Below are 57,671 nucleotides of genomic sequence, written 5' to 3'. Positions count from 1 at the left end.
ATTCAAATGGACGCGGATTTTTCGCACGATCCCGACGAAATAAAGAATTTTCTCGAAAAGATCAAAGATTACGACCTTGTTATAGGAAGCCGCTATATTAACGGCGTAAGAGTTATCAATTGGCCGATAAGCAGATTGTTGTTGAGTTATTTTGCAAATGTTTATACGCGGGTTATTACATGTATGCCGGTCAAAGACGCAACGGGAGGCTTCAAATGCTTCAGGCGCGAGGTGCTTCAGTCTATTGATCTCGACAAAATCAAATCGAACGGATACTCGTTCCAGATTGAAATGAATTTTCATGCGTGGAAAAAGAATTTCAAGATTACGGAGATTCCGATTACTTTTGCCGACAGAGTGCAGGGTACGTCAAAAATGTCGCGCAAGATTGTGCGCGAAGCCGTATTCATGGTTTGGAAACTTCGCTTTCAAAGTTTACTCGGACTGAAAAATTAAAATGATCGACCTTTCAATAATCATAGTAAATTATAACGTAAAGGAATTTCTTCTCAATCTGCTCGAATCGATACGCAAAGCGTCTGATAACCTTTCGATTGAAACGATTGTGGTCGACAACGCTTCGGAAGACGGCAGCGTTGAAGCCATTCAGACCAAATTTCCGGAGGTAATTTTAATTGCCAACGAAAAAAACTTAGGCTTCGGAGCGGCGAACAACATTGCTCTGGAAAAAGCGCGCGGCAAGTATCTACTTTTACTCAATCCGGACACTATCGTGAAAGAGGATACATTCAGGAAAATGATCGACTTTTTCGATAAGAATCCCAACGCCGGTATAGCCGGCTGCAAAGTTTTAAATCCGGACGGCACGCTGCAACTTGCTTGCCGGCGCAGTTTCCCGGGACCCTGGACGTCTTTTACAAAGGTGATGGGACTTAGCAGTCTCTTTCCAAAAAGCAAATTATTCGCAAGATATAACCTTACTTTTCTGGACGAAAATCAAACGTACGAAGTGGATGCGGTGAGCGGCGCTTTTATGATGTTGCGGCGCGAAGTTTACGAAAAAATCGGCGGATTCGATCCTCAGTTTTTTATGTATGGCGAAGACCTCGACCTCTGTTACAGAACTCAACAGGCGGGTTATAAAGTTTATTACGTTCACTCGACTGAAATTTTTCATTACAAAGGCGAGAGTACAAAAAGGAGCAGTATAGACGAAACGAAATATTTTTACGATGCAATGCATCTCTTCGTCAAAAAGCATTTGTCGTCGTCGTTCATTGTGCAGGGAATCCTGAGGTTAGCCATTTTCGTCCGCAAATTAATTGCTTTTGCCAATGTCTATAAGCTTATTCTTTTAAGCGTCCTGTTCGATTTTATTTTGATGAGCGGAGCGGTTTACCTTGCGGAAAAAATATATGCCAACGAACACTGGCTCGGATTTCCCGGCTATGCAAAACCGTGGGTCTATTTTATTCCTGCGTTATTGCAAATATTTATTTCCGCCGCTGCGGGAGCGTACAAGAAAAACGCGCTGTCGGTTCTTAGAAGTTTAATTGCCCTCGTTTACGGATTGATAATACTTTCCGCATTGACATATTTCTTCAAACAATTCGCTTTCAGCCGCGCCGTGGTGTTGATAACATACGGATTTTCTTTTATTACTTTTTCTTTATGGCGTATTATTTTAAAAGTTTCTACGGGTTTGGGACTTGTAAGCGAATCGCGCAAAGCGAGAACCCTTATTGTAGCTTCGCCCGCCAAAGCGGCCGAGCTGGCTTCCAAACTTAAATCGAATATAGTTTCGTTGTATCAGGTAACCGGTTTTATATCCACGGACAGAAAGAAAATAGGAGATGTTGTAGGCGGTTATAGAGTAATCGGGTCGCTCGATAATTTACGGAAAGTAATCGCCGAACATAAAATTGAAAAGGTAATCTTTTCATCGGACGAAATTAATTACGACCAGATATTTTACGCTGTCTCGGAATCGCAGGGTTTAAATGTCGATTTTATGGTCTCGGGAAAAGAACTCGACTATCTTGTGGGTAAATCTTCGGTAACGATGCTCGAAGATCTGCCGCTCTTAAAAATTAATTATAACATTTCTTCATTCGGGCATCGTATTACGAAACTGATATTCGATAAAATTTTGAGTTTAATCTTCATTTTGCTATTAATATATCCTTTCATATATTTAGCCGAAAAATTCAGGAAGGGAAAAGGCTCTAAAGGGGATTTCAGCAATTTTGTTCTGCAAATTCCGCAGGTACTTAAAGGCAGGAAGAGTTTTGTAGGTCCCAAAAAGAGTTCGTATTACGGCGACCTCTACGTAGGCAAACCCGGATTGACGGGGCTCTGGTATGTTGAAAATATTAATCCCGACGACGAAGTGGAACTAAAAAGTCTCGACCTGTTTTACGCTAAGAACCAGAATATCTGGCTCGACCTGGAAATACTGGGCAGAACATTTTCCAAAATGATATTAAGGACGGAGTAAAAAAGAATGGCAAAAAATACGCTCGATTTCGAAAAGCCAATCGTCGAATTGGAAAATAAAATCGATGAAATGAAAAAATACGAGGGACAACTCGATATTTCGGGTGAAGTGAAAAAATTAGAAGAAAAGGTAGAAGAACTGAAAAAGAATATTTATCAGAACTTAACACGCTGGCAGAAAGTCCAGCTGGCGCGCCACCCCGAAAGACCTTCCACTCTCGATTATATTTATATGATGACTACGGATTTCGTGGAACTGCACGGCGACCGACTTTTTAAGGACGATAAAGCGATTGTCGGCGGTTTTGCAAAACTCGACGGTCAAAAGGTAATGATAATCGGTCATCAAAAGGGGCGAGACACAAAATCGAATCTGTACCGCAATTTCGGAATGCCGAATCCGGAAGGATATCGTAAAGCGCTCAGACTGATGAAACTTGCGGAAAAATTCAACAAACCGGTAATTACTATGCTCGACACGCCGGGCGCATATCCCGGATTGGAAGCCGAACAACGGGGACAGGCAGAAGCAATTGCGAGAAATCTTCTCGAAATGAGCAGGCTTAAAGTACCGATAATCGTTGTCATTATAGGCGAAGGCGCCAGCGGCGGCGCTCTCGGCATCGGCGTGGGCGACAGAATTTTAATGCTGCAAAATACCTGGTACTCGGTTATCAGTCCCGAATCGTGCTCCAGTATTTTGTGGCGCAGTTGGGATTTTAAAGAACAGGCGGCGGAAGCTCTTAAATTGACCGCTGGTGATTTGCTGGAGCAGGGTATAATAGACAGAATTATTGAGGAACCCCTCGGCGGCGCTCATAAAGATCCCCAAAAAATGGCTGATATTCTTAAAGATATTCTCAAAGAAGAATTGAACGCCCTTATAAAAATTAAACCCGATAAGTTAATACAAAACAGGCTCGAAAAATTTGGCAAAATGGGCGTTTACGAAGAATGATTTTTGATTAATACGGTTGCTGCAGATGCTCTCTTATACAACTGAAATCAGAGTACGTTATGCCGATACGGACAAAATGCAGTTTGTCTATAACGGCAAATATCTCGAATATTTTGAAGTAGGCAGAACGGAACTGCTCCGTTCGACGGGACTGGCATATTCGGAAGTGGAAAAAAACGGTTATCAACTGCCGCTAATCGAAGCGAAAGTTCAATACTTTTCGCCCGCCACTTACGACGATATACTGCAAATAACCGCGTCGCTCAGCCAACTCCATTCGCCTCGCGTCCATATCGAATACGAAATCAAACGCAAAGAAGACGGAACGCTTATTGCCAGGGGATACACAACGCACGTCTTCATAAGAGCCGATACCAAAAAAGCCGTTCGTCCTCCTAAAATTTACGTAGAGGCTTTGAAAAAATATTTCGAATGAAAATAGCAGTTGCTTGGCATTTCAACTCGCCAAATCCAATCCCAAAACCCCAAAACTCCAAAACTTCCAAAACAAGAACCACGAACCCTTGGAAAGTTAATGTGAATTATTTTTCGTAATTTTTAACGAATATTTTCAATCTGTTATGTTCGATAAAATAAAAGAATTAACAAAAGACACGGTCATTTACGGCATCAGTACTATTGTGGGAAGATTTCTTAATTTCCTTCTGGTGCCGTTTTACACTAATGTATTCGAGCCCCGGGATGTCGGAATCTATTCGAACATATATGCATACATCGCGTTTTTAAATGTGGTGTTCATATACGGAATGGACGCCGCGTTTATGAAATATAATTCGGCGGCCGCCGACAAAGACAAAAAGCTTACCTATTCAACCGCATATCTTTTCCTGACGATTACATCGTTAATTTTATCGGCGCTTCTTTACCTGGGAAAAGACGGCATGATTCGGCTGATGGAAATTCCCAATACGTACGAACATCTTTACAACTACCTGATATTCATAATTCTCTTCGATACGTTGGCGATAGTGCCGTTTGCAAATTTACGCTTGCAGCGCAAGTCGCTCAAGTTTACTTTGATCAAGCTCGGCAACATTTCGTTAAACATATTATTGAATCTCGTTCTTGTACTCAAATTAAAAATGGATATTGAAGCAATATTCATAGCCAATCTGGCGGCATCGGCTTTTTCTTTTATAGTATTGCTTCCCGATATTTATAAAAATTTTGAATTCAGGATCGACGGCGGATATTTGAAACTTATGTTGAAATTTGCAATACCGTATTTGCCGGCGAGTATGGCCGCTACTCTGGTACAGGTGGTGGATCGTCCGATAGTGCTGGCATTGACCGACGAAAAAACGCTCGGTATTTATCAGGCGAGTTATAAACTCGGAATCTTTATGATGCTGATAGTGCAGATGTTCCAGTTTGCATGGCAGCCTTTTTTACTTATTAATTCAAAAGAAGAAAACGCCAAGGAAATATTTTCAAAAGTATTGACTTTGTTTTTAATAGCCGCGTCTCTAATGTGGATTGTGCTGTCGTTGTTCATTGAAGATATAGCCACAATTCGCTTTTGGGGCGGAGTAAGTCTTATCGGTTATAAATACTGGAGCGGTCTGGCGATAGTTCCCATAATCTTGTTAGCTTACATTTTCCACGGGATGTACGTCAATTTTCAGGCGGGGCTTTATATCGAAGAAAAAACGAAATATTTTCCGATAGTGACGGGAAGCGGCGCCCTTGTAAATATTGTCTCGAATTTCCTGTTAATTCCTTTTTGGGGAATTATGGGAGCGGCTCTGGCTACTCTTTTCAGTTATATTACAATGGCTCTTGCTCTCTTTTATTTCTCTCAAAAAGTTTACCGCATAAAATACGAATACGGTAAAATTGCAAGATTGATGTCATTGATCTTTTCCGCTACTGTGGCTTATTATTTGTTATATTATAACGGTATTCTTAACATTCCAGTCAAAATCCTTCTTCTGTTTGTATTCGTTACAATTCTGTTTATCGCAAAAATTGTCGATATCAATGAATTATCCGTTTTAACGAAACGCCTTGTAAAAAGGAAATAAATTCCCCCTAAATTTTTCTTCTAAATTTTGTACCTTTGTCATTAAACTCTCTTGGTTTTAAATACAAACCTCTCAATAAATTGTGGATCTGTCGTGGAAAAAATTCAAATTAAAATTCAAAGAATAGATAAAAAATTTAGCGACATAGAATTGCCCGCTTATGCCACGCCGGGAAGCAGCGGACTCGATTTAAGAGCCGCAGTGGAAGACTTATTGATAATCGAAAAGGGAAAGGTTGCTCTGGTGCCTACAAATTTACGCGCCGAAATTCCCGAAGGATACGAAATTCAGATAAGACCGAGGAGCGGTTTGGCGGCAAATCACGGTATCGGAGTATTGAATTCGCCCGGAACGATCGACTCGGATTACAGGGGTGAAATTAAAGTTATACTTTTCAATTTCGGGGATTCGGATTTTGTAATAAACCGCGGCGACCGAATCGCTCAAATGGTTATATCAAAAGTTTATTATGCCGATATTCTTGAAACTGAAGAGCTTAACGAAAGCGTACGAGGCGAAGGCGGTTTCGGTCATACGGGCAGCAAATAAGGAGAAGTTTATTAATGTCGGATTTTATACATCTTCATAATCATTCGCATTACAGTTTACAGGACGGCGCCTGCAGAGTTGAAGACCTGATTGACGCGGCTGTTAAGAATAATATGCACGCCGTCGCTTTAACAGATCATGGCGTAATGTACGGCGTTCTTCAGTTTTATAAAAAAGCGGTTAAAGCCGGAATCAAACCGATTATCGGCATGGAAGCTTATGTCGATTTCGAAAAAAGCCGCTTCGAAAAGAAAGCCGATATCACCGACGGCAGAAAACGCTCGAAGCATTATAACCACCTTCTGCTTCTTGCTAAAAACGAAGTCGGTTATAAAAATCTTATGAAAATTTCCACCATCGGTCATACGGAAGGATTTTATTATAAACCGCGCATCGACTGGGAAATTTTAAGCAAATACAAGGACGGCTTGATTTGTACATCCGCATGTCCCGCCGGTCCAATCTCCACTCCTCTTATAAACGACGAATGGGATAAAGCCAGGGATACCGCAATCAAACTGAAAGAATTGTTCGGAGAAGATTTTTACCTGGAAATCCAGGATCACGGAATGGATATCGAAAAACCGATTCTCGAAGGCATGCCCAAACTGGCAAGCGAGCTCGGGATTAAACTCGTAGCCACTAACGATACTCATTACATCGAAAAGGAACACGCAATTTCTCATAATATTCTAATAATGCTCGGCGATAAATCGGGCAATTCGAATTATGAAGAATTGAGGTACGGCACCGATCAGATTTATTTCAAATCCGCCGACGAAATGAAAAAAATCTTCGGAAAGTACAAAGGCGCAATCGAAAACACGCTCGAAATCGAAGAAAAGATAAATCTGAAACTCGAATTCAAAGGGCACTACTATCCGGTCTTTCCGATACCTAAAGATTCGAAAGCTAAAACGCTCGAGGAATACTTAACTCAACTGGCTTATGAAGGGTTGCACAGACGATTCAAAAAGGTTACGAGAGAAATCGAAGACAGAATGAAGTATGAGCTCGACGTAATCATCAAAATGGGCTACGCCGGTTATTTTTTGATTGTTCAGGATTTTATCAACGCTTCCAGGAAACGGGGAATTCCCGTCGGACCGGGCAGAGGAAGCGCCGCCGGCAGTCTTATTGCTTACGCGCTCGGTATTACGAACGTTAATCCGCTGGAATACGATTTGCTCTTCGAACGTTTTCTGAATCCCGAAAGAAAGTCGATGCCGGATATCGACGTCGACTTTGCGGACGACAAAAGAGCCGAAGTTATCAGTTATGTTAAGGAAAAATACGGCGAAAATTCGGTAGCTCAAATAATAACTTTCAACCGTTTATCTTCCAAACAGGTTATAAGGGATGTAGCGCGCGTTTTGAAAATACCGATTCCGCAGGTGGAGAATATCACAAAATATATCCCCTCGAAATTCGGCAAAGTTTATACTATCGACCAGGCTTTGAAGGAAGTGCCGGAATTAAAATGGCTCAATAATACCGACGACCCGATGATGCAGGAATTGATAAGGCATGCTAAAATACTCGAAGGTATGAATCGCAACGCGTCGAAACACGCTGCCGGCGTAGTAATTACACCGGGGGACGTAAGCGATTACGTGCCGCTTGCTATCTACGGAGACCAGGGCGAAACTGCCACAGTTACGCAATTTAATATGAAAGACCTTGAAGACGCAGGTCTTCTTAAAATGGATTTCCTCGGTCTCGATACGTTGTCGATTATCCGGGACACAATCGACCTCGTAAAGCAAAACCGCGGTATCGAAATCGACATCGAAAATATTCCGATAGACGACGAAAAAACATTCGAGCTTTTCGGTAAAGGTCAAACGACGGCGGTCTTCCAGTTTGAATCGGCTCCCATGAGAGAATACCTGCGCAAACTTAAGCCGAACAGCATAAAAGACCTTGCCGCAATGAACGCTCTTTATCGTCCCGGTCCGATGGATTATATCGACGATTTTATCGACAGAAAACACGGCAGGAAAGAAATTAAATACTTGCATCCGGTGCTTGAGCCGATTCTCAAAGAAACCTACGGCATTATTGTTTATCAGGAACAGGTAATACAGATTGCAAATAAAGTCGCCGGCATGAGTCTTGCCGAAGCCGATCTGCTCCGTCGCGCAATGGGCAAGAAAGACCTCCAGGCGATGAAAGAGCAGCGCGATAAATTTATCAAAGGCGCCGTCGAAAATAATATCGACAAAAACATTGCCGAAGAGATTTTCGAGGCTATCGACAAATTCGCCAATTACGGATTTAATAAAAGTCACGCGGTCGCATACAGTATTGTGGCGTATCAAACCGCCTATTTGAAAGCCCATTTTTTGGAAGAATTTCTTGCCGCCAACCTTTCGAATAAATTCGACAACACCGATAAAATTACCATATATCTCGACGACTGCCGCAAGCTTGGCGTTGAAGTAATGCCGCCCGACATTAATCATCCTACGGTTAATTTCCAGGTTAAAGACAAAAAGATAATCTTTGGCATGGCGGCAATTAAAAACGTAGGCGTTCAGGCGGTCGAAGAAATCAAAAGAGCGCACGAAAGTCTCGGAAGAGATTTTACAAGCATCTACGACTTTTGCTCTCACGTAGATACTCGCATTGTAAATAAAAGAGCGATCGAAGGGCTTGTGCTGGCCGGAGCTTTCGATTCACTTGGAGGAACGCGCGCTCAGCATTTCGCGGCTATCGAAGAAGCCATCGATATCGGCGCTAAGATTAAAACAGCGCGCGAATCGCATTCAAGCAGTCTGTTCGCTGAAGCCACAGAAGAATTTACTTATGAAGAACCTCGGTTACCGGACGTCGAGCCGTGGGACAGCAAGGAAAGACTCTCCAAGGAAAGGCAGGTGCTCGGTTTTTATTTGAGCGACCACCCTCTTAACAAATATGATATAGAGTACAGGTCGTTTGCAACTTTTCATCTCGACGCCGAACCTAATACAATACCGAGCGATGTCGTTAGAGCTTGCGGAGTTATTACAAACGTTAATATCAAAACCGACAAGAACGGCAACCAGATGGCTTTTTTCCGCCTCGACGATTATTACGGCAGTTGCGAATGCATTATGTTTTCGAAAGCTTTTAAGGAATACGGAAAATTAATCGAATCGGAATCGACCGTTATTATTATTGGGAAAGCCGAAAGCAGCGGCGACGCAGTTAAACTTCGGGTGGAAGAAGTTTACGACCTTGCGGAAGCAAGAAACAAATTGACTAAACGGCTCGGTATAATTCTAAGCTCAAAAACACACGACGATACTATCGTGGATAAACTGCATAATCTATTTGATAAATACGGCGGCGGCATCCCCGTCATGATCAGAATAAAAGACAACGGCAATCATACCGACTATATTATCGATTATCAAATCGAATTGAATGACGAGTTGATTGCGGAATTGGTAAAACTGCTGGGCGGCGAAAACATTATTTACATAACTTCATAATAAAAATTTATTAATTAAGAAAGATTTGAATTGTTTTTTCATTTTCTTAAGTTTGCACCACATCTAACAATTAGGGGAAGGTAAATGAAAAAGAAGTGGGCGTTAATTTTAGGCGCTTCGAGCGGATTTGGCGGCGCTTCCGCAGTCGAGTTGGCTAAAGCGGGCTACAGCATTTTCGGAATCCATCTCGACCGCCAGGCGACAATGCCTAATGTTAATAAAATTATTAAGAAGATAGAAAAAGAAGGACAGCAAGCAGTATTCTTTAATATAAACGCCGCGGATCACATTAAAATTAACGATACGCTCGACGAAATCAAAGAGCGCTTTGCCTCCGATAAAGAGAGCGATAAAGTTCATGTGTTGATTCACTCTTTAGCTTTCGGCACATTGAAACCTTATATCGGTTCGAGTCCGTCCGAATGTATAACTCCGGCTCAAATGAGTATGACTCTCGATGTTATGGCGCACTCTTTGGTTTATTGGACGCAAGGGTTGGTCTTCAGGAATTTGCTTGCCGAGCGCGGACGAATCTTTGCCTTGACTAGCGCCGGTTCGCATACGGTAATTCCGAATTACGGAGCTGTTTCGGCTGCAAAGGCTGCGCTAGAAGCGCACATAAGACAATTAACCGTGGAACTCGGACATATGAAGGTTGCATGCAATGCTATTATGGCCGGTATTACCGACACTCCTGCAGGGCGTAAAATTCCTAACTTCGATAAAATGCTCTATTCGGCTGAACATAAAAATCCGCAAAAACGCCTCACAACTCCCGAAGACGTAGCCCGGGCAATTGTCGCCCTCTGCGACGAAAAGTGCGACTGGATTTCGGGCAATGTAATCGGCGTCGACGGCGGCGAATACATAGTAAATTATATCGGCGATAAATCAAGCCATAAATAGATACAGGACGTTAAAATGAATGAATTCGCCTTTACTGAAGAGCAAAATATGCTCCGCAGCATGGTAAGGGATTTTGTTGATAACGAAATCAAACCGATTGCTGCAAAAATCGACGCCGAAGAAAAAATTCCCGAAGACCTCATTAAAAAATTGGGAGAATTGGGATTGCTCGGTATTTCGTTCCCCGAAGAATACGGAGGCGGCGGTTTCGGGGAAGTCGGATATTGTATTATGCAGGAAGAGATTGCGCGCGGCTGTATGTCGACAGCGACTTTTATCGGCGCGCATCAATCGATTGGCGCTAATGTAATTTATCTCGGCGGAAACGAAGAACAAAAACAGAAATATCTGGTTCCGCTTGCAAAAGGCGAGAAGATTGGCGCATTTTGTCTAACCGAAGCTCAAGCGGGTTCCGATTCGTTCAATCTGAAAACGCGCGCCCATCTCGACGGAGAAGAATGGGTGATCAACGGTGAAAAGCTCTGGATTACAAACGGCGGAATAGCGAATATTGTCTCGGTCTTTGCAAGAACCGAAAAAGGGATTACTGCATTTATAGTCGAAACAGACCGACCGGGATTCTCGGCAGGTCCACCCGAAAAGAAGATGGGCATTAAAGGCAGCACTACAAATCCGATTACATTCGATAACGTAAGAATCCCGAAAGAAAATATGGTAGGTCAGGAAGGCAGGGGATTTATACTTGCCATGAAAACTTTGGACGCCGGCAGATTGGGACTCGGAGCGGCATGTCTCGGAGCTTCAAAAGAACTTCTCGAACTTTCGACTCGTTATGCAAAACAACGGAAACAATTTGACACGACAATAGCCAATTTCCAGGCAATTCAATTTATGCTTTCGGAAATGGCGTCTCTGATTTACGCTATGGAATCGATGGTCTATCGTACCGCGGTCGATTACGATTTGAAAAAAGACATTTCGCACCAATCGGCGATTGTAAAATTGTTCTGTTCGGAAGCCCTCGATAAGATTGCCGATTACGCCGTGCAAATTCACGGAGGAATGGGATACTCGCGTGAAATGCCGATTGAAAGATTCTATCGCGATTCGAGAATCAACAGAATATTCGAAGGCACAAATGAAATTCAAAAGGGCATTATAGCCCGTCATGTTTTAAAGAAAAACGGTAAAATATAAAAAGGAGACGATATGAAACCATTTACATTTACTGACGGAAATTTCGAAGCGGAAGCTTTGAAATCTGATATACCGGTAGTCGTAGATTTTTGGGCCGCATGGTGCGGTCCCTGCAGAATGATCGCGCCCATAATTGAAGAACTTGCGGAAGAATACGACGGAAAAGTTAAAGTAGGCAAACTCGACGTCGACGAAAATCAACAAACGGCAATCAAATACGGCGTGAGAAGCATTCCGACAGTGCTTTTCTTTAAAAACGGCGAAGTGGTAGACACAGTGATCGGAGCTGTGCCCAAGAGCGTTTTTGTAGAAAAATTAGAAAAACTTTTGGGATAGTAAATTTAATTATTAAGAAGAATTTTTTATTCCGGTTAAATTAATAACATCATTAAAAATAATTATTTCTGTTATGAAGTTGTTTGTTGAAAATATAATTGATAGTTAAGTTTCGAGCGAATATATTTGTGCGGTTGCGTGTTTTTTTTAGAAAATACTATATAATTAGCTTGACAAAATTAAAGTTATTCTTTTATATTAATAACGCTTATTATAAAGCAAAGCGAAAAAGGAGCTTTATAGTGTCGTTTACTTATCTAGGGCTTGTTGGGATTTTCAAATAAATTCCTTTTTCTCACAAAATTAGGAGGTAGATATTGCAAGTTATGTTTACTGAAATACCTTTCAGATATCCTTTCTTTTATAAACCAACAAATTAAGGAGTAAAGTATGCATCGAAGAATTTTATACTTTTTGCTATTTCTTACTCTTATTCCTGCTCTGCTATCGGCGGGAACAAGAGGTAGGATTAAAGGAAAAGTAGTAGATATGCAAACCGGAGATCCGTTAATCGGTGCCAACGTGATCGTTATGGGTACAACCACTGGCGCTGCTACGGATGCTAACGGCGAATATCTGCTAATCAACCTGGAACCCGGCGTCTATGAGGTCAGAGCTTCATATCTGGGTTATCAAACAGTTACGGTTTCGAACGTTCGTGTAAGCGCCGATCTTACTACGGAACTTAATTTCGAACTTCCGAGCGAAGACATACAGGTGGGCACGATTGAGATTGTCGCCCAGAAACCATTAATACAAAAGGATAACACTAACGCTATTCGCGTAACGTCAAGCGAAGATATCCAGGCTTTGCCTGTCCGCGGCGTTAACAATATTATCGGTTTGACCGCAGGCGTTACTTTGCAGAATGGCGAAATTTATATCCGCGGCGGTCGTAACGACGAAGTCGGATATTATCTGGAAGGTGTTTCTATTAAGAATCCAATTACCGGTAGAAGAGGCGTTACTATTTCGCAGGACGCTCTTGAAGAAATTCAGGTGCAGGCAGGCGGTTACACCGCCGAGTTTGGCGGCGCCAATGCTGGTATTATTCGTCAACAATTCAAATCCGGCGGACCTCAACTTAAAGCAAGCTATGAATACATTACCGACAACGTGACATTCAAGAGCAAAAGCGACGCTTTCGACGGCGAAAAACGCCTGGGAGCTCACTGGTGGGGATACAACGAACAGAGCGCAACGTTAAGCGGTCCCCTTTTCTCCGATAGAGTAAAGTTCTTTACTAATGTTAACTACAGATACGACAGAGATCCGGAACCACAGCCGTGGCCGGGAATGAACCTCGGCGTTATAAGCGACCCGATCTCTAGAGATACAATTGATTTCTATTATCCGGCTGGTCCTCTCAAAGGACAACAGCGCGAATTTATTACTTATACAGGTACTCTGAATTTCGACCTTAAACCCGTCCTTATCAGACTTTCGGGTACTTATACTACTGAAAACGGAGCTACTTCGGCATACAGCGCTATTCAGGATCTGCTTCAAACCAGACGCGGCAAATACGAATCGAACAACGGCGCGTTAAACCTGAAAATTACGCATGTGCTCACGCCCTCGATGTATTATGAAGTATCGGCAGGATATTACTTCTCTAATTACGAACAGTATACGCCCGGACTCGGTTCGAATATCTGGGTATACGGCGACAGCGTTGCGAATGCCGAAGCCGGCTGGACAATCCCGAGAACGCCCAAAGATATTGACAACGGCGTCGTTGGAAGATATGTAAGTCCGACTTATGCAAATATTTACGGTTTCGATTTTGTACGAGACGGAACGGTTCCGATAGGTTACGGAAAGAACGACAGACAGGGAATTTCTCTTAATGCGTCTTTGTCGTTCCTCGTTGGAAAAAATCATTCATTTAAAGTCGGCGGCGAATATCAAACATATACATTGAGAAACTGGACTCTCGGTACTGTTTCGCAGGTTGGACTTGCAGCTTCGGTCGATCAGTTTATTAATTCTTCGAATTACGACGGTACCGAAGCTTCGTTGAACGCATACAAACGTCAGCTTCTTATTACTCGCGGCGTTAATAATTACGGTTACGATGTATTTGGAAATAAAGTTGACGACGGCTTCTTCGACGCTCCTCACAAACCTGTTTTTGCAGCCGCTTACATTCAGGACAGAATCGAATATGAAGACCTCGTTATCAACGCAGGCGTGAGATTCGATTACATCGATATCGACAATCTTAAATTGGTCGATCCTACAAGACCTGATTTAGGCATTAATGCCACTACGGGCGAATTATACGAAGAAGGCTGGGAAAAAGTGCCTACCTTCAGCGCAGTAAGCCCTCGTTTAGGCTTCTCGTTCCCCGTTACGGATAGAACCGTATTCCACGCCCAGTTCGGAAAATTTATTCAGCAGCCTGCTTTGAATACCGCTTACCGAGGTTTATACAGAATCGGATTCGAAATCAAAGGCGGTTTCTTTATTCCGCAGCCTGCCGGTTTCAATCTCAGACCGACAAGAACCACACAGTATGAATTAGGATTCACACAGCAGTTAACAGACTTCATGTCGATCGATATTACCGGTTATTATAAAGACATAAAAGATCAGGTGCAGTTTACTCTCCAAAATACAGATCGTAATTCCGCATTCCAGAGCTATAACGTGTTGACTAACGGTGATTATGCTACGACAAAAGGCGTTGAAATTACTTTGACTATGAGAAGATACGAAAGATTGGCAATGAACGCTTCGTTGTCGTTCCAGGATGCGCGCGGTACAGGTTCTAATCCGTACTCGAACAGCGGTATTGTCGGCGCTCCTCTTGACGGTGTTACAATCTTTGTACCGAAGTATATCAGTCCTCTCTCCTACAATCAGGCATTGAGAGGCAATGTAAACGTCGATTATCGTTTTGGTCCGAACGACGGTCCGGCTCTGTTGCACGATTTCGGAGTATCCGTGCTTGCAATGTTCAATAGCGGTCACCCGTTTACGCGCGGTATCGGTTCATTGAATGCCGAGACGGACGCACGCTTCCGTCAACCGATCGAAGCATTGAACAGCTCCTCAACACCGGGCGAATTCCAGGTAGACCTGAGAATCGACAAAACATTCAGACTTATGGATAAACTTTCGCTGAATGTTTACGTTTACGTAATTAATCTCTTCGATAATCTCAACATCCGCAACGTATTCTTGAGAACCGGTTCTCCCGAAGACGACGGCGTGATTTACAATCCGGAATTGTCGCAACAGTTGATTGCAACTTACGGAGAAAAATATATTGACTTGTATAAAGCCATTAATGTCGATTATCAGGAAGGATACGGCGGAGTTCCGGGAGCGGCTACTAATTTAATGTACGGACCGCCTCGTCAGATTAGATTAGGTGTCAGGTTGGAATACTAATCATAAAGTTTGAAAAAAAGAGGAGTAAAACATGAATAAAAAATTAATTAAACTAATTAACTTGACGCTGATGTTGTTGGCGTTTACCGCGCTAACCTTTGCCAAGGGAGGAGGCGATAAAAAAGCCAATTCTCTTTACAAAGCGTTAGGCGAACCCGTTTATACAAAATTCAATATCAATAATATCTCTACTTGGTTTAAAAACGACGGCGAATCCGATATCAATCAAAACGGTAATTCCGGATTCGTTTTTCCAAAAGGAAGCAACAGAACAGCGGTATTCCAGTCGGGTTTCCTTTGGGGCGGTAAAGTAGACGGTCAATTCCGCGTAGGCGGTTCGGTTTATCGCCAGGGCACTGTTCCCGGTAGAATATTGCCAGACGGAACTCCTGCCAACCCGGGTGATCCCGATGTAAGGATCTACCGCGTAAGAAGAGACTATAAAGACGGCGATTTGAGCGCTGAATTGGCAGACGGCGACGGTCCTTCGATCGAAGCTATTAGAGCTCAGTACGAAAAAGACTGGAACGAATGGCCTGCAAGCCAGGGCGCTCCGTTCGAAGACGTTGACGGCGACGGACAATATAATCCCTCAGTCGACATTCCAGGCGTCCCGGGCGCAGATCAAACAATCTGGTTCGTATGCAACGATTTGGACCCCGCTCAAACCGACTTTATGTACGGTTCGCTTCCGATGGGTATCGAAGAACAGGTAACTATCTGGGGCTATAATGCAACAGGCGCTCTGGGAAATATGCTCTTCCGTAAATATATCATTATCAATAAAAATCCCGATCAAAAACCTTTTACCGAAATGTACGTATCGATGTGGTCTGACCCTGACGTCGGCGATGCAGGCGACGACTATGTCGGTTGCGATACTACATTGAGCTTGGGATATGCTTACAACGCTAATGCCACCGACGCAGTTTATAATCCTCTTCCGCCTCCGGCAGTAGGCTTCGACTTTTTCCAGGGACCGATTGTAGACGGAGAAGCTGACGATGTGGCTATCTATAAAGGCAAATTTGTACAGGGTAAGAAAAACTTACCGATGACCGCTTTCTATTTCTTCATTAACGGCGACAACGTATACAGCGACCCCGACCAGGGTCTTTATGAAACAGGTACATTGCAATGGTATAATCTCTTCCGAGGAAGAGTATCCACTACCGGCGACCCCTTTACAGATCCTACTACAGGTCAACCTACTAAATTTACATTAGCCGGCGATCCTATAACTGGAACCGGTTGGATTGACGGTATGCTCCATCCGCCTGGAGACCGCCGTTTGGGTTCTGTTTCAGGTCCGTTTGAAATGGCTTACGGCGATACTCAGGAAGTTGTAGTTGCAGAAATTGCAGCAGGTGCAATTGAAGGCGTCGACAGATTGGGAGCTATTCAATTGCTGAAATTCTACGATTTGCAGGCGCAGTTGGCTTACGATAACTTCTTTAACGTTCCCACGCCTCCGCCGGCTCCGGCTGTAGTTGTAGCAGAAATGGATCAAGAAATTATTTTATCATGGGGAAGCGACCCTGCAAAAGTTAACGCCACCGAATCATATTCGAAAGGCGGATTCGAATTCCAGGGCTATTGTGTATATCAATTGCCTAATAAAAATGCGCAAGCAAGCGAAGCTCGCTTAATAGCAACTTATGATATTGTCGACGGTGTTCTTAAAATAACCGATAAGGAATTCGACGCTACGGCTGGCGTAGTTTTGGATCGCGTAGTCAAATTCGGAAGCGATTCCGGAATTAAGAGATATATCAGCATTAAGAATGACGTCTTCAAAGGCGGATTGCCTCTGAATAACGGCAGCAGATATTACTTTGCGGTTACTTCTTATGCATATAATCCCGATCCCGAAGCGGTTCCGAGAGTGCTCGAAAATCCGATGAACGTTATTGAAGTAATTCCGCAAACTCCCAAACCGGGCGTCCGTTACGAAGGAAAAGCCGGTCAGGTACTGGATGTAACCCATTCGGCAGGATTTAGCGACGGCATCGTAACGCCGATCGTAGTTGATCCTACAAAATTGACTGGCGCCGAATATACGGTTACATTCAACGTTGATGCAGACGGTAACAAAACGTGGAATGTGCTGAAAAACGGACAGACTGTTCTTGCTAATCAAACCCATTTCGGTGATGATAATGAGTTTATTATCGTTGACGGTATTCAGATTGGCGTACAGGACGCTCCCGCTATGATTAAAGGTCCCGGCGAAGGCGACGGTATGGTGGAAGTTGCATACGCAGGGGCTCCGCTCGATCCTTCGAAATACGACGCCGCAGGCGCTCCGTATAAAGGAAACAAAGTATGGCACAGCTTGAACTCCTCAGGCGGCGACAGATATTATGTTGGAGCCGGCGGCGGCAGCGGTACAATCGACCGTCTCTATCGTTATGTGAATTATGCAGCGCCGTATGACTATGAATTCAGATGGACCGAAAACGGCGGTTACGCTGTTTATGCATTTGAAGACGATAAGATTGCAAAAGTACCTTTTGAAATCTGGAACATCGGTATCGGTACTCCGGACGACCCGTCGGATGATTTTAGAATGATACCTTTTGTTCTTAGCAACGTAGCAACATCAGACCAATGGGGTTGGGCAACCGGCGAAGATCCGTATTTCGGTTATCCCGCTTCCGACTGGGTCTATTGGATGGATCCGAAAGACAGAACTCCCGGACAAGCAGGATATCTGCAATTTGAAAATGCATGTTTGCAATCGGGCGGCGCAGGCGCAACCTATAATTATGCATTTGACGTAGATCCTGACGCACATGATTACAATGCAGACTTCCACGGCGGATTTGTTTATCCGATCGGAAGATTCATTGTATGCGAATTTGACGGCGACGGACAAATGCCTCCGGCAGGAACAGTCATCAGAATTAACTATAATAAGCCTATTAGTGCAGAAGACAAATATACTTTCAAGGCTCCTTCAGTTGTGAACGATCCCGAACTGGCTAAGGAAGACGTTGAAGATATCAACGTATTCCCGAACCCGTACTACGGAGTCAATCCGCAGGAAATCAACAAGTATCAGCGTTTCGTAACGTTCAACCACTTACCGCAAAAAGCCACAATCCGTATCTTCAATCTGGCGGGTCAACTGGTTAGAACGCTCCATAAAGATACGCCTGATCAATTCTTCAGATGGGATCTCAACAATGAAAGTGACCTTCCGGTAGCAAGCGGATTGTACGTAGTACATATCGATATGCCGGATTTAGGAAAAACCAAGATTCTCAAAGTCGCTATAATTCAAGAACAGCAAATTCTTGATCGATTCTAAAAAATTGAAGGAGATTGAAAATGAAAAAAATAAATTTAATAACATTAGTGCTATTAACACTATTCACCGCAGGCAGCCTCTTTGCAGGCGGTGGTAGTCGTAATGGAACTGCCGGGGCATCTCAGCTTCTGGTTCCCGTCGGCGCGCGCGGTGTGTCGATGGCTGGAGCTACTCTGGTCGACGCCACGGGCGTGGAATCTCTCTACTGGAACCCGGCAAATTTGGCTCGCGGCGAGTATAATACTTATGCTCTCTTTTCTCATATGAACTATTTTGCCGACATTAATGTAGAATACGGAGCTGTTTCGACAAATATCGAAGGTCTTGGAGCTCTTGCATTCTCAATTAAATCAATTGCAGTGGGCGATATCCCGGTTACTACGGTTCAGAATCCCGACGGTACCGGTCAAACTTTCAGCCCTTCGTTCATTACTATCGGTATGACATATGCTCGAATGCTAAGCGATCGTATCTCGGTCGGTCTTACTACTAATATAGTATCCGAAAAAATAGACCTCGTTTCCGCTACGGGCATTGCATTCAACCTCGGTATTTCTTACCAAAACCTCGGAAATATCGACGGATTGAGCTTTGCAGTTGTGCTTAAAAACCTCGGTCCTCAAATGGATTACGACGGCAGCGGTCTTAACGTAAAGGCTATTTCGACCGACCTTTCTAGACCGACTCAGTACTACAAAATCGATGCGGCCTCATTTGAGTTGCCTTCGACTCTGGAACTGGCATTGGGTTACAATTATCAGTTCAACGAGACAAATTCTTTGATCGTTAACGGCGTTTTCCAGAACAGCAACTTCTACGGCGACGAATACAGATTCGGCGCAGAATACGCATATAACGATCTGTTCTTCATCCGCGGCGGTTATATGTTTATGCCGGAACTCGACAGCGACAGCAATACTTTCGGTTTGTCCGCCGGTTTCGGTATCAACTATAATCTAGGCGGTCTCGGTTTAAAACTCGATTACGCATTCAGACAGATGAAGTTCTTCAACGACAATCATGTATTTACTGTTACTTTAGGACTTTGATACGATTGTATAAATTTAAGCTGGAAGCCCTCGAACAGAGGGCTTCTGCTTTTTAAATGGGGCGCAAAAAATTTGATTATCTTTTTTCATTTCATTAAATATGTACAATGAAAATTATTATTGAGGTTATCCGGTAATGAAAAAGTTATTTTCTATATTCTTTATTCTATTTGCGGTTGAAATTTATGCTCAGGACGAGCTGGCTTTCGAATTCGATTACGCGCGATTCAAATACGACACATCTTCTGTTTATGTCGAGTTTTATTACGATTTGATGCCCTCAAAAATGACAGCTACGGAGGATCTTCAAATCGAAGCAATCGTTCATGTTGAAATTAAAGATGCAAACGCAGATACTATTTTCTTTAAGAGAGATTGGAAAATTGCCAATACGATCGATACCGCCAACAGTCTTAAGTCGTATACCGGCGTTGTCGGTATGGTTATGCCCGAAGGTAAGTATTCTTTATATATTAAAGCCTACGACGCAAACAAACCTTCGTTTTATAAAGAGATTAGAGAGACAATTGAGGCGATCCCCTTTACAAACGATAAATACGCTTTGAGCGATATTCAAATTGCTACGAATATAAAAAGAGAAGGGGCCAATCCGAATTCAATTTTCTATAAAAATACTCTGGAAGTAATTCCGAATCCTTCAATGATTTTTAGCAATAAAATGCCGGTGCTCTTTTATTATGCGGAATTATACAATTTGAAGCTCGAAGACCCTCAAGCCGATTTTACTCTTTACAAAGAGCTCTTTAACGGGATTGGCAATAAAGTAGGAGGGCAGTCGAGGAAAATCGCACAAAACGACAAACCTACAGTCGATATCGGGTTTTTTAACTTGTCCAAATTGCCTACCGACTCCTATACGTTAAAATTAAGTTTGGTAGACAACAAAACAAATCAGGGATATATTTCATCGAAGAGATTTTATTATTATAATCCTGATTTTGTCGATACGACTACTCATTACAGAATTAACCGGGGATTTGCCGGAAGCGAATTTGCAATAATGAACGCGGAAGACTGCGATAAGATGTTCGACCAGATTAAATACATAGCTTCGGGCAATGAAATTAATCAATATAAAAAGCTCGATTCTTTGAACGGCAAACGTGAATTTCTTTTTACTTTCTGGCAAAGAAGAGATCCCGACCCATCGACGCCCGTAAATGAATTTAAAGAAGATTACATGAGACGGGTTGAATACGTAAATCAAAACTTCAGCTACTATTCTCGCCCGGGATATCTTACCGACCGCGGTAGAGTCTACCTGGTCTACGGCGAACCCGACCAGCGCGACAGATACCCGAATCAATCGAATATGAAACCCTACGAAGTCTGGTTCTATAATCAAATTGAAGGTGGCGTTACTTTTATTTTCGGCGACGTGACGGGTTTTGGAAATTACGAGCTGCTCCATTCGGATAAACGCGGCGAAGTACGGGACGACAACTGGCAATACAGATTAAGAACTACTCAATAATAATGCCCGACAAAAATAAAATCGAATATTTCCTCTTCAGAAGTCTGGTAACGCTTTTTAATAAAATTGGTCTTAATCGTACCAGAAAATTAGCGCGCTTGATCGGCTATCTGTTTTATTATCTGATACCTATCAGAAAATCTACTGTTTTGAGCAACCTGCGAAAAGCTTTCCCGGATAAATCCGAAAAAGAAATTCATAATATTGCCCGGCAAAACTATATACACATGTCGATAACTTTTGCCGAACTGATGATTTTACCGTCGCTGCAAGATTCTGACATAAGAAACGAAATTGTTTTTGATAATAGAGAGCGCGTCGAAAGCGTGATAAAAAATGATAAAGGAACGATTCTGCTAACGGGGCACTTCGGCAATTGGGAAATTATTATGTCGGCTCTGGCGGTGAATGTACATGCGGTATATAACGTATTGGTTAAGCCGCAGCGGAATGTTTATATAACGGAGTGGCTCGAGCGCACTCGAAATCGCGGCAGCGCAAGAGTTATTCCCGTCGGACTTTCGGTTAAGCAAATATTCAGCGCATTGAAAAACGGCGAGGTGGTTGGTATTGCCGGCGACCAGAGAGGACCGGCGGACGCCCCTCGATTCCGCTTCTTCGATGTACAAACGGCATTGAATACGGGAGCTGCGGCTTTCGCGCTCAAAACGGGTTGCGATATCCTGTTGCTGGTGGCTGTCCGCCAGCCGGATTTCAAATATAAAATCTACGCCAATAGAATGGAATACGATGCGCTGCCGGGCAGTTACGACGAAAAGTTAATTGCCATAACGCAAAAATATATCTCCTTTCTCGAAAGCTACGTAAAAAAATATCCTTCCCAGTATTTCTGGATGCATAAAATATGGAAATATTGAACGGGGGCGAGAAAATACTGGTTATACAGACCGCTTTTCTGGGCGACGCAATTCTGACGCTTCCCTTGATTCGGAAATTAAAAGATTCTTTCCCCGACGGCGTTATTGACGTACTTACGATTCCTCAATCGAAACAAATTTTTGAATACTCGCCTTATGTGAACGACCTTATTTTGTATGACAAAAGAAGGGATAAGTCGTTGAAGGCTTTGTTCCGAGTAGTTAAAGAAATACGAAACAGGGAATATACGCGACTTTATTCGCCTCACCGTTCTTTTCGGTCATCGCTAATTGCCCTGATGTCCGGAAGTCAGTTCAGGGCGGGCTTCGATAAAGCAGTGATGAGTTTCGTATATAATTATCAAGCGGAATACAACAACGCCGTTCACGAAGTTCAAAGAAACTTAAGACTGATAGGTTTCGCCGAGAATGACGATTCCTGGAAAATATTTCCGGAATTTGTAATTGAAGAAAAAGTATTGGTAAAAATAAAATCGTTTCTCCCTTCTTCGGAAAAGAAAGTGATTTGTTTGGCGCCCGGTTCTGTATGGTATACAAAAAGATATCCCAGATTCGACGAAGTAATAAAAAAGCTAATTGAAGAGAATTATTTTGTCATTTTAATAGGAGGATCGGAAGACGTTTCGCTGTGTGACAGTTTGAGCGAGGGGTACGTCGAAACGGATTTAATTTCTTTGGCGGGGAAATTAACGGTTGTTGAAAGCGTGGCTCTGTTGATGAACTGCGACGCTCTGATTTCAAACGACAGCGCGCCGGTGCATATGGCAATGGCTACCGATACGCCCGTTGTTGACGTTTATTGTTCTACAATACCCGATTTCGGTTTCTATCCTTACTCGCGTTTCAGCTCTGTTGTTTCTTACGACGGGCTCGAATGCAAACCGTGCGGCATTCACGGACATAAATCCTGCCCCATTAAAACGTTCGATTGCGGGCATCTTCTCGATCCGGACATTATTATTCACGAAATGGAACGCCTGCTGATTCAAAAGCAAAAATCGAACTAAATTGTTATTTTAAGAGCGTGTATATACGGAACTATTGATGAACTGGCTTAGCTTAAAAAAATTGAAAAAAGTTTTCTTCCTGCTTACACCGAACATCCCCGATTCGGGCACTAAGACTTACAAGCTCAGTTTACTCCGCGCAAGCGCGTATGTTTTTATTTATACCGTCGTAGCCTGGTTCTTTCTGATTTTCATACTTTCGATAACTCCGCTCAAAAATTTTATGTTTGTACTGGATAATCAGGAACTGAAACTCCAGCGCGAAAAGATAAACGAACTTCAGGGTAAAGTGAATTTTCTTACATCTCAACTGGAGAAGATTGCTTCCACCAACGAAAAATTAAAGTATGCCATGATGCTGGCGAACGCCGATTCTTCCGATACAACCCGGGCTATCTACGATTCGCTTCGAAAAAACATAAAAAAGAAAATTGAACCGGGCGGTAATATTCTGAAAGCGATTTCATTGTTATATTACAAATTTTTCGAACAGAAGAATGATACCGGGAAAACGATCGTTTTTTTCGCTCCCGCCAGAGGCGTTATCACGAATAAATTTAATCCTGCCGAAGGGCATATGGGGCTCGATTTGGGCTTAAAAGAAGGAAGTCCGGTTTATGCCGCCGCGGGCGGACTGGTCGTCTTTGCCGACTATACGATAGAATACGGATACACTATGATTATTCAACACGATAACGATTATATCTCAATGTACAAGCACTGCGCCGCTCTTTTGAAGAAACCTCAACAATATGTGGTCGCAGGCGAATTAATTGCTCTCAGCGGTAATTCGGGTACGCAAACCACCGGTCCTCATCTACATTTTGAATTGTGGTTCAAAGGCAAGCCGGTCGACCCGGAAAAATATATTCAAGTAAAATAGGAGTTTGTATGGCATTGAAAAAAGAAATTCACGAAGAAGAAGTAAGCATTATCAGCAACGGAGTAAGGATAGAAGGCAATATTAACAGCGAAGGAAACGTTAGGATTGACGGTATTGTTAAGGGAAATCTTTCGGTTAACGGAAATTTGACAATGGGCGAACAGGCTCAGGTAATAGGGGAAATTAAAGCCCGTAATGTAATTACAAATGGAAAAGTAGAAGGCAAAATCATTGCCGCCGAAAAATTGCGCCTCGAATCGAAAGCGGTAATAAAAGGAGATATTGTTTCGAGAGTATTAATTGTGGAAGAAGGCGCTGTCTTCGACGGCAACAGCAGTATGAATGCCTCAAAACAACCGGATGAAAAAAAACAATAATACATCGTCCAAACTTACAGAGACCTACAAAAATATAGGTCCGTATCTTGGTTTGGGTACGCAGCTGGCTGCAACAATAATTTTAATGTTCTTTTTAGGCAGGTGGCTCGACGAAAAATTCGAATTACATCCCTGGTTGACGATTGTTTTTTCGTTTTTCGGAGGATTTGCCGGAATTTATAATTTTATTAATGCGGTTATGACTCTGAACAAGAAAAAAAATAATGATTAAATCGATAAAAAATATATTGATTCTCTATCTGGCTTTGAACTTGGCTGTCTTTGCAGTATTTCTTGCGGGAATCATCAATACGGGTCTTTTTATCTCAGTTATGACGCCAAGCGGCATTGTTTTGGTAAATTTTATCATTTTTTCAATTTTATATAGAAAATCTGACGGCAAAAGTAACAAAAATTTTCTTCTATATAACCTCGGAGGAATGGGACTCCGGATGGTTTTGGTTCTGCTCCTGATTTTTCTTTCTTTAAAATTCTTGAAAATTGATAAATATGGGTTTATATTTGCATTCTTTATATGGTATATTTTGTTTTTGATAGTGGAGATTAAAGCCGTAAAGGCAAAAGCGGACGCAATAAAAGGTAAATAATTCGATATGTGGTATAATACCTCGGCAGTAACGGACACATTAAAAGCGGCGGAATCGGGAGGAAATGATTCCGGCTGGATAATGCATCATATCCTCGATTCGAGGGAACTCGATTTCGAACCCTTTGGCGTTATTCATCTGCCGGAAATTCATCTCTTCGGAATCGATCTGTCGATTACCAAGCATGTTGTATTTATGTGGCTTGCCGCCTTGTTATTGATTTTAATCTTCTGGAAAGTTTCGAAAGCTTATCGCAAATCGAAAGTGCCGCACGGAATTTCCAATTTAATGGAAGTGCTGGTTGTCTTTGTCCGGGATGAAATTGCGCGTCCTACAATCGGCAGCGGCTACGAGAAATTTCTCCCATATCTTTTGACGGTCTTTTTCTTTATTCTCACGTGTAATTTCCTGGGACTTGTACCCTATGCCGCTACCGCAACTAGCAATATAGCCGTAACGGCTACCTTGGCGACTATGTCGTTTATTGTCATTCAAGTCGGCGGCATGATAAAAAACGGGGTTTTCGGCTATTTCAAAGGTCTTATTCCGCACGGCATTCCGTTCTGGCTGATACCGATTATGTTCGTAGTGGAAATTTTGGGATTGTTTACTAAGCCTTTTGCATTGGCTATTCGTCTTTTTGCCAACATGACTGCGGGACATATCGTAATTCTGGCGTTATTGGGATTAATCTTTATACTTAAAACATATATTGTTGTGCCTGTATCCGTAGCGTTTGCGCTATTTATTTATTTGCTGGAAATTCTGGTCGCTTTAATACAGGCGTATATCTTTACCATGCTTTCATCCCTGTTCATCGGGATGGCATATCATCAGGAACATTAATTAATAACAGATATTAAAGGAGGAATTAAATGGATTTCGCATACTTAGCAGCCGGTTTCGGAGCAGCTTTAACAGTTATCGGCGGTGCTTTCGGCATCGGTAAATTAGCCAGCTCTGCAATGGAAGCCAGCGGTCGTCAACCCGAAGCGGCAGGCGACATCAGAACTTCTATGATTATTGCCGCGGCATTAATCGAAGGTATTTCGCTCTTTGCTTTGGTTATTTGTATTCTTCTGGCGCTTAAATAATTTTTTGCTCTTTTATTTAAGGAATTTTAATAATGATACTTGGAAAGACATTAGGTTTGCTTCTCTTCAGCGCCGGCGAAGCTCCGGGCAGTCCTCTCGATGTTAATCCCGGACTAATCATCTGGACGCTCGTTACCGTAGCTCTTTTGCTGATTATTTTAAAGAAGCTCGCTTGGAAGCCGATTCTCAATTCCTTAAATGAAAGGGAAAATTTTATACGGGAATCTCTCGAAAAAGCGGAAAAAGCCAGAATCGAGGCTGAAAAACTCTTCGAGCAAAATAAAGAGAATCTCAAGAAAGCCGAAGCCGAAGCTCAAAAAATTATTGAGCAGGGTCGTCAATATGCCGACAAATTGAGAGACCAAATTCTCGAAGACAGCAAACAACAGGCTAAAAGAATGATCGAAGAGGCTACTCAGGAAATAGAACGTAAAAATGCAGAGGCTTTTTCGAAACTGAAAGACCAGGTGGCAGATATTGCCGTTTCAGCCGCCGAAAAGATTTTGAGAGAGAATCTCGATAAAGAAAAACAAGTTAAAATAATTGCCAAGTATCTGGAAGACCTGTCGAAGAATTGATATGAGCGTTTACAGAGTCGCATATCGCTATGCTAATTCGCTTTTCGGACTGTTGCTAGAAAAAGCAAAAGACAACGAGGCTTTGCTCGACGAAACGGCTTCGTATGTCAATTTGGTCTATAATACGCTCGAAGCGTCCAAAGAGCTCAGAACGATTCTGAAAAATCCCGTTGTCAAACAGTCCGATAAAAAGGCGATTTTACATTCGATTTTCGAAAATAAAACGCCTAAGCTCATTATTGATTTTATCGATTTCGTCCTTGAAAAAAACAGACAGGACATTCTCAAAGAAATTATGCGCGAATTCCTTTCTTTATACGACGAGAAAAAAGGAATTCTGAGAACCAGGGTAACCACCGCAGTTGAAATCCCCGAGGATCTGAAAAAGGAATTGAAAGATAATCTCGAAAAGGTTACTCGTAAAAATGTAATTCCTTCTTACAGTATTGACGAAAAAATATTGGGCGGATTCCAGGCTCAGTACGGAGATACTATTATAGATGCGTCCGTAAAGAGTCAATTGGAACGCCTCAGAAAAAAATTATCGGAAGATATTAGTTTATCGAACAATTAGGAAAGAAAAATGGTAGAAATCAGACCTGACGAAGTATCGGCAATTTTACGAAAACAACTTGCCGGCTACGATAACGAAGTTGAAGTTTACGACGTCGGAACGGTGTTGCAGGTAGGCGACGGTATTGCTCGTATTTATGGTTTGTCGAAAGTTATGGCGAGCGAATTGGTTGAATTTCCCAACGACGTTATCGGAATGGTGCTCAACTTGGAAGAAGACAGCGTAGGCTGCGTTCTCTTTGGCGAGTCGAGTTTAATTAAAGAAGGCGATACGGTTAAAAGAACAAAACGCGTCGCATCTTTTCCCGTTGGCGATAAACTTCTGGGTAGAGTAGTCGACCCTCTGGGTCAGCCGCTCGACGGCAAAGGCGCCATTCAGTTCGAAAAATACGCGCCGATCGAAAGAAAAGCTCTCGGCGTTATTCAGCGCCAGCCCGTCAAAGAACCGCTTCAAACCGGTATCACAGCTATCGATTCGATGATCCCGATCGGACGCGGACAAAGAGAATTGATTATCGGCGATCGTCAGACTGGTAAAACTGCCATTGCAATTGACACGATTATTAATCAAAAATATACTCATACCGAAGAAGCAAAAAAGTACGGCGTTAAACCGGTTTATTGTATTTACGTTGCTATCGGGCAGAAAAATTCCACGGTAGCTCAGGTAGTGGCAAAACTCGAAGAAAACGGCGCAATGGAATATACTACTGTAGTTTCGGCTCCGGCTTCTACGCCAGCTCCTTTACAATATATTGCTCCATATGCGGGAACGGCTCTGGGCGAATATTTCAGAGATACGGGACGTCATGCTCTGGTAATTTACGACGACTTGTCGAAACAAGCTGCGGCTTACAGGGAATTGTCGCTTCTTCTGAGAAGACCTCCGGGACGCGAGGCTTATCCCGGCGACGTCTTCTATCTTCACTCTCGTTTATTGGAGCGCGCTTCAAAATTGAGCGAAGACCTCGGCGGAGGAAGTCTTACTGCCTTGCCCGTTATCGAAACCCAGCAGGGAGACGTTTCGGCATATATCCCGACTAACGTAATATCGATTACAGACGGTCAGATTTATCTCGAACCGAATTTGTTCAATGCGGGCGTGCGTCCTGCCATCAACGTCGGTATATCGGTTTCCCGCGTTGGCGGCAACGCTCAAATCAAAGCAATGAAAAAAGTTGCAGGCTCGCTGAAGCTCGATTTGGCTCAGTACCGCGAACTGGAAGCGTTCGCAAAATTCGGCTCCGACCTCGACAAAGCGACTCAAAGAACGCTGGCTAAAGGAGCGCGTCTGGTCGAATTGCTTAAGCAGGGACAGTATGCGCCTCTGCCGGTTGAAAAACAGATCGTCAGCGTTTTTATCGGAACCAATGATTATCTCGAAACGATCGAAGTGAAAGACGTAAAGAGATTCGAAAAAGAATTTCATGAATATGTGGAATTGAAATATCCCCAGATTTATGAAAACATCCGTTCCACAAAAGAACTTAAAGAAGACACCGTTGAACTGCTGAAAAAAGCAGCCGACGAATTTTTACAAAAATTCAATAAATCCTGATTCTAAAGAATGGCAACGCTTAGGGACATAAAAAGAAGAATTGTCGGCGTAAAAAGTACGCAGCAGATAACCAAAGCCATGAAAATGGTCGCTGCGGCGCGTCTGCGTCGTGCGCAGGAAAATATAATAAATGCGCGCCCGTATTCGCGCAAAATTTCCGAAGTGTTGTCGCACCTCTTAAATATCGAAAAGAATTTCAGCCACCCGTTATTGACCGAGCGCAAAGTCGAAAATGTGGCGTTTGTTGTAGTTACATCCGACAGAGGACTTTGCGGAAGTTTTAATATGAATGTGATCCGAACCGCCGAAGACTTAATTCACGACGATTACAAAACATACTACGACGAAGGTAAACTTGAGCTTTATTGCGTGGGTAAGAAAGGGCTCGATTATTTCAAAAAGCGGAATTACAACGTGGCTGGAGCTCACCCCGGAATTTTTTCACGCTTGAAATTTGAATTTGCTTCCGGCTTGATTAAAGAATTGACTCATAAATTTATCAACGGGCAAATCGACAGGGTTGTGGTTGTTTACAACGAATTCAGATCGATTATTCAGCAAAAAACCGTTGCGGAACAATTACTGCCCATAACGCCTTTTGCCGAAGAAAATCACGAAGTTAAAGCGGCTGAATATATATACGAACCGGATAAATCGGGCATTATAAATTCATTGCTGCCCAAACATCTCAATTCGCAAATGTGGAAAGTACTGCTCGAATCGTACGCTGCGGAGTTGGGCGCAAGAATGACGGCCATGGATATGGCTACCGAAAATGCCAAAGAATTGATAAGAAGCTTACAGATTACATATAATAAGGAACGTCAGGCTACTATTACACGAGAGATTATTGAAATTGTATCCGGAGCTAATGCGCTTAAAGAAGGATAAACCCGTTAGAATAGATGCCGGAACCGAATTAGTTTGATATTCATTACCTTTTTATTATCTTAATGAGAGTTGATTGAACATGCTCGAAGAACTGACTGAAAAATTCGAACGGGTATTAAAGAAAGTAACCGGACAGGGACGGTTGACCGAAGAAAATATTTCCGAAACTCTTCGGGAAATTCGTCGTGTTCTTTTGGATGCCGACGTTAATTATAAGGTTGCAAAGCAATTTATTGAAGATGTCAAGGTTAAGGCTCTTGGGAAAGAAGTGCTTACTTCGATTACTCCCGGTCAGCTTATAACCAAGATTATATACGATGAATTGACCCGGCTGCTTGGCGGCAACGGAGCGGAAATTAAATTAAATCCCTCCGGTATTACGACAATTATGCTGATCGGTCTTCAGGGATGCGGTAAGACGACCTTTAGCGCCAAGTTAGCCAGGTTGTTGAAAAGTAAGAAACGCGATGTTCTTTTAGTTGCTGCCGACGTTTACCGTCCTGCGGCTGTTAATCAGTTGAAAATTCTCGGCAAACAGATCGATGTTCCGGTATTTTCAATTGACGACAGCAAGGATCCGGTAAAAATTGCCGAAGATGCGCTTGAATATGCCAGGCAGAATAAATTAAATACCGTTATTATCGACACGGCCGGAAGATTGCATATTGACGAAGAAATGATGCGGGAAGCAGCCGCTATTAAAGCAAAGGTTAATCCGACCGAAACTCTCTTCGTCGTCGATTCAATGACAGGTCAGGATGCGGTTAATTCAGCCAAGGCTTTTCATGAAAAAGTCGATTTCGACGGTATTGTAATTACAAAACTGGACGGCGATTCGCGGGGAGGATGCGTCCTTTCGATTCGGGCAGTCGTAGATCGTCCGGTGAAATTTGTTAGCGCAGGCGAAAAGCTCGATTCGATCGAAGTCTTTTATCCCGACAGGCTGGCTTCCAGAATCCTCGGTAAAGGGGATATTGTATCGCTCGTCGAAAAGGCTCAACAGCAGGTCGACGAAAAGGAAGCCGAAGAGCTGCAGAAAAAATTAATGGCAAATAAATTTGACTTCGACGATTTTTTGAAACAAATTAAGATGCTAAAAAAAATGGGTTCTTTGAAATCGATAATTTCAATGATACCCGGCGTCGGTTCGGCAATTAAAAATGCGGATATCGACGATAAACAATTGGTAAAAGTTGAATCGATAATTCAGTCGATGACTAAAGAAGAGCGCCGCAATCCGAAAATTCTCAACGGCAGTCGCCGCAAAAGAATAGCGCGCGGAAGCGGCAACACTATTCAGGACGTCAATCGGCTGATAAAGCAGTTTAACGAAATGCAGAAAATGATCAAGATGATCAATAAACAAAGCGGCGGCAGGGGGATGTTGAATTTGAAAAAATTTGGATTAAATTAAACATAAAGGAGGAATAAATAAATTGGCGGTTAAATTAAGACTGAAACGAATGGGAAAAAAAAGGCAGCCAATCTACAAAGTTGTAGCTGCCGATTCGAGATCACCGAGAGACGGTAAATTTATCGAAGCTATTGGAACTTATAATCCCAAAACTGAACCGGCTGCAGTTGAAATAAAAGAAGAACGCGCTCTCTACTGGCTGAATGTCGGAGCGCAACCGACTACAACGGTTCGCAATCTGCTTTCTGCTCAGGGAATTTTCTTGAAAAGACAGCTCCAGAAAAAAGGACTGTCTGAACAGGAAATCGAAGCGAAACTCGAAGAATGGAAAAAAATGAAACAAGTCGGTTTGGAAGCTAAATTGAGCAAGAAATCAGCTAAGTCGAAAAAAGAAGAAACTAAGTCGGAAGAAGTTAAATCTGAAGATTCGCAGGAAGCACAGGGTACTGCTTCCGAAGAAGCCTGAATCCGATGAAATTGGGGACAGGCGCTCTAAATTAGGTACCCGTTATTTACCAATATTATAGGTACTCTCATGAAGGAATTTATTGAATTTATCGCAAAGCACCTTGTGGACAATCCCGATACTGTACAGTTGGAAGAATCCACTCCCGACGAAAAGACTATCGAGCTTACTCTTAAAGTCGGCGCCGAAGATGTCGGTAAGGTAATCGGAAAACAGGGAAAAACTGCTCAAGCAATGCGTACATTGCTGACAGCTATCGCTGCCAAAGAAGGAAAACGCGCTATATTGAAAATCTTGGATTAATCGTTTGCTGCTGGATGCAACATCCTTCGGTGAATGATTTAATCTTGATTGCTGTTGTTAAATCCGTTGCGGACGAGCAAGGATTTTTTGCGGTAGATTCCTATTCCGATTTTATTGAGAGATTTTTCGACCTCGATTACGTTTATGCTGAATTTTTCGGCAACGTTAAACGTTTCGACGTCGAAGACTGTGTGGTTGAGGATGACCGTGTCTTGCTGAAATTAAAAGGCTTCGATACGGCTGAGGATGCGGCTTTGTTTATTGGCAAGAGTTTATACGTTGATGAAGAAAACAAAGTAGAACTCGACGATTTTACTTTCTTCATCCATGACTTGATTGGTAGTAAAGTCTACCGGGCGGGTCTTTTTGTAGGAGTCATTGAAGACGTATGGGTTCTTAAATCTAACGACGTTTATGTAATTAAAGACAGCGCCGGAAAAGAAATTCTTCTTCCGGCTCTTAAAGATTACATTAAAAAATTTGATGCTGTTAACAAAAGACTCGATTTAACAGACGACAGCGATTTGCTCTATGACAATGAGGATTGACGTTATATCGGCGGTGCCCGATTCTCTTACGAGCCCTTTGAATACGAGTATTCTGAAGCGAGCCCAGGATCGGAAAAAAGTTGAAATTTACGTCCATAATCTGCGCGATTATGCTTACGACAAGCATAAACAGATAGACGATAAGCCCTTTGGCGGCGGACCCGGCATGCTTCTTAAACCGGAACCGTTCTTTGAATGTATTGAAAAATTACTGGACCAGCGAAAATATGACCATATCATATTTCCTACTCCCGGCGGCAGGTTTTACGACCAGAAACTTGCCAATAAATTTTCGCTGGCTAATAACATTATGATTATTGCCGGTCATTATAAAGGAATCGACGACCGTGTAAGACAGAAATTTGCCACTGATGAGATTTCAATCGGCAATTATGTCTTGACGGGCGGCGAAATTGCGGCGCTGGTCATAATCGATTCGGTTGTGCGTTTGATTCCGGGAGTTTTAAACGACAGCGAATCGGCATTGAACGACTCGCTCATGGACGGGGACATTATCGAAGCTCCTTATTATACGCGCCCGGCAGTCTATAGAGGAATGGAAGTGCCCGAAGTATTACGCTCCGGCAACGAAAAAAAAATTAAGACGTGGAAAGAAGAGCAGTCGAAAATTTTAACGGAAAAATGGAAAAAAATAAATAATATGGAGTAGCAATGGATAAGATAAAAGAACTGACAGCTGAACAGTTACGAACCGACATACCCGAATTCAGAAGCGGAGACCGTATTAAAGTACACGTAAGAGTTATTGAAGGCGACAAAGAAAGAATTCAGCCTTTCGAAGGAGACGTCATCAACGTACGCGGCTCCGGCGCCGCTAAAACTTTTACGGTGCGCAAAATTGCAAGCGGCGTTGGCGTCGAAAGAATCTTCGCCTTCAATTCGCCCAGAATTGCCAAAATCGAAGTAATTCGACAAGGCAGAGTAAGACGCGCTAAACTTTATTACCTGCGCAATTTGTCGGGTAAAGCCGCTAAAATTAAAAGCAAGAATGTCAGATAATATTAAAAAAGAAAAGCCGCTTGATGAGCGGCTTTTTTTATCTATGCTATGAACTTATACGCGCCAAATAATATCTTTATTCAGATTTTTTCGAACGAACCCTCGGTTAAACAGAATTATAATGTCATTTCTTCTCCTTCGCCGATGGTGGTAAAAAATATTCTGAACGACAAAGATAGTATCGGACTCGTTCCCACGCTCGAATTAGTTAACAATAAAGAACTCTTTGTGTCTTCTAAAATCGGAATATCATTCGACGGCATATTGTCTTCGGCATATCTCTATTTTGTTAAAGGCGAAAGAACTGTCGATAAAATTCATCTTCGAGGCGACATATCCGTAAACGAAGCGTTGATTTCGAATATGCTTTTCGAGGAACGCTATTCTGTAACTCCGGAAATTATACTGGATACGTCTCGTGAAATCGACCCCGAGAAAGATTATCTTATAGCGGGCAACGAAAATTTCGTCGACGGTAAATTCAAAATAGGACTCAGCCTGGCGGATGAAATATCCGACCTTCTTAACTTGCCCTATGTCAACTATCTGCTGGTTTCAAAGAACAGTGAGAAACTCGAGGAGTTTAATAATACTTTTAAGAAAATCGACACGTTGATTGAAGACAATTTTGAGGATATTATCAACGCGCTCGAATTAAACGATGAAGTGAAAAATTACCTAACGGACAATTTTAATTCGATTTATTACGAATTGACTCCCAACGAGACCGAGGCTGTTCAGGAACTTATAAAGCTAGTTTACTATCACGGTATAATCGACGATATTTTTGACGTGAAATATGTTTAAAGCGCTCTTCTGAAAAATTTTTTTTAAAAAAAAGCTGCCGCGCGGGCAGCTTTTTTATATTAATCGAGCATAACGTGAGAATAAGTAATCACGTTCGGATTTTCTCTGATTTTTTCGAGCATTTCGTTGCTGAGAGGAGCTTTAAGTTTCATCGTACAACATGCTACCAGACCGCCGTCGAAAATAATGTTTTCGATCTCTTCGATGTTAATGTCCCCGTCTTTTATAATGTCGAGCACCGAAGCCAGCACGCCGGGTTTGTCGTAATGTTTAACCACGAGCTGATAGTGCGTATCGGGAGCTTTAGCTTTGTTGACCCAGTGTGCAATCACGCCGCTTTTAATATAGCCGAGAATTATATTTACTGTTTCTTCGGCTACCGCATTCTGAGCCTGTTCAGTCGACGCTCCTATATGATGCGTTACATAAACATTCTCGAGCTTTTGAAGTTTTGAAGAAACGCTTCCTTTTTTGTCTTCGGGTTCGTCTTTGAAAACGTCCAGACCTACGCGGAGATTTTTTTCTTTGACGGCTTTAATCAAGGCGTCTTCGTCTACAACGTCTGCCCTGGATGTATTAATAAAAATCGCGCCGTCTTTCATCATATTAAACATTTTTTCGTTGAAGAGTCCTTTTGTTTCCGGAGTTGACGGAAGGTGCACCGAAACTACGTCGGCAATCGGCAAAACTTTATCGAATTCGGAAAAGTCTTTAACTCCGTAGCCTTCGATTCTCGAAATATCTTTTGCGTAGATGTTCATACCGAGGGCTTGAGCGCGTTTGGCTACTTCCTTGCCAATATGCCCGTAACCGACGATTGCAAGCGTCCTGCCGTGCAATCCCTTAGCTTTCGAATATTCGGCTTTATTCCATTTCCCTTCTCTGAAATCGATAACGTTATTAGGGATGCGTCTGTCGCATGCAATCATTAATCCGATTGCAAGTTCGGCTACCGCTATGGCGTTTTTGCCGGGGCAATTTGCCACGTAGATTCCTTTTTTGTTTGCCGCGGGAATATTGATATTGTTTACTCCTGCGCCTGCCCGAACGATTAAATTCAGATTCAGCGATTTTTCGATTGTCTCTGCGCTGACTACTGTTGAACGCACTACAAGGCAATCGACTTCCCTGGCGGCTTCCGGAAGGTCTTTTTCTCCCAGATTCGGATTGTAGATCACTTCAATCCCGGCTTCCTCGAGTTTTTTAATGTACTGCTCGGGAAATTTGTCGGCAATTAATACTTTCATTTTAGATTTATCCTGTATTTGTTAATGATTACCGTTTATTAATCATCGGAATGTTAATATTAAATTTCAAAGCGTTTTCAATTGCTCTTTCGTAGCCCGCATCGGCATGTCGAACAATTCCCATGCCTGGGTCGTAAGTTAAAACCCGTTCAAGTCGATGTTCAGCTTCGGGCGTGCCGTCTGCAACTATTACCATTCCTGCGTGAATCGATTTGCCAATGCCGACTCCTCCTCCGTGGTGAACGGAAACCCAGCTAGCGCCGCCTATGGCATTCAGCAGCGCGTTCAAAACTGGCCAATCCGCTATAGCGTCGCTGCCGTCTTTCATTCCTTCCGTTTCGCGATTTGGAGAAGCCACCGAACCGCAGTCCAGGTGGTCTCTGCCGATTACAATCGGAGCCTTTACTTTTCTTTCAGCGACAAGCTTGTTGAATATTTTTCCCATTTTGGCTCTTTCCCCGTAACCGAGCCAGCAGATGCGAGCCGGTAGACCTTGAAAGTGAACTTTTTTGCCCGCCATTTCAATCCAGCGAACGAGCTTTTTGTCTTCGGGAAACGCTTCGATAACGGCTTGGTCGGTAACGTAAATATCTTCGGGATCGCCGCTCAATGCTGCCCATCTGAAGGGACCTTTGCCGTCGCAAAACAGGGGTCGTATGTATTCGGGTACGAATCCCGGTATGTCAAAAGCGTTTTCCACGCCGTTTTCTTTCGCTTCGCCGCGTATATTGTTGCCGTAGTCGAAAGCCACCGCGCCTCTTCTTTGAAATTCAAGCAACGCCCTGACATGTTCAACTATTGTTTTCTTTGCCAGCGAAATATATTTTTCCGGGTCTTGTTTCCTCAGGTTCAATGCTTCTTGCAAACTCATGCCCATCGGCACATAGCCGTTCAGCGTATCGTGCGCCGAGGTCTGGTCGGTAACAATATCTGGAATGATATCTCTTTTCAAAATTTCCGGTAATACATCGCCGGCGTTGCCGACCAACCCGACGGAGAGCGCTTGTTTGTTTTCCTTGGCTTCGAGCGTAAGTTTCAACGCTTCATCCAGATCGTAAGTCATCTTATCGATATACCCTGTATCGAGTCGTTTTTGAATTCTTGAAGGATCGACGTCGATGCCCAGGAATGCGGCGCCGTTCATAGTAGCGGCGAGAGGCTGAGCTCCGCCCATACCGCCGAGTCCGGCAGTCAAAAGAAATTTTCCCGATAAAGAACCGTTAAAATATTTGTCGGCGCAAGCGGCAAAAGTTTCGTATGTTCCCTGAAGTATTCCCTGCGTACCGATATAAATCCAGCTGCCTGCTGTCATTTGACCGTACATCGTTAGTCCCAATCCTTCGAGTCGCCTGAATTCGTCCCACGTTGCCCAATCGGGAACAAGCATCGAATTCGAGATGATAACTCGCGGCGCATTTTCATGGGTTCTGAAAACCGCCGCCGGTTTACCCGACTGAATTAATAAAGTCTCGTCGTTGTTTAATTCTTTCAGCGTTTTAACAATAGCGTCAAAGCTCTCCCAGTTGCGGGCAGCTTTGCCCGAGCCGCCGTAGACTATCAGGTCTTCGGGTCGTTCAGCTACTTCCGGATCCAGGTTGTTCATAAGCATGCGCATTGCCGCTTCCTGAACCCAGCCTTTACAGGTCAGCTTTGTGCCTGTAGGCGCTTTGATTATTCTTTCAGTCATTAAAATGTGTCTCTATAATGTTTTTATATTGTTTGTAGAGAGGTTTGTAAATCCATTTTTTTATAAAACCCGCGTTTTTTATCTGCTTTTCAAGATGTTTTTCATTTTCTTTCAGTCGGAATACGAGTTTTGTCTTTTCGTCTTTCGTAAGCTTTACGGGATTGCCGTCGCTTTCCAATTTTTGAAGCAGAGAATTGAAGGTTTTGATTTCATTGTAAAATCTGTCGTCGGTCGACATCTGCTTAATGATTGTTTTACAAAATGTTATTAATAATTTTTTTTCGTTTTTGTCGAATTCGTAAGAATAATTTTTGAATAGCGGTTTTGCCATAATTATACCTTTAATGATAGTAGTTTTTCTCTCATCTTTTGAAAACCGGGTTTAATTACATTGTAAATATAATATAATCGTTCCTTGTATGGAATAAAGGATGATTTCATCGCATTTATATTGAGTTTTTCGATATCGTCCAGGTTAAGACCGAACAGTTCGCTGGCGATAGTGTATTCTTTTGTAAGAGTAGTATCGCTCATCAGGCGGTCGTCTGTATTTAGAAAGACTCTGAATTTTTCACGGAATAATATGATGAACGGATGGTTTTCGAGTTTGTCGACTGCGCCCGTATGGACATTGCTCAAGAGGCAGATTTCCAGCGGTAGTCGTGTGTCGAGTATATATTGCGCCAGTTCGCCCAGTCGCACTACGTTTCCATCCTTGTCAAAAACAATATCTTCTACGAGGCGGGTAGCGTGACCGATTCTGTGCGCTCCGCAAATTTGAATTGCCTGCCAAATCGATTCTTTGCCGAACGCCTCTCCTGCGTGAATGGTGATATTGAAATTTTTCTGTTTGATATATTGAAAAGCGTCGAGATGCTTTTTGGGAGGATATCCGCCTTCTTCGCCAGCAAGGTCGAATCCGACTACACCCTGGTTTCTGTAATTGACTGCCAATTCGGCAATCTCGAGTGTGTTTTTCATATTTCTCATTCCGCATAAAATCAAACCGTAACCGACCCCAAAATCTCTTTTGCCTTCTTCCAAGCCTTCGAGAACCGCATCGATAACGTCTTCATAATAAAGACCTTTTTGCGTGTGAAACACCGGAGCAAAACGAGTTTCGACGTAGCAGACGCCGTCTTTTTTCATATCTTCGAGCATTTCATAAGCGACTCTTTTAAGAGCTTCCTTTGTTTGCATTACGGTGCATGTGTGCTCAAAACCCTGAAGATATTCGACAAGATTGCCTTTATTGGCGCCGCGGTGGAACCATTCAGCCAGTTCCGACGGATCGGTTGTGGGTAATTTTTTATATCCTATTTCTTTCGCCAGATCGATAATCGTCTGCGGTCTCAATCCGCCGTCCAGGTGGTCGTGAAGCATTACTTTGGGTACGTTTCTTATAATTTCTTCGGTTTTCATTTTATCCTCTTTTAGTTTCAAAAATATCCTTTTAACGCTCTAAAATCAATTTGCCGTGCAAAAGAAATGAAGTATGTGGGAAAGGCAATTCAATAATTAAGGGATTGAAAAAAATCTTGACTTAGGAATCCTAAATTGGTTATTTTTCGAGGTATTATTTAAGATAAAAATCAGGAGTATCAATGAAAAAAGCGCTTATTTTTATTAGTATTTTGGGAATGGCTTTGGGTATTACTGCATTTCAGTGTGCTTCGGCGGAATTGACAGGCGCAAAGCTTTATATTAATCAAAAACAATACGAAAAAGCCAAAGAAGCCCTCCAGAAAGAGATTGCAAAGAATCCGAACAGCGACGAAGGCTGGTACCTTCTGGGATATATTTACGGCGAAGAAGGCAACATTCCCGAAATGTTAAATGCATTCGATAAATCTTTATCAATCAGCGACAAATTCAAAAGTCAGATAGAAGAATCGAAGAAATATTATTGGGCAACGAGTTTCAACAAAGGAGTTAATCTGTTCAATAAAGCCAGCAATGCGGCCGCTCAGGATACAATGCAAATGTTTTTCGAACAGGCTGCCGAGCAGTTCAACAATTCGATACTTTGCGAGCCCGATTCCTCGGTGGGCTATATCAATCTGGTATACACTTACCTGAATATGAATAAAATCGACGATGCAATCGAACCTCTCGAAAAATTGACCGCCATGGGATCTTCGGCGGAGTCATTCGCAATGCTAGGTCAAATTTATACAGAAAAGGGCAACACGTTATTCGATTCGTATAACGAAACAAAAAACGAGCAGGACAGCGTTAAAGCTTACGAATATTTCGACAAAGCAATTGCGGTGCTAGAAAAGGGAAGGGATTTATTCCCCGACGACAACGAAATATTGTTGAGACTTTCGAACGCATACATTTCGGCTAACAAACTCGACGTAGCTCTCGACGCATTCAAAAAAGGCGTTGAAAAAGATCCCGGAAATAAATTTTATCAATATAACCTGGCTGTCCTTTTATTAAATTCCAATGATTTCGAGGGCGCGGAAGAGCATTTCAAAAAGGCTGTGGAAATCGACCCGAATTATACTAATGCGATTTACAATCTGGCTGTAACCTATATTCGATGGGGAGCTCAAATACGCGAAGAAATGGAAGAGAAAGGCGAAGTGGACGAAGCGAAATTTAAAGAAAAATTCCAGGCGGCTATCCCTTATCTTGAAAAATACCTGGAAGAAAATCCGAACGAAGCGACTATTTGGGAATTATTGGGTAAAGTTTATGCCAATCTCGGTAACGAAGAAAAATCCGCTGAAGCTTTCAATAAAGCGGATCAGCTAAGACAATAAAATTACTATGCCGGGGGAGGCTGTCTCCCCCGGATTTCTTTCCTCTTAAATATAAACTCCCCTACAAACAGGAGCGGCAATGGAACAAAACGAAAAGAAACCTCAGCAAATAAACATCGAATTGGGCGAAAAAGAAGCCGAAGGCATTTACTCCAACCTGGCAATAATTACTCATTCTCCCGCGGAATTTGTAATCGATTTCACTAGAGTTGTGCCCGGAGTGCCGAAAGCAAAGGTGCTTGCCAGAATAATTACTACGCCGCAGCATGCAAAAATGTTAATGCGCGCGCTTAAAGACAATATCGAAAAATTCGAAGCCCGTTTCGGTGAAATTAGAATCGACGCGCACACTTCCCCCCAGTACGGTTTTATTAATCCGGACAAGGAAAACAAAGTAAATTAAATCCGCTCCGAACCGGCTCTAAAAAATTTTGATTGAGGAAATCGAAATAATTAGTTACTTTTATTTTGTCCTCAATTAGGGCTGGTAAAACAAATCGGAGCTGCAATGAAAAAGACCATTCTCCTGGCTCTTCTGCTGGCGGTAACTATAAATGCACAGCAGGGGATCTCCATACAATTAGATGTATTTCAGGACCTCGCTACTATTGACCTGGCCGCTTTCTTTCCCGAAGGTAACATTAACAATCAACCTCGAATTATGAGAGTTTCAATCTTTCCGGAAAATACGGAAGTTGTCGTGGAAGGAATTGTTGAATGGAAAAGAGAGATTAATACTGAATTTGAGCAGGTGACATATTTTATCACGAAGCCGTTTCTATCCAGAACTTTTTATAATGATGAAATCGAAAAAAGCGAGATTAAGACAGAAGTAGAAATAACGAACGACAAACTAAAAGAGGAATTAATTAAAATTGGCAAACCAAAAGGTATTTTTCACATATTTTTCAGAGTAACTGAAATTAATACGGGCGAGCAAGCAGAAGACGAAAGAGTCTTTACTTTTCTGAATCCGACCCCGCCTGAAATTACATCGCCCCTTGAAAATGAAGAAGTCGACATCGGCAGCATAATAGTTACCTGGGATCAGTCAATCGGCGCAAGCGGCTATATAATAAGAGCAAACTTTATGGATGAAAATGCCACACCGGAAGACGCTCTCAATTCCGGCGAACCTCTGGTAGACGATCTCGAAGTAGAATCCGGCGTTACGCAAATCAATTTGACGGAAAGCGCCACAAGAGAAATTTTACCGGACACTAATATTGTGGTATCGGTTACGGCTAAAATTGAAGGCGCGGGCGAAGTAATACGGTTGGCAAGTCAGCCGAGGGTTTTCAGAACGTCTTCTTCTCCCGGCGGCGGAGCTGCGGCAGTTCGTCCCGTAAACCCGGAAGTCCTGCGATTGGCAAATTTTCTGCAAAATAAAGTAAGCTCCGAATTTGTAAATAAATTGCTAAACGGCGAGATAAGCCCGGATGAAATCAAAATTTTCGACGCCGAAGGTAATCAGCTCGGTTTTAGCGATTTGAATGCTATACTCGATTATCTCGATCAAAACGGACAATCAATTATATCAATAGATTTTAATAACAGGTGATTACTATGAGACTGAAAGTTATTTTTTTATTAATAGCTCCGCTCATTTTCGGATTTAATGCTGGGCAGGGCGACAACAAACGTAAGCCTGTAGATGAGTCAAAAGAAATAATCGCCTTGATTAAAAAAGCATTTAACAATGTAACATATCGATTGAGCGAAGAAGAATCCGAATGGCGGGAAGCAAAGATCGGTTTGCCTCTTTCGGACGGCAACGAGTTGAGAACAGGTTCAAAATCGTTGGCGGTGGTAATATTCAAAGACGGTTCGGGACTTTTAAGAGTGCGCGAAAATTCAATCCTTCATATCTACGGTGCGTCGGAAGACCGGAAGTTAAACAAGGATGCTTTTATTCAAAGAGGTATGATTGGCTTCGACGTTAACAAGCAGTCCGAAGGCGAAGAATTTCGGTTTACTACTCCAACGGTTGTTGCTTCAATACGAGGAACAAACGGATTTCTTGAATTCGACGAGGACAGTACTTTTACAATGTCGTTGGAATCCGGAATGGCGGACCTCTCTTTCCGCGGACCTCAGGGCGGTACGGGGCAATTGAATCAAGGCAATACGGTTGTTATTACACCCGAGGGCAATTTCCAATTCCGCAGTCAAAATCAGGAAGACATGAATAAAATTAATTTGTCCAAGCAAGCGGCAGTTAAGAAAATTTATATTGAAACTGACGAAGGCACAATCGAAATAGAATACTACGCTCCTGAAGAATAATGAATTATAACAAGGTAATATCCATGTATAAAAAATATTTTATAGCGTTGTTTATGTCGGCGAGCTTTATATATGCTCAGGTCAGTAATTATATTACAGACGTACGGATTAGCCAGGCAATTGAAAATTCTCCCGTAAATATTACCGCCAATTTGGCTTCTTCGGATAATATCTCTTCAATGGAAATTGCATACAGGCAATTCGGTAAAAATGAATTTAATATCAGAGAAATGGAGATCAAAGGAAACTCGGCTTACGCTGATATTGACGGGGAATCGGTGCAAAGCCCGTATATAGAATATTATATTATTATTTATTTGAAAGACGGCTCTACCGAGACCTATCCTGAGGGTGCGCTCGACGGGACGCCGCCGCTTCAAGTTACCGTGCAGGCGCAGTCGGAAAAAGATAAAGATATTTTGGTGCTAAGTCCGGCTCCGGGCGAAAAGCTCACTCCGGAAAATTTTCTCGTTAGTTTGTCTTTTATGAAGGCGTCCGATAAAATTGATATTAAGAAAACAAAATTATTTCTGAATAATGAAGACGTAACTTCAAATGCGCTTGTTGCAGGCGATTTAATTATTCTCGGCTCGGCGAATATCGAATTAAAACCGGGCTATTATACGCTAAAAGCGGAAATATATGATAACGAAGGAAATATCTATCATACAATAGTCCGTAATATTCAGGTGATTTCAAGCGAGAGAATGGCGCAGCTGGAAAATCAGTTCAAGTACAGGGGGAATATACGCGCGGAAACGAGAGCGGAAAACATAAGCGAATCGAGCGCTCAATATTCCAATGTAAATGCGACTATCAACGCTTCGTACGGCGTCTTGAATGTGGACGGAAAACTTTATGTAACTTCGGAAGAGAAAAGCTATCTACAACCTTATAATCGTTTTAGCCTTAAAATTGAGGGCGGCGAAATTTTCGAACTCCATTTGGGCGATACGTATCCCGTGTTTCCGTCGTTGATATTAAACGGCAAGAGGGTGAGAGGAATAAGCGGTGAAATTAATCTGGGTATTTTTAACATTCAAACTTCCTTCGGAGAAATTACTCGCGGAGTTGAAGGTAAACTTATAGAAACATATCAAAAGGAAAATGCTCCTCTGGGCTCGAATGTAATACTGATTGACGAACTCAAATACGGCAATTCCTACGGCAGAGTGGAACTGGGCACGTTCAAAAGAGAAATATTTTCAATACGGCCTTCATTCGGCAGAGGCGAAAATTTCCAATTGGGTTTTTCGTATTTGCACGGTAAGGACGATCCGGGTTCGATTGAGTTCGGAACGCGCCCGAAGGAAAATGCCGTATTCGGCGCCGACTTGATGTTCGCGCTCGACAATAAAAACATTACGTTCAATTCGCAGGTCGCATTCAGTATGAGCAACAATGATATTTCTGCCGGTGAAATAGACGACGCCAGAATCGATTCGGTGTTCGGACCGGGTAAATCGATCGACGTAGACCCCGATCAAATCAGAACCATACGCGATATTCTCGGAAATTTCATTACCGTAAACGAATACATCGGTCCTCTGAATCCCCAAGAATTTGCTTCGCTTGCGGCGGGAACCAACTTAAGCATTAATTATTTCTATAATACCTTGAAAGCTTCGTATATCTACCGCGGCAACGATTTCCAGTCGTTCGGACAGAATTATTTGAGAACGGATATAAGAGGATTTAACATAAGCGACCGTCTGCGTCTCTTGGATAATCAACTTTTCTTGTCTTTGAGCCTCGAAAAGCTGGAGGATAATTTACAAAATACAAAAATAGCTACGACAAATTTCGACAACATTTCAACGTCGATATCTTACTTTCCAAGAATTAATTTCCCGCGTATCACTTTATCTTACAATCTTTACAAAAAGAATAACGGCATAGACGTCTACGACACTCTATATAATCGTTATATGATAAACGATAAGACGAACAGAATATCGCTCGGAGTCTCGTATAATTTCGACTTGTATGTTCGAAACTCGGTTTCTTTTACGATTGTAAATCAAAAAAGGGAAGATGAAACATTATTCAACAATGATCTTACCTATAACTCTATTTCCTTTTCGGTCAACAGTTTTTGGAGCAGAAATCTGACATCCTTGATCCAAATATTATTCAATTCGACGGAGCTTCAAAACGCAACTTACGATTACGTTTCATTTCTCGGACGCGTAAAATATAAAATGCTGGAAGATCGATTACAGCTTGCGTTTTCTTACAATCCGAGTTTCGGGGATTACAAGCGTCATTATGTGGAATTGCTTGCGGATTACAATTTGATCGCCAATTTGTTCGTCGGTTTGCAGGCGAGATTTTTCCATTACCCGGGTAAGTATACCAATTCGATAACCGGTTTATCTGCAAGATTCAGTTTTTAAATGAAGAAAAAGAAAGAGAAAGATTTTTGGGGCGGAATTCTTATTGTGTTTCTTTCCGCTGTCTTATCATTTCTGATTACTAACGTACCGCATTTTGAAATTTCCCCGCTGAAGGAACTCGAATTGCGCCTTATCGACAAGAGATTCCAGGAAAGAGGCGCTATCGATATTAAAGACAGTTCGAATATCATCCTTCTGGAGATAAACCAAAGCGCCTACGATCAAATACCGAAAGAAACGAGAAGATGGCCCTGGCCTCGTTCGGTTTTTGCGCGCGTTGTAAATAATCTTTCGAAAGCCGGCGTCAGGTCGATCGGTATCGATATCAATTTTTCCAATCCGGATTCCTACTCGCCTTCAAATGATTCTTTAATGGCTGAGTCTATAAAACAATCCGGCAGGGTTGTGCTCGCGGGTAAAATCGATATATCGAACGAAAGCAAGCGGAAATCAGGCAAGAGTTTTGTCTCTAAAACAAATTACAATTTGGGCAATATATTTTTTGGAGTGGACAGTTCCATCGGAATAGTACAGGTGCCCTCCGACAACGACGGAGTTTACCGCAGGTATTTCCCTTTCGTCCGCTCGGAAGTAATCGGGAAATCTTTTCCGAGTTTCGGCTTTGCGATAATAAATAAATTCAAGAATTTAAAATACAATTATCCGGTCAAGGATTCTGCCGGATTTTTTATTCTTGACGATATAAAGATTCCCAAATGGGACAGCGAAAGTATGCTGATCAATTTTTACGGGGGCAACGCCACATTCAAAAGAGTTAATCTGATTGACGTTCTCGACGACAAAAATTATAAAACGGAAGACGAAAAATTGCTCGGCGTTGAAATCAATACTTGGGACGATCCGGATATCGGATTGTTGCATTCGGGAATGTTTAAAGATAAAATCGTAATTATCGGGTCTACAATGCCTGAAGACAGAGATCTGCTTCCCGTCTCATTCTCGGCAGGAAAGAAGGGAAGCAACATTATGTACGGCGTGGAATTTCATGCAAATGTTGTTCAAAATATTTTGTGGCGGGATTTTTTATACAAACAATCTGCCGCCGCAGTTTTCATCCTTACGGTTCTCATTTCTTTTCTGGCGTTTATAATGAACGGAGCCGTAAGAAAACTTAACCTGAAAAACAGTATCGTAAACGAAATATTAAATTTCGTCCTTATCGCATGCGGCGTATATATTATCTACAGGTTAGCGGTCTTTATTTTTATCGAGTTACATCTGGTTATGCCGGTGGTCTCTTACTCGCTGGCGGTGGTATTGTCGTATTTTACGACTACCGCGTATAATTTTATTATCGAGCGAAAGCAAAATCTTGTTATTAAAAATATGTTCAGTCAGTATGTAAGCAAGGAAATTGTTACCGAGCTATTGAATAACCCTTCGAAATTAAGACTGGGCGGCGAAAGAAAAGAAATTACGGTAATGTTTAGCGATATAGCCAATTTTACTTCGTTCTCCGAAAAAAAACAGCCTGAAGAGCTGGTCGGATATATCAATGAATTCTTAAACGAGATGAGCGAAATAATAATTGAGCATAAGGGAACGGTCGACAAATATTTGGGCGATGCGATAATGGCATTCTGGGGAGCTCCGGTAGAAATTAAAGACCATGCTTTACTTGCGTGCAATGCCGCATTGAAAATGCAAAAACGCCTTGTTGAATTAAGAAACAATTGGATGTCGGTCGAAGAAATTCCTATTTATATCAGAATCGGAATTAATACAGGCGAAGCGATCGTGGGCAACATCGGCGGCTCGAAGAGATTCGATTATACGGTGCTGGGCGATAACGTAAATCTGGCGTCGAGGCTCGAGGGCGCCAATAAAGCATACGGCACAAATATTATGATTAGCGACTCGACATATGAATTGATTAAAGATCATTTTCTCGTCAGGGAGCTCGACATTATAAGAGTTAAAGGTAAAACGGCGCCTACAAAAATTTATGAATTGATAAGCACAAAGGACGACGCCGAGGCAATGGCTGCATTGGAAAAACTAGATTTTTACTTCCAGGGTTTGACTTTGTATAAAATGCGTAATTTCGAAGCGGCTTGCGATTATTTCCGGAGAGCGTTTGAACAACTCAAAGATTATCCTTCGAGAGTTTATGCGGAACGTTGTGAATTTTATATTTCCAGTCCTCCGCCCGAAGATTGGGACGGCGTATTCGAGCTTACCTCTAAATAATAAACTATTTCGAAGCGTATCTTAAATTGAAAATTGCCGCTGTGAGGAATACGAAATTTGCAAACCATGCGGTCAAAAACGGGTCTAACAATCCGTTCTTTCCGAAAGCCTGACTTACTTTCATGAAAACAAGGTAAATAAACGTAATTAATAAATTGATTCCGAATTGGAGCGCCAGTCCGCCCCTTCTTTTATTTGCGGATATCGGCAAGCCGAAGAGAACCACGACAATACAAGAAAACGCAAATGAGATTCTCGACTGATATTCGATTTCGATGGCAATCGGATTGTTCCCCGTACGCCTTTGTTCGTCGGCGAAATTTCTTAGCTCTTCGAGCGACATTTCTTCGGGCTTGCGCTGTTTTTTTATAACGTCCTCAGGTTTGAAATTCAAACCCGGAAATTCTTTGACTGCAAATCGTCTCACGTTTTCCGTGGTATCACCGAATTCCCTCTCGACGCCGTTATACAGCGTCCATTGATTTTTCAGTGTGTCGAATTTCATCCTGAAAGCGTCGTATCTTTTAGTGATTTTGGTTTCGTCGTCCGGATCGAACTCCTGTATGCTGACCTGGTTTGCCTGATCGTTGGCTACGTCGTAAAGATTGATAGTTACAATTCTGTTCTTCGTATCCTGAAAGTAGATGTTGCTTCCGAAATAAACTATTCCTTTTTTCAGATATGTCTGCTCAATGTAAACTTTGTGTTTGTTTGCCATCGGTACAATGTAGCCGCCGAAATAGACCAGAAGAATCGAAATAAAAAACGACGTGATAATAAAAGGCGTCATAAAGCGATAGAGACTTATGCCCGCCGCTTTAATAGCCGTAAGCTCGTTCAAGTTCGACATTTTACCCGCTGTAAACAAGCTCGCCAATAAAACCGCAACGGGCGTCATGAGTCGTATTATCTCCGGCATGAAGACAATGTAGTATTCAACTATCATGCTCGCATCGACATTCTGGTCGATAAAATCGCCGAGTTTTTCCATCATGTCGATGATTACGAAAATCACCGTGAAGGTAATCAATCCGAATAACACGGATTGCAGAAATTGTTTAATCAGATAGCGGTCAAGAATTTTCATTTTCATCCGGATTATATTTCCAGGATTTGGGCAATATTTTATTAATGAAGTCGAACTTCAGTTCTATTCTTTCTCTTGCGCTTTTGATAGTGAGTATTATTCCTAAAATTCCGAGCAAAATATTGGCGCTCCATATACCCCAGAAAGGGGATAATAAGCCCCGGTCGGAAAGTTTTTCACCGCCGATCAAAAATGTCCAGTAAATCAAAAAGAATACGAGACTTATGCCCGCCGCCATTCCGAAACCGCCTTTACGCGTCATTGTTCCGAGCGGAGCTCCGATCAAAATAAATACAATACAGGCAAACGGCAGAGCATACTTTTTATGAATTTCTACCCAATAACGATTAATCTCTTTTTTATTGTAATCCAGCCGATTTAGAACGTTTCTCAATATGTTTTTGTTATTGTTCAATCTCTGTTTAACTTTGTCAAATAATCTAGCGGCTCCTTTATCCGTAACGGTCGGCGATTCGGTTACTGTAATTTTAGCGATTGTTTTTTCCAGTTCCGATAGATATCTGTTTCTGATTTTCTGAAGACTGTCGACGATCGACAGCATTTGGGGAGCGCCGAGCTCGCGGTCGCCGCGAGGTCCGCCCGGCGTGGATTGTTCGAAAGTAAATTGCTCTGCCGGCATTGCAATTTTATGTCTCTCAAAACGGAGTCGTCTGTACTGATTCCAATTAGAATTGTTGAATTCATGTATTTCCCCTTCATGCAAATCCATAATCAATTTTTTCTGATTGGAGGAAAGATAAATTATACCCGACCTGGCTGTAACAACATTAATCGAGGGAGGATTCGAATAATCATAGATAGTAATGTTTTTCAATATATTGCTTTCCTGGTCGATTTCACGTGCAAGAATAGAATAGTTCGGCACATCCTGCGAAAATACTCCGGGAACAAGCGAAAGCGTCGGTTTCTGGCGCGAGATATCTTCCATTAATAACCGGGCCGCATGGTTTGCATCCGGATAGATATTATTATTGAAATAAACCAGAAACAGGGCTAAAATTAATGAAGCGCCCAATGGAGGCAGTATCATTCTGTAGAGACTCATACCGGTGGCTTTGAGCGCCGCAATTTCGTTATTCTGCGCCATACCTCCGAAAGCCATCAAGGTTGCAACCAACACCGACATTGGAACCACAAGCACTATCATCCATGCAAGGTTATAAACTATCAACTTTGTTATTATCCAGATTCCCAGGCCTTTGCCTACCAACCGGTCGGCGAATTTCATCAAAAACTGTAATAAGAAGATTCCTATTAGAGTAAATATCGAAAATAGAAACGGCGCAAGATGGTTTTTTAATATGTATTTTGTTAATATCATTTGTCGGAAATTTATTGATGTTCAAATTTACCAATAAATAAAGGCAGAATAAAAATTTTTTATCTACTAATTTACTTGAATCCCGAAGTAATGTAAGTTAAATTTGAGTTTATAAGATAACGGGCTCTAAGCCCCTCGCAGAAAAACTACCGGAGGAGTCGTGGAAAATATAATCAAACACTTGAATACGAATTTTGACAATTCTTTGGAAGAATTAAAAGAATACCTGCGTATTCCCAGCATCAGCACATCGCCTGAACATAGTAAAGATATGGTCAAATGCGCTGAATTTCTTGCCAACAAACTGAGAAATATCGGTTTGACTAACGTTGAGGTATTCAGTACGGAAAAACATCCGATAGTTTACGGTCAATGGATCGGCGCTCCGGACAAGCCCACTGTGCTCATTTACGGTCATTACGACGTACAGCCCGTCGATCCGATCGAGAAATGGTCTTTTCCGCCGTTCGAACCGAAGATTGAAAAAGGAAAATTATGGGGGAGGGGAGCAAACGACAATAAAGGTCAACAGTTTGCTCATATCAAAAGCGTCGAAGCTTTCTTTAAGAATTACGGCGCGCCGCCGGTCAATGTTAAATTTTTGATTGAAGGAGAGGAGGAAATCGGCAGCGGCAGTTTGTCCAAATTTATTTCGAAACACAAAGAACTTCTTAAATGCGACGCAATATTAATTTCCGATACGAGCATGTACGCTCCCGGCGTGCCGACGATTACATACGGCTTACGCGGACTCCTTTATATGGAAGTCGAATTTTCCGGACCTAAAGCAGACCTCCATTCGGGTAGTTTCGGCGGCGCAGTCGCCAACCCAGTTAACGAACTCGCAAAGATGATTGCAAAGTTGCACGACAAGAACGGCAGGGTTACGGTGCCGAACTTTTATAAAGACGTACTGAGATTGAGTAAGGCGGAAAAAGAAAATTTCAGGCGTCTGAAATTTTCCGACGCGAAATTTGCAAAGGAATTGGGCGTGAAAGCTTTGGCGGGAGAAAAGGGTTATACGACTTTGGAACGACTATGGGTAAGACCTACTCTCGACTGCAACGGAATTGTAGGAGGTTTTACGGGAGAAGGAGCAAAAACTATTATACCGTCTAAAGCCTCTGCAAAAATAAGCATGCGCCTTGTTCCGAATCAGAATCCACAAAAAATTGCCGCGGATTTTACAAAGTATGTCAAAAGTCTGGCTCCGGAGGGAATAAAAGTTGACGTAAAAATGATTCATTACGGCTATCCTGTAGTAGTGCCGCTGGAAGACAAAGCCGTGCAAACCGCGGCTAAAGCGGTCTCGAAAGCATTCGGTAAAAAAGCCGTTTTTACACGCGAAGGCGGCTCGATTCCTATTGTGGTCGAATTTATGAATCAATTGAAAGCCCCGGCAATCTTAATGGGACTGGGACTTGATACCGACAATATCCATTCGCCGAACGAGCATTTTGAGCTCGCTAATTTAAAAAAAGGTATGATTGCTTCAGCATACTTTTTGAAAGAATTTTCGGAAATGAAAGGATAATGAAGTTAGTAAAATATTTAATCGTTTCGTTGATATTTATTGTCGCTTGCACTTCCGAACAGAGAGAAGGGGAAGACGCTGCGACTTCTTCGGGCAAAGAAAAAGAAATAAGGGAATATAATCTCGAAGTAGAAAAAGAAAGAGCCGAAAACAGGTTCCCGTGCGATACCATAGCGCTCCATGAGTATATTATGGATAATTATCCCCCCGGAACGTATATTCTGCAAAACGAACCTTCTACTATTTACGGAATTCCCAAACCGGCTATAATTTATTTTAAAGACGGGGGAAATTTCATACTGACTTTAATCGTGCGTTCCAAAGAATCCGAAAGGTTCGTCGAAAGAAAAAACGTACAGGGATACGAATCGAGTTTTATCAATCTCGACAGCACCAAACTCGGCACTGCTTTCTTTTATTTGACGCTATTTGAATGCGCCGACAATAACTTCGAGAAAATTTGGGAAGCCGAAGTTCCTATTCACGGCGGCTTCAGTAAAATGTCGATCAAAACTTGGAAACCGAAGAATATTAAATATGTAGAGCTCTTTTATGAAGACGGAATTATTTCGGGACACAGGAAATATAATTTCTTTATGATCGACGGTTGGCGTAAGCCCCCGCATTTACTCGAAACCTACGTCGGAATTGTTCATAAAAGAACGCTTGCCAACATTAATAATGATAAATATCCCGATTATTACGAATACAGATTTATCGAAGACTCGCTCAGAATTCGGGTGCGCGATTCAATACCTTTCTATTGGAACGAAAAAAAACAACTTTACGTTACCAAGGTAAATCCGCGTTGGTTCCGCAAATATTGAGTTAAACTGTAACAAATAACGGCTGCCTATGTTTATTGAGACGGAAAAAAGAAAGATGCCTGAAAATATTAAGGAAGAATATAATTTACTCCGCTACGGCGCAGGAGCCGTAGTCCTCGAAGAAAATATTATTAAACTGACGGGAAAGGACACGCTCGATTTCATTCACAGAGTTTCCACGAACGACGTGAAAGGTTTGATGCCCGGCGCGAAAATAAGAACGCTTTTTTTAAATGATAAGGGAAGATTCGTTGACAGGACGATTTTTCTTTACATAACGGATTTTTTCTGGCTGGTCGGGCAAAACGATCCCGACAAAAAACTGCTGAGCTGGATTAATAAATATATTATTACCGAAGACATAAAAACCGAAGACCTTACAAACGATTATAAAGTGATTACAATTACAGGGCAGCAAAGCGCTTCGTATTTATCTCTGATTTTCGGACAGGAGTTTACTTCTCTCGACGACAAAAATTTGATTGTTACCCAGACGTCGGGATTCGACACAGTATTGTTCCGTTGCGTTGAAAAAGGACAAACTTTTTATAAAGTAATTGTAAAATCAAATCAATACAATCAGTTTGTTGAATACCTAAATGCAAATAAAAGCGTCTTCGATTTCGGATTTGTAAGCGACGAGGCATTCAAATATTATTGCATATTACACGGGTTGCCCGGCAGAAATGAAATTACGTTAGAATTTAATCCGCACGAAGTTGGATTGACTGATGAAATAAGTTTTACCAAAGGGTGTTATATCGGACAGGAAGTTATCGCGCGACTCGACACATACGATAAAGTCCAGAAAAAATTGATCGGAGTGAAAATCGAAGCGAATATGCCGGAAAAGTCTTACGACATCTATAACTCCGGAGAATTTGCAGGAATTATTACAAGCGGCATAAATGTAGACGGCGAATTTTACGGGCTTGCGGTTGTAAAGAAAAAATATCTGGACGACAATCCTCTTTATATTTCTTATGAAGGAAAAGAAGTTGAAATTGCGGTTAGGAATTTTGATTGACAAATGAAAATTTATACAAAAACGGGCGATAAAGGCACGACTTCTTTGCTGGGCGGCGAAAGAGTATTTAAAGACGATCAACGCTTGAATGCTTATGGCACGGTCGACGAATTGAATTCTTTGCTGGGATTGGCTGCCGCCGAAATCGAAAATCCGGAACTTCTCGAGGTTCTGCGCGGTATACAGGCCGAGTTATTTGAAGTTGGAGTAGATCTGGCGACCCCCGCGGATTCAAAAGTTAAAATAGATCGATTCGATACGGCTAAGGCTGAACGACTGGAAAGTTTGATCGACAAATTTGAAGAGCGTTTGCCTGTACTGAAAAATTTCATTTTACCCGGGGGAAGCAGAGCCGGAGCTCTGCTGCATTATGCCAGGACGGTTTGCAGAAGAGCCGAAAGGGAAACGGCTGCTCTGATGAAGACGGTTGAAATAAAGAACCCGGTTTTAGTATATTTGAACCGCCTTTCCGATTTATTATTTGTTCTGGCTCGTTATTGTAATAAAATTGACGGCGCCCCGGAAATTATCTGGAAAAAATAATTTATGGGGGTGATACTGGCTTCGACGGAGCTATACGTTCTTTGAACTGCACACCGTGTTGCCGTAGACACGTAAAACGACGGTAAAAAAAGTAAATGGCGAATATAATTACGCTTTAGCTGCCTAATTAAAAAATGGCAGCCGTTCTTCAAGTCCCCTCGCGCCGGGATTTGAAAGAACGCCGTTCAGGTGCGATAGCCGAGCCGAGTGTCCGTGCAGGCAAGGCGAATTTCTAACGGACTGGTTTCGGGAGGATTTGTCTGTCAATCCGACCGGAACGAGACAAAACAAAGACAGACTATGTGTGTAGACGTTCACTGAAATGTAGCTTCGGACCGGGGTTCGACTCCCCGCACCTCCACCAATTTTTTTATTGCATTTCAAAACATAATTCCCATCCCTGCGTCTAACAATCCAAAAAAAACGGAAGAATATTTTCATGAGATTAATAGGAAATCTTTTATGGATTGTTATAGGCGGGGGAATAGTTCTCTTTGTTGAGTATTTAATCGCGGGATTGTTCTTGTGCGTTACAATTATTGGGATTCCTTTCGGAATACAGGCAATAAAACTGTCTCTTCTTGCATTGCTTCCGTTCGGTAAGGACGTCGTGCAAACCGAGAGAGGAAGCGGATGTATTTCAACTTTTATGAATTTATTGTGGATTGTAACTGGCGGAATAGTAATCTCGATTACTCATTTTATTTTTGCCGTTCTCTGCGCCATAACTATAATCGGCATCCCGTTTGCCAAACAGCATTTGAAACTCGCCTCGCTTTCACTCACTCCGTTCGGACATAGTTTTTCTTAATTTCTCTTTTATAAAATATAATATCCGCTTTGATCGATTTATTAAGCTAAATTGTCCGACTTAATAAATAAATATATTGATTGTTTCCATTAAACTAATTAAGTTAAAAGGTAGTTAGTGTTCGGATGAGCTGACGATTCTGCAGATAAACTTCGTTAATTTTAGTATGGGGATATGATGTGGATTGAGCGGTCAATATCTGTTTTAGCCTCTTTTGTAATTGCGATTCTGCTGTCCGCCATAATAAAAGTAAATCCAAAACAAAATAGTATTGAGAAGCAACTGATTGTCGGACTTGTTTATGGAATTGCCGCCGCAATTTCTTTATTAAACGTATTGAACTTGCCGGGCGGATTGAGGTTTGATGGCTCTGTAGCACTGTTGAGCATTTGCGCTCTCTTTTACGGACCTGTATCTATTATTTTGGCGGGAACTCTCGCGGCGATTGCTTCCTGGTTTGTTGATGGAACATCATTTTATTTAGAAGTAGGAATAGTATTATTTATAGCTGTTTCGGGAATAGTCGCCGATTTTCTTTTTACAAAAAAACAATATAAATACGAGTTTGGAAAACTTTATTTCTATGCGTTTGCAATTCAGGCGGGCATTCTATCGCTTTCTTTTTTTCTTCCCGGCGCTTATAATCGGTTTGTGCCTGCGGCAGTTATCGCTTTAATTTTGTTTCCCCTGATTACTGCTTGCACTGGACTGTTGATTGAGTATGTCGGGAAAAAATACGCTTTCGACAGCGAGTTTGCCGAAAATGAATCGCTTTTCAGAAATATATTCGAGAATTCTGCGGCAGGAATATGTATCGTCGCCCCCGACGGAAAATTTCTGAGTGTAAATAATAAATTCTGCTCTCTCCTTGGTTATGAAAGGGAAGAAATTTTATCTAAAAATTTTTTTGAAGTTACTTATGGCGACGATATTAAAAAAAGCGAAAAAAATCTAAATAAGGCTTTTTGTTACGGAGAACAGGAAATAAGTTTTGAAAAAAGATACGTGCGTAAGGACGGTTCCGTTTTATGGGCCGATGTATCTTCTGTTTTAATAAAAGACGCGCAGGGACTGCCTCTCTATTTTATTACACATCTTATTGATATTACCGAACGTAAAGAAGCGGAAGAAAATCTTCAAAAAGCTCACGATCGTTTGGTCGATGTTCTTGAAAACATGAGCGATGCCTTTGTTTCGCTCGATAAAAATTGGCGTTATACATATATGAACCGAAAAGCCGGGGAAATTTTTAATAGAAATCCCGTCGATATGATTGGTAAACATATCTGGACTGAATTTCCCGAAGGAGTCGGACAACCCTTTCATCTGAATTATGAAAAAGCAATGCGGGAGAAAATATTCATCAAAATGGAAGAATATTATCCCCCGTATGATAAATGGTTCGAAAACAGAATCCAGCCTACCGAAGAGGGAATTGCAATTTTCTTTCAGGATATATCTGAACGGAAAAAAAACGAGGAACAATTAAAGCTGAGAAGCAGGAAACTTGAAAATATAATCAGAGCCACAAATATCGGCTCATGGGAATGGAATATTAAAAGCGGCGAAATAATAGTTAACGAGAGATGGGCTGAAATTATCGGTTATAAATTAGACGAGCTTTTACCAACCACCTATGACACGTTCAAGTGGGCTGCCAATCCGGAAGACCTGCCCAAAATTGAAAATACTTTAAAAGCTCATTTCGAAGGTAAAATCGATTTCTATGAATGCGAATTCCGAATGAAACACAAAAACGGCAATTGGGTATGGGTACTTGACCGCGGTAAAGTAATTGAATGGGACAACGAAGGCAAACCTTTACTGATGTTCGGCTCGCATACAGATATTACCTATAGAAAAATTAGCGAAGAAAAAATATTGAGGAATCGGCAACTGCTAAAACTTTTTATCGAATATTCGCCTGCAGCAATCGCTATGTTCGATAGAAATATGAATTACATTGCCGTAAGCCGCCGCTTTCTCGAAGACTACGAAATTAAGGATAAGAATATTATCGGTAAATCTCATTACGAGGTCTTTCCGGAAATACCGGACCACTGGAAAAAATTTTATCAGAGGTGCCTGAAGGGAACTGTAGAAAAATCGGAAGAAGAACCTTTCCCGCGGCTCGACGGTAAGGTCGATTGGATTAAATGGGAAATTCACCCGTGGTACGAACTCCACGGCGAAATAGGCGGCATTATTCTTTTTTCGGAAGTTATCACTTACAGAAAAAAAGCTCAGGATGAAATAAAAAGACTTCATCGGCGTCTTCTTAAAGCAGGAGAAATAGCCAGTTTCGGATTCATCGACTGGGATTTGACGACTAACGAACTTTATCTGTCGCCCGAAATCAACCGAATCTACGGCGTTCCGGAAGACACGGTTAATGTTGCCGAATTCATTAATAAAGTTGTTCATCCCGACGACATCGACATGGTAAATCAAAATCTGGAATTGGCTGCCAAAGGAATTAAGGACTATAACATCGATCACAGGATTATTCGACCCGACGGAAAAATTGTTTGGCTTAATAACAGAGCCGAATTGATTAAGGATGAAAACGGCAAACCGGTAAGACTGCTAGGCACAGTACTCGATATAACAGACAGGAAACTTGCCGAAGAAAAAATTAAACAGCTTAATCTCGAACTCGAAATAAAAGTGAAAGAAAGAACAGCCGAACTTGAAAACGCCAATAAAGAACTCGAAGCCTTTTCCTATTCGGTATCTCACGACCTGAGGGCGCCTTTAAGGGCAATCGACGGGTTTTCCAAAATATTAATTGAGGATTATTCTACGGCGCTGGACGAGGAGGGTTTGAGAATTTTGAACGTCGTAAGAGATAACACAAAAAAAATGAGCCAACTTATCGACGATATCCTGGCTTTTTCGAGAGTAAGCAGGCACCAATTGAAAAAAACGAGAATTGATATGCAAACCCTCGTAAATTCAATTTACTACGAACTGACGTCCGAATGGGAGAGGGCAAATATAACTTTAAATATCTACGATATGCCCGATGCACACGGAGATCCTACAATGATGCGTCAATTGTGGTCAAATCTTATTTCCAATGCAATTAAATTCTCTTCTAAAAAGGATAATCCCGTTATTGAAATCGGAAGCATGCCCGACAAAGATAGAATTGTTTACTGGATAAAAGACAACGGCGCAGGATTCGAGATGAAGTATTACAATAAACTTTTCGGAGTCTTTCAGCGCTTGCATACCGAGACGGAATTTTCCGGCACCGGAGTAGGGCTTGCAATTGCAAAGCGAATTGTTAGCCGGCACGACGGCGATATGTGGGCTGAATCGGAGCCGGGGAAAGGGTCAACGTTTTATTTCTATCTCGGATAAATCAGAAAAAAAATTATTAGGGAGGGAAAAAATGGATGCGCAACCTGTTGATATCCTGCTTATCGAGGATAATCAGAATGATATAGAACTTACTCTGAGAGCGCTAAAAAAGAACGGCATTGCCAATCACATTTACGTAGTTAATGACGGCGAGGAAGCTCTCGATTTTCTCTATTGCAGGAATAAATACGCGAAAAGGAATCCCAATAACACCCCAAAAATTATTCTGCTCGATCTTAAACTGCCCAAGGTAGACGGACTCGAAGTTCTTAAAGCTTTGAAAAGCGACCCGGATAAAAAAATTATTCCGGTTATCGTAATGACTTCTTCCGACCAGGAAAAAGATATGATAGAAAGCTATAAGCTAGG

52 protein-coding genes and 1 other RNA gene (2 of these 53 running past the window's edge) are annotated in these 57,671 nt (G+C 42.1%); 47 read left to right on the top strand and 6 right to left on the bottom strand.

Translation table 11 applies throughout. The annotated features are described in order from the left end of the window. The 33 genes from ACOYVE_RS07530 to ACOYVE_RS07370 form a co-directional block, all read left to right on the top strand. Positions 1-456 carry the 3' portion of a polyprenol monophosphomannose synthase gene (locus ACOYVE_RS07530; RefSeq protein WP_014854977.1) on the top strand. Its footprint begins 261 nt before the window's first position, so the window shows 456 of its 717 coding nt (coding positions 262-717); its start codon lies beyond the left edge, outside the window; its stop codon occupies positions 454-456. Position 457: 1 nt separating this feature from the next. Then, a complete protein-coding gene (locus ACOYVE_RS07525) occupies positions 458-2,458 on the top strand; it encodes a glycosyltransferase (RefSeq protein WP_014854976.1) in 2,001 nt (666 codons plus the stop codon). A 6-nt stretch (positions 2,459-2,464) separates the two neighbouring features. Then, positions 2,465-3,415 carry an acetyl-CoA carboxylase carboxyltransferase subunit alpha gene (locus ACOYVE_RS07520; protein ID WP_014854975.1) on the top strand — a complete coding sequence of 317 codons (951 nt, stop codon included), beginning with the start codon at positions 2,465-2,467 and terminating at the stop codon, positions 3,413-3,415. A 25-nt stretch (positions 3,416-3,440) separates the two neighbouring features. After that, positions 3,441-3,851, top strand: a complete 411-nt coding sequence (locus ACOYVE_RS07515; RefSeq protein WP_014854974.1) for an acyl-CoA thioesterase — start codon at positions 3,441-3,443, stop codon at positions 3,849-3,851. A gap of 145 nt (positions 3,852-3,996) precedes the next feature. Then, complete coding sequence (locus ACOYVE_RS07510; protein WP_014854973.1) at positions 3,997-5,460, top strand: lipopolysaccharide biosynthesis protein; 1,464 nt, start codon at positions 3,997-3,999, stop codon at positions 5,458-5,460. A 93-nt stretch (positions 5,461-5,553) separates the two neighbouring features. Beyond that, positions 5,554-6,009: a dUTP diphosphatase gene (dut, locus tag ACOYVE_RS07505; protein ID WP_014854972.1), complete on the top strand. Its 456-nt coding sequence runs from the start codon at positions 5,554-5,556 to the stop codon at positions 6,007-6,009. Positions 6,010-6,023: 14 nt separating this feature from the next. Continuing rightward, positions 6,024-9,485, top strand: coding sequence for a DNA polymerase III subunit alpha (dnaE, locus tag ACOYVE_RS07500; RefSeq protein ID WP_014854971.1), 3,462 nt, complete (start codon positions 6,024-6,026; stop codon positions 9,483-9,485). Between the two features lie 84 nt (positions 9,486-9,569). Next, positions 9,570-10,391 carry an enoyl-ACP reductase FabI gene (locus ACOYVE_RS07495; RefSeq protein ID WP_014854970.1) on the top strand — a complete coding sequence of 274 codons (822 nt, stop codon included), beginning with the start codon at positions 9,570-9,572 and terminating at the stop codon, positions 10,389-10,391. Between the two features lie 15 nt (positions 10,392-10,406). Continuing rightward, on the top strand, positions 10,407-11,549 hold the full coding sequence (locus ACOYVE_RS07490; RefSeq protein WP_014854969.1) for an acyl-CoA dehydrogenase family protein: 1,143 nt from the start codon (positions 10,407-10,409) through the stop codon (positions 11,547-11,549). 12 nt (positions 11,550-11,561) lie between these two features. Continuing rightward, complete coding sequence (gene trxA / locus ACOYVE_RS07485) at positions 11,562-11,885, top strand: thioredoxin (RefSeq protein ID WP_014854968.1); 324 nt, start codon at positions 11,562-11,564, stop codon at positions 11,883-11,885. Positions 11,886-12,275: 390 nt separating this feature from the next. Then, positions 12,276-15,284 (top strand): TonB-dependent receptor, encoded by a 3,009-nt coding sequence (locus ACOYVE_RS07480; RefSeq protein WP_014854967.1) that lies wholly within the window; start codon positions 12,276-12,278, stop codon positions 15,282-15,284. A 31-nt stretch (positions 15,285-15,315) separates the two neighbouring features. Beyond that, complete coding sequence (locus ACOYVE_RS07475) at positions 15,316-18,597, top strand: T9SS type A sorting domain-containing protein (protein WP_014854966.1); 3,282 nt, start codon at positions 15,316-15,318, stop codon at positions 18,595-18,597. Between the two features lie 20 nt (positions 18,598-18,617). Continuing rightward, on the top strand, positions 18,618-19,646 hold the full coding sequence (locus tag ACOYVE_RS07470; RefSeq protein WP_422881435.1) for a PorV/PorQ family protein: 1,029 nt from the start codon (positions 18,618-18,620) through the stop codon (positions 19,644-19,646). Between the two features lie 136 nt (positions 19,647-19,782). Further along, positions 19,783-21,141, top strand: coding sequence for a GWxTD domain-containing protein (locus tag ACOYVE_RS07465; protein ID WP_014854964.1), 1,359 nt, complete (start codon positions 19,783-19,785; stop codon positions 21,139-21,141). 2 nt (positions 21,142-21,143) lie between these two features. Further along, entirely contained in the window at positions 21,144-22,019 is an 876-nt protein-coding gene (locus tag ACOYVE_RS07460) for a lysophospholipid acyltransferase family protein (RefSeq protein ID WP_014854963.1), read from the top strand. After that, positions 22,007-23,047: a glycosyltransferase family 9 protein gene (locus ACOYVE_RS07455; protein ID WP_014854962.1), complete on the top strand. Its 1,041-nt coding sequence runs from the start codon at positions 22,007-22,009 to the stop codon at positions 23,045-23,047. Before ACOYVE_RS07460 ends, ACOYVE_RS07455 begins: the two co-directional genes overlap by 13 nt. Positions 23,048-23,084: 37 nt before the next feature. Further along, a complete protein-coding gene (locus ACOYVE_RS07450) occupies positions 23,085-23,930 on the top strand; it encodes a M23 family metallopeptidase (RefSeq protein ID WP_014854961.1) in 846 nt (281 codons plus the stop codon). Positions 23,931-23,938: 8 nt separating this feature from the next. After that, a complete protein-coding gene (locus ACOYVE_RS07445) occupies positions 23,939-24,307 on the top strand; it encodes a bactofilin family protein (protein WP_014854960.1) in 369 nt (122 codons plus the stop codon). Next, complete coding sequence (locus tag ACOYVE_RS07440; protein WP_041355698.1) at positions 24,291-24,539, top strand: AtpZ/AtpI family protein; 249 nt, start codon at positions 24,291-24,293, stop codon at positions 24,537-24,539. Before ACOYVE_RS07445 ends, ACOYVE_RS07440 begins: the two co-directional genes overlap by 17 nt. Further along, a complete protein-coding gene (locus tag ACOYVE_RS07435; RefSeq protein ID WP_014854958.1) occupies positions 24,532-24,915 on the top strand; it encodes a hypothetical protein in 384 nt (127 codons plus the stop codon). The genes ACOYVE_RS07440 and ACOYVE_RS07435 overlap by 8 nt, the downstream gene beginning before the upstream one ends. A 6-nt stretch (positions 24,916-24,921) precedes the next feature. Continuing rightward, the gene (gene atpB, locus ACOYVE_RS07430; RefSeq protein ID WP_014854957.1) at positions 24,922-25,761 is read left to right on the top strand and encodes a F0F1 ATP synthase subunit A; all 840 of its coding nucleotides are present in this window, start codon (positions 24,922-24,924) and stop codon (positions 25,759-25,761) included. Positions 25,762-25,790: 29 nt separating this feature from the next. Next, positions 25,791-26,009: an ATP synthase F0 subunit C gene (gene atpE / locus ACOYVE_RS07425; RefSeq protein WP_014854956.1), complete on the top strand. Its 219-nt coding sequence runs from the start codon at positions 25,791-25,793 to the stop codon at positions 26,007-26,009. A gap of 32 nt (positions 26,010-26,041) precedes the next feature. Next, a complete protein-coding gene (atpF, locus tag ACOYVE_RS07420; protein WP_014854955.1) occupies positions 26,042-26,587 on the top strand; it encodes a F0F1 ATP synthase subunit B in 546 nt (181 codons plus the stop codon). Between the two features lies 1 nt (position 26,588). Next, positions 26,589-27,161: an ATP synthase F1 subunit delta gene (atpH, locus tag ACOYVE_RS07415; RefSeq protein WP_014854954.1), complete on the top strand. Its 573-nt coding sequence runs from the start codon at positions 26,589-26,591 to the stop codon at positions 27,159-27,161. A gap of 9 nt (positions 27,162-27,170) precedes the next feature. Then, on the top strand, positions 27,171-28,718 hold the full coding sequence (gene atpA, locus ACOYVE_RS07410) for a F0F1 ATP synthase subunit alpha (protein WP_014854953.1): 1,548 nt from the start codon (positions 27,171-27,173) through the stop codon (positions 28,716-28,718). A 9-nt stretch (positions 28,719-28,727) separates the two neighbouring features. Further along, positions 28,728-29,609 (top strand): ATP synthase F1 subunit gamma, encoded by an 882-nt coding sequence (atpG, locus tag ACOYVE_RS07405; protein WP_014854952.1) that lies wholly within the window; start codon positions 28,728-28,730, stop codon positions 29,607-29,609. 79 nt (positions 29,610-29,688) lie between these two features. After that, the gene (gene ffh, locus ACOYVE_RS07400) at positions 29,689-31,023 is read left to right on the top strand and encodes a signal recognition particle protein (RefSeq protein ID WP_014854951.1); all 1,335 of its coding nucleotides are present in this window, start codon (positions 29,689-29,691) and stop codon (positions 31,021-31,023) included. Positions 31,024-31,045: 22 nt separating this feature from the next. Beyond that, complete coding sequence (rpsP, locus tag ACOYVE_RS07395) at positions 31,046-31,489, top strand: 30S ribosomal protein S16 (RefSeq protein WP_014854950.1); 444 nt, start codon at positions 31,046-31,048, stop codon at positions 31,487-31,489. A 69-nt stretch (positions 31,490-31,558) separates the two neighbouring features. Further along, positions 31,559-31,792: a KH domain-containing protein gene (locus tag ACOYVE_RS07390; RefSeq protein ID WP_014854949.1), complete on the top strand. Its 234-nt coding sequence runs from the start codon at positions 31,559-31,561 to the stop codon at positions 31,790-31,792. Positions 31,793-31,821: 29 nt separating this feature from the next. Then, the gene (rimM, locus tag ACOYVE_RS07385; protein ID WP_157867277.1) at positions 31,822-32,340 is read left to right on the top strand and encodes a ribosome maturation factor RimM; all 519 of its coding nucleotides are present in this window, start codon (positions 31,822-31,824) and stop codon (positions 32,338-32,340) included. After that, on the top strand, positions 32,330-33,010 hold the full coding sequence (gene trmD, locus ACOYVE_RS07380; RefSeq protein WP_422881462.1) for a tRNA (guanosine(37)-N1)-methyltransferase TrmD: 681 nt from the start codon (positions 32,330-32,332) through the stop codon (positions 33,008-33,010). The genes rimM and trmD overlap by 11 nt, the downstream gene beginning before the upstream one ends. 2 nt (positions 33,011-33,012) lie before the next feature. Beyond that, complete coding sequence (gene rplS / locus ACOYVE_RS07375; protein ID WP_014854946.1) at positions 33,013-33,360, top strand: 50S ribosomal protein L19; 348 nt, start codon at positions 33,013-33,015, stop codon at positions 33,358-33,360. Between the two features lie 48 nt (positions 33,361-33,408). Beyond that, positions 33,409-34,167 (top strand): hypothetical protein, encoded by a 759-nt coding sequence (locus tag ACOYVE_RS07370; protein WP_014854945.1) that lies wholly within the window; start codon positions 33,409-33,411, stop codon positions 34,165-34,167. Between the two features lie 59 nt (positions 34,168-34,226). Here ACOYVE_RS07370 and ACOYVE_RS07365 read toward each other — a convergent pair whose 3' ends face one another. The 4 genes from ACOYVE_RS07365 to ACOYVE_RS07350 are packed head-to-tail and all read right to left on the bottom strand — an operon-like array spanning position 34,227 to position 38,523. Then, positions 34,227-35,414, bottom strand: coding sequence for an NAD(P)-dependent oxidoreductase (locus tag ACOYVE_RS07365; protein WP_014854944.1), 1,188 nt, complete (start codon positions 35,412-35,414; stop codon positions 34,227-34,229). 28 nt (positions 35,415-35,442) lie between these two features. Further along, positions 35,443-37,101, bottom strand: a complete 1,659-nt coding sequence (gene hutU, locus ACOYVE_RS07360; protein ID WP_014854943.1) for a urocanate hydratase — start codon at positions 37,099-37,101, stop codon at positions 35,443-35,445. After that, positions 37,094-37,432, bottom strand: coding sequence for a hypothetical protein (locus tag ACOYVE_RS07355; protein WP_422881430.1), 339 nt, complete (start codon positions 37,430-37,432; stop codon positions 37,094-37,096). Before ACOYVE_RS07355 ends, hutU begins: the two co-directional genes overlap by 8 nt. Positions 37,433-37,434: 2 nt before the next feature. Further along, positions 37,435-38,523, bottom strand: coding sequence for an adenosine deaminase (locus tag ACOYVE_RS07350; protein WP_051015842.1), 1,089 nt, complete (start codon positions 38,521-38,523; stop codon positions 37,435-37,437). 182 nt (positions 38,524-38,705) lie between these two features. Between ACOYVE_RS07350 and ACOYVE_RS07345 the strand changes: the two genes are divergently transcribed. The 6 genes from ACOYVE_RS07345 (at position 38,706) to ACOYVE_RS07320 (ending at position 46,765) form a co-directional block, all read left to right on the top strand. After that, positions 38,706-39,872: a tetratricopeptide repeat protein gene (locus ACOYVE_RS07345; RefSeq protein ID WP_014854940.1), complete on the top strand. Its 1,167-nt coding sequence runs from the start codon at positions 38,706-38,708 to the stop codon at positions 39,870-39,872. A gap of 79 nt (positions 39,873-39,951) precedes the next feature. Then, entirely contained in the window at positions 39,952-40,275 is a 324-nt protein-coding gene (locus ACOYVE_RS07340) for a DUF3467 domain-containing protein (protein WP_014854939.1), read from the top strand. Positions 40,276-40,380: 105 nt separating this feature from the next. Continuing rightward, positions 40,381-41,433 carry a hypothetical protein gene (locus ACOYVE_RS07335; protein WP_014854938.1) on the top strand — a complete coding sequence of 351 codons (1,053 nt, stop codon included), beginning with the start codon at positions 40,381-40,383 and terminating at the stop codon, positions 41,431-41,433. A gap of 5 nt (positions 41,434-41,438) precedes the next feature. Next, a complete protein-coding gene (locus ACOYVE_RS07330; RefSeq protein ID WP_014854937.1) occupies positions 41,439-42,158 on the top strand; it encodes a FecR family protein in 720 nt (239 codons plus the stop codon). After that, on the top strand, positions 42,158-44,554 hold the full coding sequence (locus ACOYVE_RS07325; protein WP_041355694.1) for a hypothetical protein: 2,397 nt from the start codon (positions 42,158-42,160) through the stop codon (positions 44,552-44,554). The genes ACOYVE_RS07330 and ACOYVE_RS07325 overlap by 1 nt, the downstream gene beginning before the upstream one ends. Next, positions 44,555-46,765 (top strand): CHASE2 domain-containing protein, encoded by a 2,211-nt coding sequence (locus tag ACOYVE_RS07320; RefSeq protein WP_014854935.1) that lies wholly within the window; start codon positions 44,555-44,557, stop codon positions 46,763-46,765. It begins immediately after the preceding gene. A gap of 4 nt (positions 46,766-46,769) precedes the next feature. Here the strand turns inward: ACOYVE_RS07320 and lptG are convergent, their stop codons facing one another. Together lptG and ACOYVE_RS07310 are read right to left on the bottom strand one after the other, a co-directional pair. Continuing rightward, positions 46,770-47,852 (bottom strand): LPS export ABC transporter permease LptG, encoded by a 1,083-nt coding sequence (gene lptG, locus ACOYVE_RS07315; protein ID WP_226990962.1) that lies wholly within the window; start codon positions 47,850-47,852, stop codon positions 46,770-46,772. Beyond that, complete coding sequence (locus ACOYVE_RS07310) at positions 47,839-49,194, bottom strand: LptF/LptG family permease (protein ID WP_014854933.1); 1,356 nt, start codon at positions 49,192-49,194, stop codon at positions 47,839-47,841. The genes lptG and ACOYVE_RS07310 overlap by 14 nt, the downstream gene beginning before the upstream one ends. A gap of 160 nt (positions 49,195-49,354) precedes the next feature. Between ACOYVE_RS07310 and ACOYVE_RS07305 the strand changes: the two genes are divergently transcribed. The 8 genes from ACOYVE_RS07305 to ACOYVE_RS07270 form a co-directional block, all read left to right on the top strand. Then, positions 49,355-50,728 (top strand): dipeptidase, encoded by a 1,374-nt coding sequence (locus ACOYVE_RS07305; protein ID WP_014854932.1) that lies wholly within the window; start codon positions 49,355-49,357, stop codon positions 50,726-50,728. Continuing rightward, positions 50,728-51,555: a hypothetical protein gene (locus ACOYVE_RS07300; protein ID WP_014854931.1), complete on the top strand. Its 828-nt coding sequence runs from the start codon at positions 50,728-50,730 to the stop codon at positions 51,553-51,555. Before ACOYVE_RS07305 ends, ACOYVE_RS07300 begins: the two co-directional genes overlap by 1 nt. Positions 51,556-51,610: 55 nt before the next feature. Then, entirely contained in the window at positions 51,611-52,582 is a 972-nt protein-coding gene (locus ACOYVE_RS07295; protein WP_157867276.1) for a YgfZ/GcvT domain-containing protein, read from the top strand. Positions 52,583-52,585: 3 nt separating this feature from the next. Further along, complete coding sequence (locus tag ACOYVE_RS07290; RefSeq protein WP_014854929.1) at positions 52,586-53,125, top strand: cob(I)yrinic acid a,c-diamide adenosyltransferase; 540 nt, start codon at positions 52,586-52,588, stop codon at positions 53,123-53,125. Between the two features lie 5 nt (positions 53,126-53,130). Continuing rightward, positions 53,131-53,489, top strand: a transfer-messenger RNA (tmRNA) gene (ssrA, locus tag ACOYVE_RS07285). A 75-nt stretch (positions 53,490-53,564) separates the two neighbouring features. Next, on the top strand, positions 53,565-53,936 hold the full coding sequence (locus ACOYVE_RS07280; protein WP_014854928.1) for a YccF domain-containing protein: 372 nt from the start codon (positions 53,565-53,567) through the stop codon (positions 53,934-53,936). Positions 53,937-54,110: 174 nt separating this feature from the next. Continuing rightward, positions 54,111-57,302: a PAS domain S-box protein gene (locus ACOYVE_RS07275; RefSeq protein ID WP_081489428.1), complete on the top strand. Its 3,192-nt coding sequence runs from the start codon at positions 54,111-54,113 to the stop codon at positions 57,300-57,302. Between the two features lie 31 nt (positions 57,303-57,333). Next, positions 57,334-57,671 carry the 5' portion of a response regulator gene (locus ACOYVE_RS07270; RefSeq protein ID WP_014854926.1) on the top strand. It continues 106 nt past the right edge of the window, so the window shows 338 of its 444 coding nt (coding positions 1-338); its start codon is at positions 57,334-57,336; its stop codon lies beyond the right edge, outside the window.

Origin of the sequence: Melioribacter sp. (assembly GCF_049325435.1) — a bacterium.
Classification (GTDB): Bacteria; Bacteroidota; Ignavibacteria; order Ignavibacteriales; family Melioribacteraceae; genus Melioribacter; species Melioribacter roseus.
The sequence above is the reverse complement of the archived record's forward strand: the minus strand, read 5'-3'. Positions and strand labels throughout refer to the sequence as shown.

What these genes read in the sequence shown, in the direction of transcription:
- ACOYVE_RS07310 (WP_014854933.1), bottom strand. Translation starts at nt 49,194, where the DNA reads ATGATATTAACAAAATACATATTAAAAAACCATCTTGCGCCGTTTCTA.
- ACOYVE_RS07355 (WP_422881430.1), bottom strand. Translation starts at nt 37,432, where the DNA reads ATGGCAAAACCGCTATTCAAAAATTATTCTTACGAATTCGACAAAAAC.
- ACOYVE_RS07275 (WP_081489428.1), top strand. Translation starts at nt 54,111, where the DNA reads ATGATGTGGATTGAGCGGTCAATATCTGTTTTAGCCTCTTTTGTAATT.
- hutU (WP_014854943.1), bottom strand. Translation starts at nt 37,101, where the DNA reads ATGACTGAAAGAATAATCAAAGCGCCTACAGGCACAAAGCTGACCTGT.
- ACOYVE_RS07345 (WP_014854940.1), top strand. Translation starts at nt 38,706, where the DNA reads ATGAAAAAAGCGCTTATTTTTATTAGTATTTTGGGAATGGCTTTGGGT.
- ACOYVE_RS07465 (WP_014854964.1), top strand. Translation starts at nt 19,783, where the DNA reads ATGAAAAAGTTATTTTCTATATTCTTTATTCTATTTGCGGTTGAAATT.
- trmD (WP_422881462.1), top strand. Translation starts at nt 32,330, where the DNA reads ATGAGGATTGACGTTATATCGGCGGTGCCCGATTCTCTTACGAGCCCT.
- ACOYVE_RS07365 (WP_014854944.1), bottom strand. Translation starts at nt 35,414, where the DNA reads ATGAAAGTATTAATTGCCGACAAATTTCCCGAGCAGTACATTAAAAAA.
- ACOYVE_RS07370 (WP_014854945.1), top strand. Translation starts at nt 33,409, where the DNA reads ATGAACTTATACGCGCCAAATAATATCTTTATTCAGATTTTTTCGAAC.
- atpE (WP_014854956.1), top strand. Translation starts at nt 25,791, where the DNA reads ATGGATTTCGCATACTTAGCAGCCGGTTTCGGAGCAGCTTTAACAGTT.
- ACOYVE_RS07290 (WP_014854929.1), top strand. Translation starts at nt 52,586, where the DNA reads ATGAAAATTTATACAAAAACGGGCGATAAAGGCACGACTTCTTTGCTG.
- ACOYVE_RS07525 (WP_014854976.1), top strand. Translation starts at nt 458, where the DNA reads ATGATCGACCTTTCAATAATCATAGTAAATTATAACGTAAAGGAATTT.
- ACOYVE_RS07510 (WP_014854973.1), top strand. Translation starts at nt 3,997, where the DNA reads ATGTTCGATAAAATAAAAGAATTAACAAAAGACACGGTCATTTACGGC.
- ACOYVE_RS07280 (WP_014854928.1), top strand. Translation starts at nt 53,565, where the DNA reads ATGAGATTAATAGGAAATCTTTTATGGATTGTTATAGGCGGGGGAATA.
- ACOYVE_RS07390 (WP_014854949.1), top strand. Translation starts at nt 31,559, where the DNA reads ATGAAGGAATTTATTGAATTTATCGCAAAGCACCTTGTGGACAATCCC.
- ACOYVE_RS07445 (WP_014854960.1), top strand. Translation starts at nt 23,939, where the DNA reads ATGGCATTGAAAAAAGAAATTCACGAAGAAGAAGTAAGCATTATCAGC.
- atpA (WP_014854953.1), top strand. Translation starts at nt 27,171, where the DNA reads ATGGTAGAAATCAGACCTGACGAAGTATCGGCAATTTTACGAAAACAA.
- ACOYVE_RS07515 (WP_014854974.1), top strand. Translation starts at nt 3,441, where the DNA reads ATGCTCTCTTATACAACTGAAATCAGAGTACGTTATGCCGATACGGAC.
- atpB (WP_014854957.1), top strand. Translation starts at nt 24,922, where the DNA reads ATGTGGTATAATACCTCGGCAGTAACGGACACATTAAAAGCGGCGGAA.
- ACOYVE_RS07455 (WP_014854962.1), top strand. Translation starts at nt 22,007, where the DNA reads ATGGAAATATTGAACGGGGGCGAGAAAATACTGGTTATACAGACCGCT.
- ACOYVE_RS07325 (WP_041355694.1), top strand. Translation starts at nt 42,158, where the DNA reads ATGAATTATAACAAGGTAATATCCATGTATAAAAAATATTTTATAGCG.
- ACOYVE_RS07450 (WP_014854961.1), top strand. Translation starts at nt 23,085, where the DNA reads ATGAACTGGCTTAGCTTAAAAAAATTGAAAAAAGTTTTCTTCCTGCTT.
- ACOYVE_RS07475 (WP_014854966.1), top strand. Translation starts at nt 15,316, where the DNA reads ATGAATAAAAAATTAATTAAACTAATTAACTTGACGCTGATGTTGTTG.
- ACOYVE_RS07520 (WP_014854975.1), top strand. Translation starts at nt 2,465, where the DNA reads ATGGCAAAAAATACGCTCGATTTCGAAAAGCCAATCGTCGAATTGGAA.
- trxA (WP_014854968.1), top strand. Translation starts at nt 11,562, where the DNA reads ATGAAACCATTTACATTTACTGACGGAAATTTCGAAGCGGAAGCTTTG.
- ACOYVE_RS07300 (WP_014854931.1), top strand. Translation starts at nt 50,728, where the DNA reads ATGAAGTTAGTAAAATATTTAATCGTTTCGTTGATATTTATTGTCGCT.
- ACOYVE_RS07350 (WP_051015842.1), bottom strand. Translation starts at nt 38,523, where the DNA reads ATGAAAACCGAAGAAATTATAAGAAACGTACCCAAAGTAATGCTTCAC.
- ACOYVE_RS07470 (WP_422881435.1), top strand. Translation starts at nt 18,618, where the DNA reads ATGAAAAAAATAAATTTAATAACATTAGTGCTATTAACACTATTCACC.
- ACOYVE_RS07330 (WP_014854937.1), top strand. Translation starts at nt 41,439, where the DNA reads ATGAGACTGAAAGTTATTTTTTTATTAATAGCTCCGCTCATTTTCGGA.
- lptG (WP_226990962.1), bottom strand. Translation starts at nt 47,852, where the DNA reads ATGAAAATTCTTGACCGCTATCTGATTAAACAATTTCTGCAATCCGTG.
- ACOYVE_RS07335 (WP_014854938.1), top strand. Translation starts at nt 40,381, where the DNA reads ATGAAAAAGACCATTCTCCTGGCTCTTCTGCTGGCGGTAACTATAAAT.
- ACOYVE_RS07490 (WP_014854969.1), top strand. Translation starts at nt 10,407, where the DNA reads ATGAATGAATTCGCCTTTACTGAAGAGCAAAATATGCTCCGCAGCATG.
- ACOYVE_RS07340 (WP_014854939.1), top strand. Translation starts at nt 39,952, where the DNA reads ATGGAACAAAACGAAAAGAAACCTCAGCAAATAAACATCGAATTGGGC.
- rplS (WP_014854946.1), top strand. Translation starts at nt 33,013, where the DNA reads ATGGATAAGATAAAAGAACTGACAGCTGAACAGTTACGAACCGACATA.
- ACOYVE_RS07480 (WP_014854967.1), top strand. Translation starts at nt 12,276, where the DNA reads ATGCATCGAAGAATTTTATACTTTTTGCTATTTCTTACTCTTATTCCT.
- atpF (WP_014854955.1), top strand. Translation starts at nt 26,042, where the DNA reads ATGATACTTGGAAAGACATTAGGTTTGCTTCTCTTCAGCGCCGGCGAA.
- ffh (WP_014854951.1), top strand. Translation starts at nt 29,689, where the DNA reads ATGCTCGAAGAACTGACTGAAAAATTCGAACGGGTATTAAAGAAAGTA.
- dnaE (WP_014854971.1), top strand. Translation starts at nt 6,024, where the DNA reads ATGTCGGATTTTATACATCTTCATAATCATTCGCATTACAGTTTACAG.
- atpG (WP_014854952.1), top strand. Translation starts at nt 28,728, where the DNA reads ATGGCAACGCTTAGGGACATAAAAAGAAGAATTGTCGGCGTAAAAAGT.
- ACOYVE_RS07440 (WP_041355698.1), top strand. Translation starts at nt 24,291, where the DNA reads ATGAAAAAAAACAATAATACATCGTCCAAACTTACAGAGACCTACAAA.
- atpH (WP_014854954.1), top strand. Translation starts at nt 26,589, where the DNA reads ATGAGCGTTTACAGAGTCGCATATCGCTATGCTAATTCGCTTTTCGGA.
- ACOYVE_RS07460 (WP_014854963.1), top strand. Translation starts at nt 21,144, where the DNA reads ATGCCCGACAAAAATAAAATCGAATATTTCCTCTTCAGAAGTCTGGTA.
- ACOYVE_RS07295 (WP_157867276.1), top strand. Translation starts at nt 51,611, where the DNA reads ATGCCTGAAAATATTAAGGAAGAATATAATTTACTCCGCTACGGCGCA.
- ACOYVE_RS07435 (WP_014854958.1), top strand. Translation starts at nt 24,532, where the DNA reads ATGATTAAATCGATAAAAAATATATTGATTCTCTATCTGGCTTTGAAC.
- ACOYVE_RS07495 (WP_014854970.1), top strand. Translation starts at nt 9,570, where the DNA reads ATGAAAAAGAAGTGGGCGTTAATTTTAGGCGCTTCGAGCGGATTTGGC.
- ACOYVE_RS07320 (WP_014854935.1), top strand. Translation starts at nt 44,555, where the DNA reads ATGAAGAAAAAGAAAGAGAAAGATTTTTGGGGCGGAATTCTTATTGTG.